Origin of the sequence: Mycolicibacterium llatzerense, from assembly GCF_025331195.1 — a bacterium.
Taxonomy (GTDB): domain Bacteria; phylum Actinomycetota; class Actinomycetes; order Mycobacteriales; family Mycobacteriaceae; genus Mycobacterium; species Mycobacterium llatzerense.
In genome coordinates this window covers 344,214-400,431 of sequence record NZ_LXOV01000012.1, presented here as the reverse complement: position 1 = coordinate 400,431, position 56,218 = coordinate 344,214, and the positions used below count along the sequence as shown (strand labels likewise).

The following is a 56,218-nucleotide window of genomic DNA, read 5'->3' as shown; positions in this document are numbered from 1 at the left end:
GATGACCCACCCCTACGCCTCGGTCTACGGCGCCTACGACGAAGACATGGAGACCTGGCTCGGCCCCGCCGGCCAGGCGCTGCAGTCACTGCAGTTCTACGAGACCGACACCAGCCGCGGATTCGTGCGCGGCGCCAAGTGGAACCTCATGCCCACCGGCGGCCCACTGGCCCAGACCCTGTGGGAGCCGGGCGACAACTGGCGGGACGGCTTCGGCGCCAATTTCCATCCGCGACTGAAGCGCACATTCGGCCGTTACACCGAGTGGGGGATCACCACCGAAGATCTGCCCGACGAATCCAACACTGTGACACTGGATCCCAACGTCACCGACTCCGACGGGATCCCCGCGGCCAAGATTCACTACGAGATCGGCGAGAACTGCCGGCGGATGCTCGACTTCAACGTCGCCCGCGCCATGGAGGCCCACGAAGCTGCGGGAGCCGTTGAGGTACACCCGGTTCCGGTCGTCCGGCACAGCGCCTGGCATCTGCTCGGCACCACCAAGATGGGTACCGACCCGGCCACCTCCGTCGTCGACGAGTGGTGCCGCACCCACGACATCCCGAACCTGTTCATCATCGATGGCAGCACCATGGTCACCTCGACCGGGATGAATCCCACCGCCACGATCATGGCCGTCGCGCTGCGCTCCATGCGGCATCTGGCCGAAACCCGCTCCAGTATCCCGACGGCATTCTGAGGAAGACCCATGCTCACTTCCGAACAGCGCCAGGTGTTCGCCACCTTGGCCGAAGCTCTCATCCCGGCAAGCGACACCATGCCGTCGGCCACCACCGCCGAAGTCTCCGGGGTCCTGCTCGATCAGGTCCTGCGCTACCGGCATGACCTCGTCGACGACCTGACTGCGGCGCTGGATGCCAGTGCCGGGAAAGACGCCGAAGTCGCTCTCGACGATCTCGCGGTCGGACAGCCCGAGCAGTTCGAGGCACTCACGGTCCTGGCAGCCGGGGCCTATTTCCTCAGTCCCGCAGTCAAATCCGCCATGCCCTACGACGCAGCGCCGCGTGCGGCTCGCGACGACATGGACACCTACATCGACATGCTCGAGCACGTCGTCGACCGCGGCTTCGTCATCCGTTGACCCCGCCGTTCTGCACAACCCAGCCCGAAATCAACACCACACCAACGTGTAAGGACGTGTCCCATGCCGCATGACAGTGGCTCGAGGGTCGAAACTCTGACGATTCAGCCGGTGCCGGAATCGCAGCGCACCGGAAAGGTGCGACACCTCTTCTCCTTCTGGTTTACCGTCCAGATCATCCCGCTCGCGGTGGTGACCGGTCTGCTCGGGCCGACGATCTACAAGCTGGATGTCGCATCCACCGTCATCGCCATCATTCTCGGCAGCCTCGTGGGCGCCGTGTTCATGGCGCTGCACTCGGTGCAGGGTTCGGGTCTCGGTGTGCCGCAGATGATCCAGGCGCGCGCACAGTTCGGTATGTACGGCTCACTGCTGGTGATCGTCGTCGTCATCCTGGCGTACGTCGGCTGGATCGTCTCCCTGATGGTGTTGGCACAGCAGACGCTGGTCGCGGTCTTCCCGTCGCTGAATACGACTGTGGCGCTGGCCTTCAGCACTTTCGCCACCTTGGTCACCGTGGTCGTGGGCTACCAGCTCATCCTCCGCATGAACCGGGTGATGGTCTGGCTGTCCGGCCTCGCCCTGGTGCTCACCCTCGGCTATACCGCAGTCGCTGCCGCGCATGGCGGCACCGGTGGCGGCGGCAGTGGCTCGTTCAACTGGATCGGCTTCCTTGGTATGGCATCGGTCGCCGGCATCTGGCAGCTGTCGTATGCGCCGTATGTCTCGGATTACTCGCGCTACCTGCCGAGCTCCACCACCCCGCGATCCGCCTTCTGGTACACGTACTTCGGCACGCTCCTCGGCGCCGTCGGCGCGATGATCGTCGGTGCGCTCCTGGTCGCCGGGCTGGGCTCGGACGCCTCACTGGCCAGTCTGTCGCGCATCATGCCCGCGCCACTGTTCGTCTTCGTGATGCTCGTGTTCTTCTTCGGGGCGATCGACGCCGGCGTCATCAACATGTACGGATCGTCGCTGTGCACGCTGACCTGCATCCAGGCCTTCAAGCTGAAGTGGTCGCCGAAGTCCTCGGCCCGGAACATCGTGGCGACCGTGATCGCTGCGGTGGTGTTCGTCGCCGCGATCGGCTTCTCCGACGACTTCCTCGTGCAGTACTCCAACTTCATCAGCATCCTGATCTACCTGCTGATCCCGTGGAGCATCGTCAACCTGATCGACTACTACGTCATCAAGAAGGGGCATTACGACGCCGCCTCGTTCAGCGACCCCAAGAGTGGCTACGGCGCCTTCAATGTTCCGGCCGTGCTCAGCTACTTCCTCGGCTTCGTCATCCAAATCCCTTTCATGTCAACGGCTTTCTACACCGGCGCCGTGGCGAACGAGATCGGCGGCATCGACACGGCGTGGATCGTCGGCACCATCGGCACGTTCTTCATCTACTTCGGCCTGATCAAGCTGTGGCAGGTCCGGTCGGCCGGTCAGGTGCAGACTGCAGTCGCTGCCGAGGTCGCGCCATAACCCAGTTGTCCGCAATCGCGTTCGGTGATCGTGTCGCAAGATACGGTTGATCGGTGAGCATCACCGTTCGCGAATTGCTGGACATGCCGCACCTGCAGTTGCGACTGCACTCGGGCAAGGCTGGTTTGGACCGCCAGGTGACCTGGACGCACACGTCGGACCTGCCCGAGCCCTGGCAATGGGTCAGCGGCGGTGAGCTGTTGATGACCAACGGGATGTCGTTTCCCGCCGATGCCGACGGCCAGGAACATCTGCTCGACGAGCTCCATCGGATCGGCGCCAGCGGGTTGGCCATCGGCGAACAGATGTACTGCCCGAAGCTCACCCAACGATTCACCCAGGCGAGTGAACGCCTCGGACTGCCGGTGCTCTGGATCCGCTATCCCATGCCGTTCGTGGCGATCTCACGCGCCATCGCTGAGGCCACGCTGCTCGAACAATCCCAGCGCCTCATGCGCACGGCGCGAATCTACGACGCGCTCCGTCGCACCACCGGTGGCGATGTGGCCCGGTCCCGTACCGCCGATGCCCTCACCAAGGAGCTGCGGTGCCCGGTCTTCGTCTGCGACCGCGTGACTGCCGAGGCGTATCACCCCGACGGACCGCACCCACCCGAGGACGTGAAAGCCACTGTCCGAACGGCGTCGCAGGGCACGTTGGTCGCCGGTGCCCGGTCGGTACTGACGCCGGGCGGCGTGGAGGTCCTGGTCGGTGAGGTGCCCACGCATGACAACGCGGTCCTGGCCGTCATCCGCGAGGGCGGGGTGGCCCTCGACGGCGTGCTCATCCAGCACGCGGCGACGGTCGTGGCCCTCGAGTTGTCCCAGACACACCTGGCTCTCGAACACACCCGTCGTTCCGGTGCCGAGCTGACGGCTCAGCTGATGGACGGCAGCGTCGACCGCCGGGGTGGACGACGCCAATTGGTTTCCTTGGGACTCGATCCGGCTCACTCGGTGTTCGTTTCGGCAACCTGCGCCGATGAACGGCGGCTGCGAGACCTCCATGTTGCGTTGTGGCGCCGTCGAATTCCGCATGTGACGGCATTCCGCTCGGGCGTCGCCCACGCGGTCGTTCCGGGTGCCGATGATGCCGTCGAGGCGATCGTCGGATCGCTCGGGCCGAGTGCCAGGGTCGGCGCCAGCCGGGCGCTGCAGTCGGTGTCCCGCTCGGGGGAATCGGCACGGGAAGCGACGTGGGCGCTGGGCACCGCGCAACGGACGGACGAGCAACTGGTTCGGTACGGCAGTGCCACATCGTGGCTGGGCGTCGGTGGTGTCGACGATGCCCAGGCCATGGTGGAGCGGTGGTTGGGGCCGCTCATCGAACACGATGCCCAGCACCGGACGGGCCTCGTCGAAACCTTGGAAGCGTTTCTGGCCAATCAACGGTCGTGGCAGCGCACGGCTGAAGCCATGAACGTGCACCGGCAGACGGTGCTCTACCGCATTCACAAGGTGGAAGAACTGACCGGAGCCAAGCTGACCGATACCGCTGACATCGCGCAGCTGTGGCTGGCGCTGCAGTCACGAGATCTCTTGGGCGGCAGCTGATGACCGCGACGACCCCGCCCGTGCGGATCGGCATTGTCGGTGCGGCCCGTATCGCACCGATGGCGCTCATCAAACCGGCCAGGGCCTGCGATGACGTTTCGGTGGCTGCCGTTGCGGCCCGCGATGTGGCGAGAGCGCGCGATTTCGCCAAGAAGCACGGCATCGACACGGCATATGGCAGCTACGACGAACTGATCGCCGACCCCGACCTGGACGCGGTGTACATCCCGCTGCCGAATGGATTGCACGGCAGGTGGATTCGGGCTGCCATCGACGCCGGTAAACATGTGCTCTGCGAAAAGCCCTTCACTGCCAACGAAGCCGAGGCCGTCGACATCGCCGAACGGGCGGCCACCTCCGACCGCGTGGTGATGGAGGCGTTCCACTATCGCTATCACCCGCTGGCGCTGCGCGTAGAGGAAATCGTGGCCTCGGGCGAGCTCGGCAAGCTGCAGCACGTCGAGACGGCGATGTGCTTCCCGCTGCCCAAGTTCTCCGACATCCGGTACAACTACGCGCTCGCGGGTGGCGCGACGATGGACGCTGGCTGCTACGCCATCCATATGGCGCGCATCTTCGGCGGCGGCACTCCCGAGGTCGTATCGGCGCAGGCGAAACTCCGCGATGGTCAGGTCGATCGGGCGATGACCGCCGAATTGCGCTACCCCGCAGGCCATACCGGCCGGGTGCGCTGCAGCATGTGGTCGACGAGTCTGGTCGAGATGAGCGCGCGGGTCATCGGGGAGGACGGCGAGTTGCGGGTCTTCAACCCGGTGCTACCCCAGTTGTACCACCGGCTCACGGTCCGCTCCGCGAACGGCAAACGGGTGGAACGGTTTCCACGGCGCGCGTCGTACAGCTATCAACTGGACGCGTTCGCCGGTGCGGTGTTGCGTGGTGAACCCGTCAAGACCACGCCGCAGGACGCGGTCGAGAACATGAGAGTCATCGACGCCGTCTACCGGGCCGCCGGCCTGCCGCTGCGGGAGCCCGCGTGACACCATCCATCGATCTGCTCGGCATCGAGGCGCTCAGTGTGTTCGGTTTGCCCCCGGTCGAATTCGTCGATGTCGCCGCGGATCTCGGGTGCCGGTTCATCACGGTCTTCGTGCAGAATTTCGCCGCGCTGCCGCTGGGCTACCCGCCGTTCTCGCTGAAGGACGACAGCCGCCTCAGAGCAGACCTCCTCGCGGCCATGGACCACCGCGGCGTCGGCATCTCGCTGGGTGACGGATTCCTCGTGCTGCCTGGCGCCGATATGCGGTCGTTCGGCCGGGATCTCGACCTGATGGCCGAACTGAGGGTGCCTCGGATCAACGTGGTCAGCCTCGACCCGGACCTTGATCGCACCGTCGACCAGATCGGCGCGCTGGCGGAACTCGCCGCACAACGGCAGATCGAGACGGTCATCGAACCGGTGCCGGGCCTGACCATCGGCGACCTGCCGACGGCGTTGACTGTGCTCCAACATATTTCGCGACCCGATGTCCGGCTGCTGATCGACACCATGCACCTGGTGCGGTCCGGTTCCGGCGCCGCAGACCTCTGCACCGTTGCTGCCGAGCAGATCGGTTACGCCCAGCTCTGCGATACGACTCTGGCGCCGCAGGCCGGCAACTACGCCGAGGAAGCCATGTTCGAACGGATGGCTCCGGGGGAGGGCGAACTTCCGCTGTCTGAGATCCTCGCGGCGCTGCCCGGCGACATCGTCATCGGATTGGAAGTACCCCAACGATCGCTGGCGCTGTCCGGCGTCGGCCCAGCAGCGCGGCTCAGACCCTGCGTCGAAGCGGCGCAGGGTCTGTTGCGGCGGTAGCTCAGGCGTTCAGCGTCTGCTTGAAGCGGCGGACCGTGAGTGCCACCACCGCACCGATCGCCAGGACGACGACGGACCCGACGACGTTGACCAAACCGTTCGCGACGTCGAAGGGAAACGTGAAGATGATGCCGAGCAGGATGGCCACCTGAATCACCAGACCGACGCCGACCACTGCACTGAGCCGGATGTGCAACGCGTGTAGCGCGGCGGTCGGGGTGTGCTCAGTGGCCGCGGGCATGAATCGGGCGGCGACGAACTGTGTCATGGGCTTGCCGACCAGGCAGCTCGCCAGGAACACCGCGGCCGCCGCGCCGCCGACGAGCGTCTGTCCGGCCAGCACCAGCCGGGGGTCGGTGGTCACCAGCGCGACCGCCAGGGTCAGGCCGAACATCAACATGAGGTACCCGGAGTACGGGTCGAGTTGACGCGCCTTCACGAGCCCGTACACCACCGGGATGCCGGCGACGATCGTGGCGGCCAAGAGTGCGAAGTACTCCGACTGCCCGGTGGCGCGCAGCCCATAGAACGCGACCAACGGCGTGCCCACCTCGAGGACCGTCCGGATGATCGCGCGCCGTTTGGCAGCGGACCTTTCGGCGTCCGGGCGGTCGACCGGCTCCGGTTCGATGGTGTCGAGGGCCATGGCGGTCATGGTGGTGTCCTTCCGGGACGAGTCGGGTGGCGTCGCGGTTCCGCGATATCTCCAGCGTCTCGTTCGTCGGGCCGCGAGTCTGTCCGGCGACCGGCTGATACGGGGGAGGAGATCGATGTCCACCAATTGGGGGATCCGATGGGGGAGCACACCCGCAATGCAGGCCAAACGCCCACGTCAACTGATCCGTCGGCGCTAAGGTCGTCACGACGTCACCCCCGTAAGGAGACAGCGATGGGTAGCTACCGGACAGTCCTGGTTGGAACTGACGGCTCAGACTCGTCGATGAAAGCGGTCGAGCATGCCGCCAAGTTCGCGGCGCAGCAGGGCGCGAAGCTGGTCATCGCGACGGCTCATTTCCACGAAGTCGAAAAGGGCAGTTGGGCACGGCCGGCCGCACCGGAGAAAGCAAGTGATCGTCGGGCAGAGGACGCGCTGGGACGTGATGGCGGCTACCGGGTGCACGGCGACGCGCACGTTTACGAGATCCTCCACGAAGCCGGCGAACTCGCGCGCGGTGCGGGCGCCCAGGACATCGAGGAGCGGTCTGTGATCGGTGCGCCCGTCGAGGCGCTCACCACGTTGGCGCAAGACGTCGCCGCTGACCTGATCGTCGTCGGCGATGTCGGACTGAACTCGACGGCAGGACGACTGTTGGGTTCGGTGCCTGCCGACGTTGCACGCAAAGCAAAGATCGACATCTTGATCGTGCACACCGTCGACTAACTCCGCAGGGTCGGGACTATCGGCCGGCTTTCGCAGCGCCTCGCGAAACCCCTGCATGTTGCGGACCTTCGACGATGGCCCGCAATGCCGCAACGTGGCCGTCAAACGCGACGCGGCCGGCCTCGGTCAAGCTTGCGTGCACCTTGTGGCGGCTGCCGTCCAGACGGCGTTCGGTGGTGACGTAACCGGCGTGCTCAAGGACCGACAGCTGCTTCGACAAGGCCGAATCCGAGAGCGACAGAGCGTCTTTGAGATACGCGAAGTCGACCCAATCCGCGGCGGCCAACGTGGCCGCCAAGGACAGGCGGGTGCTCGGGTGAATCAGCTCATCGAATCGCGGTGCCGTCATGCGTGGACCCAGCGGCGGAGAACCCGCAAGATCTCAGGTCCGCCCAGGCCGACGATGACAGCGACAAACACTGCAGCTGCGATGCCGGGATGGCGGGCGCCGTCAGCATCCAGTGCGAATCCCGTGGCGATCGTGATGGCAACCAGAGCGAACAGCATGCCGATCACCACCATCGGGATCCGGGGGCTGACGGTATCGGCGCTGACCTGCAGCCGTTCGGTGCGCCGGCGACCGCTGAGGCGGCGGGACGCAATCGTGGAATGAATGACGCCGAACCCCACTGTCGCGCCGACGGCGAGCCACTGCGGGCCGAGGTCGCCGAGGATCCCGAGAACAACCCATGCCACAGCCAGGAGCCACCAGTACCACCGGGGGAGACCGACTTCGTCTACGACTTTCGCCCTGGCGTGATCCACTGCGTCGAGCGCGGCGCGCGCGTCCGCCGGCGTGATGTGCTCCATGGCTTCGTCCTCACTTTCCCGCTTGGAAAGTCGATCCTCCAGTTTCCAAGTAGGAAAGTCAAGGGCCGGCTGTGAGGTGCGGGAGTTACCTCCCGTCAGGCAGCTTTGGCAAACCACGAGAAACACACCGCCCGGACGTGCGAGTCTGATGCGTATGTCCACGCACGACTTTGCGACCTATGAGGAATTCGGCCGCAAATTCTTCGAGGTCGCCGTGACCGCCGACCGGGTTGCCGACGGTTTCGGCACGATGGCCGGCGATACCTTCGAATTGGGCCCGTTTCCGGCCGGGCCGGCGGGCATCGCTCGGGTTACTGCGCGCGTCAGCATCGAACAGCCCCAGGTGACTCGCAGGGACGGCGACATGATTGCGTTCGACGTTCGCATCCCGCTCGATATCGACCTCCTGATCGACCTGCGCGTCGATCGCTCCCGATTCATGGTGACCGGCGAGATCGCGTTGATTGCCACCGCCCGCGCTGCCGAGCCACTGCTGCTGATCATCGATATTCCGAAGCCGGAGCGGAAGGACATCACGGTCAACGTCACGTCCCAGACGCTGCGGGGCGAACTCCTGCGGATCGTGGCCGACGTCGACTCGGAGATCAAACGCGTCATCGCCAAGCAGGTTGGCCGCCGGATCGAAGCACCCGAAGCGCAGCAGGCGAAGGTCGTCGACATCGGCAAGCGGATCGCCAGCGCCTGGACGGGAATCTGACGGTGCAGTATCGCGATCCCGGGCCGGTCGCCTTCGAGGCTGACATCGAACGCCCGGATGGCCCGGGTGCCTATATTACGTTCCCCTTCAACACGATTGACCTCTTCGGTGTCCGGGCTCGGGTGCCGGTGAAGGCCCGGTTCGATGACAGCGTGGACTACACCGGCTCATTGGCTCCGTACGGTGGGAAGCATCGGCTCGGTGTGCGCAAGGACATTCAGCGGGCGCTGGGCAAGACCCACGGTGACCGAGTCAGTGTCGTGGTGGTGCTCGATACCACGCGCGCCGACGTCGGGTAGCCGGCCGCGCTGCACCCTGCACGCCGGGACGTGCTGGCGGAACCCACCATGAAAGTCGTTATTGCGCGGACTAATTCGTAGTGGTCAGACCGGCGCGATGTAGTTGCTGCTGAAGAACTCCTGGGGGATCTGCGAATGCGGGGACGGTAGATCCACTGCCAGCCACATGCCGGTGGTACCGGTCGGGATGGGCGCTTGCAGCGTGATGCTGCCGCTGCCGAAGGCATCGGCGGCGAGCGTACCCGTGGTGATGCCGCGGTCGCCCGGCATACAGCCCAGCACGGCGTGTGGTGCCGGGATGACCCGCACCACGTACTGCCCGTTGTCGGCACCGTTGGTCATATCGATATGGGCGACCGCGGTGTATCCGTCAGAGGTGATCTCCGCGAAGAGCTTGGCTCCCGGACGGCCCAATTGCGTTGTCACAAGCTGAAAATCGCACGTGTGCATGTTGGCGAGCAGGAACATTCGATGGGCCGGCGAAGCGGACGCCGAAGCCGCAGTGCTGGTCAGGGCTGCGCTCATTGCTGCGGCGACCGCCGCTGCTCGCAGGGTATGGGCGCGGATCGATGCCGGACTGTTCACCATGGACCTTCTCGCTCGCGTGCGCGAAACAGGTTGTCGCACTACGTGTTCAACAGCCTATGAACGAGAAGGGCCCGCTGGGATCGTGCTGTGGTCGGAGATCACCAGGGGGCTTCCTACGCCCGGGGTAGGTACCGAGCGCCGCCCACGGCACGATGTCCGCGGCGTACTGCGGCCGCCGATCGGGGCAGCTAGCCCGCGGGCGCGACGCCGTTCAAGACGAAGTCGATGACTTCGCCGGTAACGTCGTGTTTGCTCTTTCCTGAGCTGACGACGTTGTGCAACAGCGCGGTCATCATGACCCCGCCGAAGATGCTGATCGCGTCGGTGCTCGGATCTGCGACCCGCTTCAGGGTGCCGTCCGCGGCGCCGGCCTCGAGCACTCGTGCGATGGGTTCGTAGAACGCCTGTTGGACGGCCGAGGCGAGCTCGGGAAGTCTGATCGCGCGGCCGAGGTCGCCTACCAGCGCGGTGCTCGTCCCCGGCCGGTTCATTGTGTGCGCGACCTGCGCGGTGATGACGGCGACGAGTCTCTCCTTGCCGCTGCCGGCGGAATCGGCAGCAGCGGCAACATCGCGGGCCAGGTCGCCGAGCGAATCCCGCAGCAGAAATCCGAGGATGTCGTCCTTGCCGGTGAAGTAGTAGTACAGCGTGGCTTTCGGGACACCGGATGCGGCCGCGATCTCTTCGATCTTCGTGTTTTCCAGGCCCTTGGTGGCGATCAGGTCGGCTGCGGCATAGAGCTTGCTCGCTACCGCCGCGGGGACTGCCCGTCCCGATTGTTCAACCACGAATCGAAGTGTACGAGCAGCAGGCCCACTGAATCCCGAGGCCATGGAATCCACATCCAAACTGATATGTTGTACTCCGAGTCTAAACTGCGAGTACTAGAATTTGTCGGAAAGGATCACCATGAGCGGCGTCACGGCGGACGTGGTTGTGGTCGGCTACGGAGCTGCCGGTGTGTGCGCCGCGCTGGAAGCGCGAGCTCAGGGGGCAGATGTCCTCGCCATCGACCGATTCAACGGGGGCGGCGCCACGCAGGTGTCGGGCGGGATCATCTACGCCGGCGGGGGAACGTGGGTGCAGCGCGAAGCGGGTATCGACGACAGCGCTGATGCGATGTACACGTATCTGCGCGCCGAGGTCGGCGACTCAGTACGGCCGGAAACACTGCGGCGGTTCGTCGACGGCAGTCCCGCGATGATCGACTGGCTCACCGAACACGGCGTGCCGTTCGAGGCATCGGTGTGTCCCTACAAGACGTCGTACCCCAACAACAAGTACTACCTGTACTACTCGGGCAGCGAGAACTCGGGGCACTTCCGTGCGCTCACTCCGCCGGTGCAACGCGGTCACCGGGCCAAAGGGCCTGGTGCGTCAGGCAAGAAGATCTACCAGCCGCTGGCTGAGTCGGCGAGCCGTGCCGGGGTGCGCACGATGTTCCATACCCGCGCCGAGTCGCTTCTGACGGATTCCACCGGTCGAGTCGTGGGTGTGCGGACCAGCACCCTCGCGCACGCACCGGCGTGGGTGAAGCGACGCTATGCGGCATACGCGGCGCTGGCAGTGAAACCGGGCATCTACTATCCGCCGCTGCGCGCGACGCTGGAGCGGCGTTTGTCGGCCCTGGAGCGCCGATACGCCCAGACGATCGACGTCCATGCCCGGAAGGGCGTAATCCTTTGTGCGGGCGGCTATATCGCCAATAGAGAATTGATCGAGCAACATGCTCCGGCGTATCGCGACGGCCTTCAGCTCGGAACCAGTGCCGATGACGGCAGCGGCATGCAGTTGGCCATCGACGTCGGCGCGGCAGTTGATCGATTGGACAACGTGTCCGCGTGGCGATTCATCACTCCGCCAAGCGCGATGCTCGGCGGGCTCGTCGTCGACGAGCGAGGGCAGCGGTTCATCGACGAAACCCGTTACGGCGCAGCCATCGGCAATGCGATGGTGCAACACCACAACGGACGAGGATGGGTCCTCACTGACCGGGCATTGCTCGAGCAGGCACGCAAACAGCTGCCACAGCAAGCGATTTGGTTTCAGCGGCTCCAGATGGAGGCGATGCTACGGACCGATCGCGTGGAGGCCGACACCCTCGAAGCCGTCGCGACCAAGGCGGGTGTCGACCCGGCGGGACTGCTTCAAACAGTCACTGAGCACAACGAGGCCGCGGCGTCGGGTGACCCTGACCCGATGGGCAAGCCGGCCGATTTCGTCCATCCCATCGAGCAAGGGCCGTACTCACTCATCGCGATCTCGATCAAACGCAGCTTGATCAATCCATGCCCCATGTTCACCCTCGGTGGCCTCATCGTCGATGAAGAGACCGGCGCCGTGAAAACTCCACAGGGACAGCCGATTTACGGCCTGTTCGCGGCGGGACGCACCGCCGTCGGAATCTGTGCCAACTCCTACGTGAGTGGATTGTCGCTGGCCGACTGCGTGTACTCCGGACGGCGGGCCGGCGCCCATGCGGTACATGCCGCTGCCAGCGCCTGAGCGTGGGGAGCCAGGAATGACACCAACGTGTCCGAGTCCGCCACTCTGTGGATGGGTGCGGAGGCGGCCAGCACGGCAATGAGACTGCAGTCCTGACCACGGATTGGGACGGCCAGGCAACCGTGGCCCGGCACCATCAGTCCGGCCTGCGAGGCGAACACTGGGCGCTCGCCGCGCGCGTCTGCGGAGATGATGCGGCCGATGGCCGAGCAATCCGGCTCGGCGACAATCCGCTCAGGATCAGACAGCGGGAAATCTGGATCGATGTCGAACAACTCCAGTGCCGGTTGCGGAGCAGGAGCCAGGGGTCGGTGCAGCACCAGGTGTATCCCAAACCTGGCTTCGGCGCGCACGGCGTCCACCGCTTCGCGGACCCGGTCCGCGGGTGTCGACGGGATGCCGACCAATCGATCGATCCGGCGTCCCAGCGCGAATCCGCCCAAATCGGGTGTGCGGACGAGGTACTCGGTCTCTACCAATACTCCGAGCAGGCGGTACGCGGCCGACCGCGACATCCGCAGCCGATGAGTGATTTCCAGCGCCGTGATGCCCGGTCCCGCGGCCGCTACCTCTTCGATGATGGCCAGGGCAGCGAGCGCGGAGCGGGACCCGGCATCCGGACGTAACGCGCGTGTCATGGCGAGCGCCGCAAGTATCCGCGCCAGACCGAGGACCTCACGGTTCCCGAGTGCGCGCCAATCGATGCGAAGGCATCCGGCCGGCGGCCGCGTAGCCAGCATCCGAGCGCTGCCCACAGCAGCATCCAGGCCGCCGACACCGCCGATCCAGACCACGAAGGCCCCGCGACGGTCAGTCCCCAGAATCCGGCCGCCACGGCGGTGAGTACCAATGCGCAGGCAGGACCGAGAACCCAGACCGCGCGACTGGGCTCGCCCAGGCGGCGCAGCATCAGCGGCATCGCGCCCGCCAGCGCGGCATATGCCAGCAGGTAGCCACAGACCGCGCCGGCCACCAATGATCCACACACCGCTGTCGGGTCGGCCCCGACGGCGCTGACCGCGAACGGCACCCCGAAGACGGCTGCCGTGCACACCGCGATCCCAACCGTGGGCGCCTTGCTCCGCAGATCGGTGTGGCCGAGGGCTGCTGGGAGCACGCCTTCGCGGGCCAGTGACAACAAGACGCGCGCCGCCGCAGTTGTCGACGCCAGCGCGCAGGCAAAGAACGACAGAGTGGCCGCGAGATACACCGCCGGTACCAGCATCTGGCCACCGGGATTGGCCGCCAGTGCCGCGAACCACGAACTCGTCGTCGCGCCGCTGAGCGATTCGGCCTGCGCCAGGGTCGCAAGCAACACAACGAATCCGCCCACCAACAGCGAGCCGCGGACGGCCGCCGGCACCGTGCGAAGCGGAGCGCGCGTCTCGACCGACAGCACTGTCGCGCTCTCGAAGCCGACGAACGCCGTCATCGCCACAGCGATACCACCGGCCAGGCGGCCGACATCGGGGACCGGAGCCAGCACGGAATCTTGCAATAGGCGTCCGTCACCGTGACAGAGCAGCCACACCGACACCGCCACCACGAGCAGTACGGCCACAGCTTCGGTCACCAGCGAGACCCGCGCCGACAACCGGATTCCGCGAACCAGTACCAGCCCACTGGCCACCGCAAATCCGAGCGCGCCGACCGCGACGAACCAGCCGTGTGCCGCCATCCCGGCGGCGGCCGCCAAGCGTAAGGCGAACGACGCGGATTCGGTGACGGCGAACATCCCGATGCCCAGGTAGCCGAGCAACAGTGCGCCGGCGGTGATGAATCCGGACATCGGCCCGACACCAATGGCAGCACAGGTATAGAGGGAACCCGCAGCGGGCACGCGCCGGGCGAATCCCCGTACGAGCCATGACACAACCAGGGTGATTCCGAATGCGATAGCCATGCTCGCGACGACCGGACCGCCCTGTGCGGCAACCAGTACCGGAATCGCGGTCGCGGCGCCGCACGGCGCCATCGCCGAAACGGACTGTGCCGCAACATCGGCGGGACCCAACGCGCCGCTGTCCAACCCGCCGAGGCGTGTCCGAGGGCCCAAGCCCCGCAGCGGCAACGGTTCGTTGGAGACGAGCATCGCCGAGTATAGGAACTGTCCTGTTTCTGCGGCGTTGCACACCAGTGTCGGTGACATATCCCGCACTGGGACAACGCTTCCCAGGCGAATCGCCACCGCCGCAACGCTGCCGACACCGTCGCGCAAACGCCTGGCCGCAGGCTCGGCGGCACCCAGTTCCCTTCGATACCAACGGAGGTCACCTCATGGCCGTGGAATTCACCTCAGTCACCCCCGCAGAGTGGCGCAGGCCACATGCGACCGCGGACAGTCTGGTCGAGCTGAACGCCGACATCGCGACGGCACTCGCCGGCGCCAGCACGCGCCGGCGTTTCGATCCCTTCGTCGACATCGACTGGGATGCACCGGAAAACGCCGTGGAGGACGACGATCGGCGGTGGCAGCTCGATCCCGACATCGCCCCGCTCGCCGCGACCGAATGGTATGCGCAGCAGCCCCTCGAGCAGCGCATCGCGATGGGTCGCTGGCTGACCGCGAACATCCTGAAGGTGACGCTGCAGTTCGAAATGATGCTGATTCGTGGGGTGATTCACCACGCCGGCACCTTGCCGAACGGTTCGGCGGTGTTCCGCTATCTACTGCACGAACTGACCGAAGAATGCCACCACATCCAGATGTTCCAGGAGTTCGTCAACCGCACCGGTGCCGACGTTCCTGGAATGCGGCGAGGCTCGCGGTTCTTCGGGCCGATCCTGGGCTTCATCGGTGGCTACGCCGACATCTTCTTGTTCATCGGAGTGCTCTGCGGGGAGCAGCCTCTGCATTTCCAGCAGACGCTGCAGCATCGTGGCGCCACAGCGGTGCCCGCGCTGCTGAACAGGGTTACTGCCATTCACCTCGCGGAAGAAGCTCGTCATATCGCGTTCGCCAGCCAATATCTGGCGCAACGAATCGCGGCCGTCGGATCGTTCCGTCGTGGGTTGTACGCCTTGGCGTTTCCGATCTATCTGCGATGGCTGATCGGCGAGATGATCACTCCGCCGCGTACGTTCGCCCGGCAGTTCCGGATTCCTCGGCAAGTCTTCAAAGCCGCTTACTGGCGCAGTGATCACTCGCGGCGATTGATGGCCGAATCGGCCGCGGACGTCCGACGTGTTGCCGAAGACCTCGGCCTGCGGACGGTGTGGGCGCGATGGATCTGGCGCCTGTTGGGTATCGACGGGCGGCTGCCGCGGTACCGCGGTGAGCCCGATCGCAGTCAACCACTCACGCGGACGGCTCAGTTTCGAACGGTGACGTGGGCGCGGGTGGCGGCCACGGCGATCATGGGAGGTATCGCCCTGGCCGCCACACCGGTCGGCATGCGGATCATCGCGGTGGCCACGGCCGGGGCGGTCGTCTGGGCGGCCTACCACCTGCTGCGGGCCCGCCTCGGTGATGTGGTGGGCAACCAGCCTTTTGAATGGCCCAGACTTGCCGTCTGGATCATGGTGTGCGGGGCCATGATTCCCGCGGGCGGGTTGATCGGACTCGCGCTGGTGGTGTCGATGATCCTTGCGCTCGCAGAATTCATCCCTGCGTTATGAGCACCGTCTCAGCGCTCGTTCGATTCCACCAGATCATCGTCGGTATGGTCCTGAGCCGGAGTCGGCCATGGTGCGGGCACTGGACGCTGGCGCACGATTTGCGGCCACCAGAACCACTTGCCGAGCAGCGCGGCGATCGACGGCGTCATGAACGACCGCACCACCAACGTGTCGAACAGCAGGCCAAGGCCGATGGTCGTACCGATCTGCCCGAGGATCACCAGTGGGCTGAAGATGAACGCCGCCATGGTGGCCGAGAACACCAGACCGGCTGCCGTGACGACGCTGCCGGTGCCGCCCATCGACCGGATGATGCCGGTGTTCAGACCCGCGTGCATCTCCTCCTTGAACCGGGACACCAGCAGAAGGTTGTAGTCCGCGCCGACGGCCAGCAGCAGGATGATGGCCAGCGGCACCACGACCCAGTACAGATGGATGCCGAAGATGTACTGCCACACCAGAACCGACAGACCGATTGAAGCGCCCAACGACAGCACCACGGTGCCGACAATGACGGCCGCGGCGACGATGCTGCGGGTCACGATCACCATGATCAGCAGGATGAGTGCGACGGCGGCGAGCGCGGAGATCAACAGGTCGTACTTGGTGCCCTCTTGAATGTCCTTGTTGGTGGCGCCGATACCGGCGACGTAGATCTTGGCGTCCGACATGGGCGTCGTCTTGAGCGCATCGAACACCGCTTCCTTGATGGCGTTGATGTGCGGGATGGCCTCGGGGTTGGCGGGGTTGCCCTGGTGTGTGACGATCATTCGGGCCGCTTTACCGTCGGGGGACAGGAACAGCTTGAGCCCGCGCTTGAAATCAGCGTTGTCGAAGGCTTCCGGCGGCAGGTAGAACGTGTCGTCGTTCTTGGCGTCGTCGAACGCCTTACCCATCGCGGTGGCGTTCTTCAGCGCCTCGTCGCTCTGCTTGTTGGTACCACCGGTGGTCGCGTAATTCGACAGCGTCAGTTCGCGATTGCGTTCCTGGATGGCGATCTGCGGCGGGATCAGCCCCACCAATTGCGGTTGCAGGGCATCCAACTTGTCGAGGCTGGCGGTGATGTTGCCGAACTTGTCGGACAGGTCTGCGATCCCGTCCAAGGAGTCGAACACCGACCGCAGCGCCGAGCACATAGGGATGTCGAAGCAGTGGGGTTCCCAGTAGAAGTAGTTGCGCATCGGGCGGAACTGGTCGTCGAAATCGGCGAGTTTGTTGCGCAGATCGTTGACGGTCACAACGGTGTCGTGGAACGCCTCGACCTGTTCATGGGTCGCCGCTGCGCTCTGCTTCTGCAGCGACAGCTGCTGCTTGAGCACACCGATCGTATTGTCGATCTCGTTGGCCTGCTTGAGCAGATCGTTGGCTCGGTCCTGCTGGTAGCCCAGGTTCATGATCTGGCTCGCGCTGGAAGCGCTGATCTGGAACGGGATGGAGCTGTGGGTGATCGGCGTACCCAGCGGGCGCGTAATCGACTGCACCAGAGCGATTCCCGGGGTGTGCAGCACGGCCTTGGCCGCGCGCTCGAGGATCAGCATGTCCGCGGGGTTGCGCATGTCGTGATCGGTTTCGATCATCAGCAGTTCGGGATTGATCCGTGCCTCGGTGAAGTGCCGTTCGGCGGCTTCCATTCCGATGACGCCGGGTGCACTGGCGGGGATGTACGGGCGGTTGTCGTAGCTGACTTCGAAGCCCGGCAGCGCGAACACACCAATGAGCGCGATCGCGCCGGTCACGACCAGGATTGGTCCCGGCCAGCGCACGATGGCGGTGCCGATCTTGCGCCAGCCCCGTGCCCGCTGGGCGACCTTGGGCTCCATGAGTCCGAACTTGGTGGCGATCAACAACACCGCGGGTCCCAGCGTCAGCGCGGCCGCCAACGTCACGAGAACACCGATGGCAGCGGGTATTCCGAGCGTCTGGAAGTAGGGGAGGCGGGCGAAGCTCATGCACGCGACGGCGCCGGCGATGGTCAACCCGGAGCCGACCATGACGTGGACAGTGCCGTGCCACATGTCGTGGTAGGCCGAGATGCGGTCCATCCCCTTGCCGCGCGCCTCCTGGTAGCGGCCGACGACGAAGATGGCGTAGTCGGTGCCTGCCGCGATGGCGAGGAGCGTCAAGAGGTTCGTCGCGTAGGTGGACAGTCCGATGAGGTCGGCGTGCGCGAGGAGCGCCACCACGCCACGGGCCGCCGAGAGTTCGACGGCGACGGTCAGCAAGACGATGAGCATCGTCACGAATGAGCGGTAGACGAACAGCAGCATGATGCCGATGACCAGGAAGGTGATGCCGGTGACTTCGTTGGTGCCCGCGCTGCCGACTTCGAAGTTGTCGGTCACCAGCGGCGAAGCGCCGGTGATGTATGCCCTGATACCCGGCGGAGGCGGATCGGCAGCGACGATCTTGCGCACGGCGTCGACCGAGATGTTCGACATTGCCTCGCCCTGATTGCCCCGCAGATACAGCTGCGTCAGGGCCGCTTTGCCGTCCTTGCTCTGGGAGCCGCCGGCGGTGAGCGGGTCACCCCAGAAGTCCTGCACGTGCTCGACGTGCTCTTTGTCGGCCTGCAGCCGCTTCACCAAGCCGTCGTAGTAATTGTGTGCTTCCGGACCGAGTGGCTGATCGCCCTCGATCACGAGCATTGCCGCACTGTCGGAATCGAATTCGTGGAAGACCTCACCGATGTGCCGCATCGCGAGAATGCCCGGTGCGTCGGCCGCGTTCTGCCCGACGGAGCGTTCCCACCCGACGATTTCGAGCTGGGGTGAAATGGTGTTGGTGACGGCGGCGATCCCGATCCAGATCAACAGGATCGGGAGTGCGAGCTTCTGGATGAGCCGTGCGGGCCGGGCGCCCTTCACTGCGATATCGGTGCCGGCCTCGACACGCGATCCGCCTTCGGCTCCTCGCTGATGCTCGCTCATGCGGTCTTGTCCAGGCACGAGATGTATCCGTTCACGTGGGTCGTGGACCTTTCGTCCTTGACGATGCCGTTGACGGTGATGCGGCAGCCGATGGTGCTGCCATCGCCCTGCGCTCGGAGGTCGGCGTACATCGTCGGGTCGTCGGTGGTGAGGGCCTGCGACCAGGGCAGGGTGACGTTCTCGACGCGCTGAGGCTGGGCGTTGATATCCAGATAGTTGATGGTGGCCGTGGAGCCGGGCGAACCGAACACCTCGAACAGCACACGTTTCGGGTTGTAGCCGGTGTTCTCAAGGGCCTCTGAACCGGGCCGCGAAATCTCGTTGTCGGAGCCGAAGATGCCGCGCAATCGGTCGACACTGAATCCGACCAGAGCGACCACCACGATCGCCACGATGGCGATCCATTGCCGGCGTGCCAACCTGCTCACCGAAAACTTGCTCAAGCCACAGCCTTTCGACGCCCCCGTTGACGAACCGCCGTAGCAATCTCGTCAAATCGTCCCGTAACGGAGAACGGTACGGTACCGTACGCGCGATCGCAACCGGGTTGACATATGGGCAAAACCCTGCGCTCAATTGCTGCAACGAAGTGCAACGCTGTGGTGTAACTCTGATATTCCATCCGTGCGAGGCCGGGAAGGGGTGTGGCGATGTCGGACGACATGTGCGACACCGTCGACTGCCCATGGAGTGAGCGGGAAGCTGAACTTCTGGCGATCACCCTGGAGCTGTTGCAGGAGCACGGCTACGACCGGCTGAGCGTGGAGGCGGTGGCGACCAGGGCCAAGGCCAGCAAGGCGACGATGTACCGGCGCTGGCCGTCGAAGGCGGACCTGGTGCTGGCCGCTTTCATCGAGGGCACGCGCAGTTCCGCCGTGCCACCCCATACGGGCTCGCTCCGTGGAGACCTCCTGGAGATCGGCCGGTCCGTCTGTGTACAGGCCCATGAACACACCAGGACCATGCGGGCTGTGCTGAACGAGATGTCACACAGCCCCGGCCTGCAGGCGGTGATGCAGGAGAAATTCATTTTTCACCGCAAGTTGGTCATCGACGGCGTCCTCGCCGCGGCCGTCGAACGCGGCGAAATCGACTCCGCGGCTATCGATGAGGAGATCTTCGACCTGCTGCCGGGGTACCTGGTGTTCCGGGCGCTGGTCTCCGATCGGCCGCCGACCGAGGACACGGTGCGGACCTTGGTCGACGACGTGTTGCTGCCCAGCCTCACACGTCACCGCGAACGTTAGGCCGGCGCAAGAGCCTGCCGCACGGGGCTCGGCGGCAGCTCGGCCATCTGTTCGGCAATGGTTGGCATGCAATCGAATTGGCAGCTGTCGACCTGCCCGAGGAGTTCTTCACGAAGGGTGGGGCTCAGCGTCATGAGTGCGGTGGTGAGGTCACGCACGCTCTCGTCATGGCCGAGTTCGAGCCAGTCCAGCTCGACGTCGAGCGCACGCGCATAACTGGTATTGGTGTCGAAGTACTCGACTTTGACACCGAAAAACTCGGCCAGCATCTCCGCGGTGCGCGGGGACGGGCATGTGCGGGTACCGGAGCGGAGTTGCGAAAGGTATGGGGCCGATAGCCGGTACCCGCGATGCTCGAGGGCTTCGGTTACCTCGAAGCTGCGGTACGGCCCGCGTCCGGGCGGCCGGATGGCGGCGAACAGTCGGTTGAGTCGTTCTGCGAAGGAAGCTTCGTCCACTGAATACTGGCGACGTTTCTTGCTGGCCATGCGATTCCCCCTTTGAATCATATTGCGGTGCAGTTACTTGCGGTGAGCCAGTTGGTGCCGGTGCGTGTGTGGCGCCGAAGTGACCTGGTGATGACCGCCCGGGGGTGCGGCACCTGGGCAAGCTGCCGCAGGATGGTGTGCGGGCACGCGCCCGTCGCACGAACGTTAGCTGAAATTTCTGTGAATGCAATGACAGCAAATGTTCGTGAAGAGTTGACGCGCCGGTAAGTTCATGGAATTCTCGTGGTATCAGCTGAGTGCCAGTAAAGCCGGGGGGCTTAGGGCCGGTCTTCTCAAGGGGGATGCAGTGTTTCGTGTTCTGCCGCGGGTATCGCGGTGTCTCGTGTCGGCTTTCCCGTTGCTCACATTGCCGTAACGGCGATTGTGCGCGTGCCACGTCTGGTGGCCGCCGGCTTGCCATCTCCGCGGGTTTGACCGCGTGCGCTGTGGGCACCCTGCTGCTTCACGGCGTCACGGAAACGCCGCTGCACGATATGGAGACTTGAATGAATTCCGTTGGACGGCAGGACTGTTCCCAGCACAACCGCGGAGAGTGGGACGACGCCACGGACACGGAGACGCTGTTACGCGGCTCGCAGCTGCTGAAGCACTCGCGCTCAGCGGCACGCAACTCCGCGTACATCCCAGGCATGATCTGTCAGCCGCCGCGTCCGGTCCGGGTGGCGTACTGGTGGGCCAACGCACTCCAAGCGCAAGGCTGGCGATTGCGTGCGCTGGGGGAGCAGCTCGCCGGCGGTGGGTTCATCGCGGAGATCGGGGTAGTGGGCGATGAATCGGTGTGGGTGGTCTTTCCGCGCGGCATGCCCGACGACGGCACCGAGGCGTCGGCGCTGGCCAATTGCTTTCAGCGCCTCACCTTCGACCAACGGAACTACCTCCGTCGGCTCCTCGCCAATTGATCATTTCGTCAAGACCGCAGGCTTGCGGTTCCAGCGCCCAATCTTCAACCGGTCGTGCATGTTTCAGCTGGCGCCGGCCTGCCTGGCGCATCCGCAGCGCGGTCGACCCGCGATGTGTCCTGGATCACTCAATTGGGACGTTCGGTTCGAGTCCTGAATCACGACTACCCATATATCGAAAGGGGAGTGGTGACAACCAGCGCACAGGCTCATGCGGAGTCGTCGGGCAAAGAAGTCAGCCCGTACAGGGATCGCAGTTGGTGAGCTCACCGCGTCGGCTACGACCGCAGCTCGTCGCCATCAGCAAACTTTGACAACGTCAGAATAATTTTGCCAACGGAAGCTACCGCCGTCGCGGCGGACGTATAGAGGGCCGTGCGCAGGGAAGTGGGCCGTCACGAGGCCGAGTCCTTGACTGGCGCTGCGTTCGAGAATGGCGCGACGGGTGTTGATGGCCTGCTGGGGATCTCGATCGGCAAAGAACGCCAGGTCGGGGTACAGCGCCTGAACAGGATGGTGCAAGGCGTCGCCGACGATGAGCAGACCCCCACCAGGACTGTTGATCTCGACGGCGAGATGCCCGGGCGTGTGTCCGGCCGCGTCGACCGCCGAGATCCGCGTGTTCCCGCTCGTGTGTAGGACGTCGCCGGCGCCGACGCCGCGGTATGCACCGCTGTCCAGAATGGGCAACACGCTGTCTTGGTAAACCCACCCGGCGTCGTTTCGCCACTGCCCGACCGGGTCTGACTCCCATTGTGCGTGAAGGTATTCGAGCTCGACGTCGTGAAACAGATAGCTCGCATTGGGGAAAGTCGGCGCCCAAGCGCCATCGACCAGCTGGGTGTTCCACCCGCAATGGTCCAGATGCAAATGGGTATTGATGACGATGTCGACGTCGGCCGGGTCGAATCCCGCCCGCGAAAGTCGGTTCAGGTAGTCGGTGTCGAGCATGTGCAGATCCGCGAAGTGCGGACGGTTCTTGTGATTCCCCGAGCAGGTGTCGACGACGATGACCGTGCCGTCGATCTCGATGACGTAGTTGTGAATCGCGAACAGCATCGTGCCGGCGTCATCGGTGATGGCCGACGGTGCGAACAGCTGCTGCGCGGCATCCAACTGGGACTCGCTGATCGTGGGATACCAGAGCCGAGGCGCGATAGGCCAGACATCCAGCTCGGTGAGCTGCGTGACCGTCGCGTTGCCAACAGAAAACGTGTGCACGGGGATACCCAACGCAGTTGAATCCGCATCTGTTCCGGCTCCTCAAACCTGGGATGTCAACCGGATGGCGACGTTTCGAAGAACCCACGGCAGGGAATAGCTGCAGCAGCTGATGCACTCGACGCGTCACTCAGTGTGAGGATTTGAGATGGTTCATGAACTGGTCATCGCCCTACAGAGTCAGCCCGAGGCAGCCGGCTTCATTCTGCGGGGCATCAAAGGAATCTTCGTCGCGATCGGTAGCGTCATCGCCGCGATCATCTGTGCGGTGATCGCCGGTACGAAGGGCAGAAACCCTTTGGGCTGGGGACTTCTGGGGCTGTTCTTCTCGATCCTGACGCTGATCGTGGTGATCGTGATCCCGTCGAAGAAATCTTGACGCCGCAGCGTCAGCGGGACGACGCATTGACCTGCTCCGACGGCTCCGACGCCCTACCATCTGCCCATGGGGGACAGGCGCGCTCCACTCAACAAGAACAGAACGCCGCCCTACAAGACCGCCGGCGTGATCTTGGCCTTCACCGTAGCCGCGGCGTTGACGTTGATCTGGTGCCAATTCCGTGGCTTTTTCAGCACTTCGACGGAGCTGTATGTCCTGACGAGTCGCGCTGGACTCTCGCTGGACCCGGGTTCGAAAGTCACCTACAACGGCGTGCCGATCGGCCGATTGCGGGCAGTCGACGCGGTGACCGGCAGTGGCAAAAGCCCGCAAGCCCGGCTGGAGCTCGACATCGACCCGCAGTACTCGAACACGTTGCCGCGCAATGTCGAAGTGCGACTGCAGGCCACCACGGCGTTCGGCAACAAGTACGTCGCCTTTGCGTCGCCTGGCGATCCGTCTCCGCAGCGGCTGCGGCCCGGTGATGAGATCAACGCAGTCGGCATCACCGCAGAATTCAACACGTTGTTCGAGACCATCACCGCGATCTCCGGGCAGATCGACCCGGTCAAGGTCAACGCGACGCTGACCGCCGCAGCGCAGGCGCTCGACGGCATTGGTGACAGATTCGGACAGTCCCTGGTCGAGGGCAACGACATCCTGGCTGACTTCGTCGAGCGGATGCCCGATTTCCGCCATGACACCAGGGCGATCGCCGACCTCGCAGATGCCTACGCGAATGCCTCCGCGGATTTGTGGGATGGCCTGGCGAGCGCAGTTCAGGCGGTGCGCACCATCAACGGCCAGCGAATCAACTTGGATCGCGCGCTGATGGCCGCAGTCGGGTACGGCGATACCGCTGCGGACAGCTTCGAGCGCGGCGGCCCGTACCTCGTCCGCGGCGCGCAGGATCTGCAGTCGACAGCTCAGCTGTTGAACGCCTACAGCCCCGAATTCGATTGCACGTTAAGGGGCGTCGTACGGGCAGCACCGGCTCTGGCCAAGGCGATCGGTGGCAATGGATATTCGCTGTCAGGGCCCGGCACGTTGGTCGGCGCCGCGAATCCCTATGTGTATCCGGACAATCTGCCGCGAGTCAACGCCTCGGGCGGTCCGATGGGCCGTCCGGGATGCTGGCAGGTGACCAAGGACATCCTTCCGATGCCGTACTTGGTCTTGGATACCGGCGCCTCTATCGCGCCGTACAACCACATCGGACTCAACTCACCGCTCGTCGCCGACTACGTGTGGGGTCGTCAGCTCGGAGAGCAGACCATCAACCCGTGAGGGCTGGAGTGCTTGCGATGACCCGCCGTGGTACGGACGGGTCATCGCGCGCGATCAGCGGCGCCGCCCCGGCATCCCGAGCCAGGGCATCATGGGCTGGTTGGCCGGCGGGGCGACCGTACCCGGACGGGCCTTGATCGACGTACTGCCGTTCGTCGAACAGATGGTTTTGGCGAAGGTGTCCTGGCACGTCGGCCGCGCGTTGGCGACGGGCGCTGAAATACCTGCCGCCGCAGCCAAACTCACCATCAGCAGTGCCGCCTTGCGTCGACCTGGCATGTGTCCATTCCCCTCGGTCGCGTTACCAACATGGATGTGCGCGGTACGCGCTGGCATGCGCTCGCTCATCAGGGGCAGGCCGATACAACAACGCTGGTGGGGTCGTCGCCGAACGGCGTGCCGGCCGCCGCTGCGCGGTTGTACGCGTCGTCCCGGGCTGCCTCGATGGTGACGCCGGCACCGCCACTGACGACATGGCTGACGCCGTCGCCCACCGACACGATGCACAGGCGGTCGTTGGTCACCTCGTCGCTGGTGCACTCAACTCCACCAGCGGCAGTGCATGCCGCGATGACTGCGGCTGAGGCTTCCTCGTTGGTGTCACCGGTTGCGGTGAAACCCACCAGGGCACCTTGGAATTCACCCGTGCCGACTGCCACCGAAACGTCGTCTGCGTCTTGCACGAAACCGGGCGGACCCCCTGCCCAAGCTGTAGCCGCCGCGCCGCCCGCCAAGACAACGCCTGCAGCCACGATCGCCGAAACCAAACGGCTGTTCGCCATACCGATCCTCCCAGTCGTGTAATTCAGCGGCAGTCTATCTAGTGTTTCCCCAAAATTAACGGAAACTTGAATATTTGTCCGGGGTCGACGGCGTCGAGTGTCGTCGGGTCTAGGTGCGGCTGGACGCTCAGAGTGTGATCGAAACAGGTTGCTCGACAACAGCATTCATCCGCAACACACTGCGTGTGGGTTGTATGCGTGACGCGTGACTACTTGCTCACCGTCGTGAAAGCTGCCCTACGGGGGCGACGGACCGACCGACTGTCTATGAATTCACTTAACGTTCCGTTCAACTGTCGTACATCGTGCATACACTCACAATTAACGACAGGGTAAATCAACGGCCGCGCAGGGGAGCCCGACCGTCAGAGGGGGAGTGAGATGCGGACTTCATCGCGACATACGAGGCCCATCGGTTTGACCACACTGTTGGCGGCCATGGCAATCGGGGAATCGCCGTTGGCCGCGGCGGATCCGACGCCGGGCAGTCAACCCGCCGATCAGATCATCCACGAATTGAGTACCGACGGATACACCGTGTCGATCAATTGGATCAGCGGCCGTAGCTCGTTGCCGCTGAACCGATGTCAGGTGAATGCGATCCACAACCCGAACCGCGGGGTACCGCCCCTGCCGAAGACATCGGTGACGGTCTATGTGGACGTGGCCTGTCCGGACGACGGCTCGAATTCCTGATCCTTCGCTCGCTGGTTGGGCATGATGTACGCCATGGCGGATCAGCGGGTTTCGGCTGGCTGGAGAATGGGTATCCGCTTCCACGACACTGCCGGACGAAAGTGATTGCACCATGCCTACCAACCCGATTCCGCAATTCCCAGGTCGGCTGACCGCATGCGTCGGCGCAGTGGTGTTGGCCGTGTCCAGCCTCGCCGCGTGTGGCGACAAGGCCTCGAACGACAAGCCGACGACGACATCAGTCACCACGACGACGTCGACCACCGAAACATCCACGACCACAGCCATTCCGACATCGGGCGCGCCGACGGTGGACACGTCAGCGCCGGTCACCGAATCGCCTGCGCCGCAGACGCCCGCGCCGGAGACGGGCGGACCAATGGCCCCGGCGCCACCGGCGATTCCCGCGCCGCCTGCCATCCCGGCGCCGCCTGCCATTCCGTCGCCACCAGCGATTCCGGCGATTCCGGCAATTCCGTCGCCGCCGCCGATCCCCATGCCGTGACATCGGATCCGCATGCGGGACTTCGCATTCAGCGGCTCTGAGTCAGGGAATTCGGACGATCTCGAGCGGGACCGAACGCGTCAGCTTGAATCCCATGTCCGTGTACAGCTTTTGAGCTGGGTTGTCGTCGGACGTATGCAGGAACGGAGTTTCGCCGCGATCCCGGATGCCTTGCGCGACCGCGCGGATCAGGCGGGATGCCAAGCCCTGTCCGCGGGCTTCGGGAGCGGTGCATACGGCGCTGATCTCGGTGTATCCGGTCGGCCGCATCCGCTCGCCGGCCATCGCAACGAGTGAGCCGTTGCCATCACGGATACCGAGGTAGGTGCCGAGTTCGATTGTCCGGGGGAGGAATGGTCCCGGTTTGGTCCGCTCGACGAGAGCGGACATCTCGGGTACGTCGGCAGCAGTGAGCGATATTGCTGCCGGTTCGGGCGCGGTTTCGACAGCGCTGCCCTCATATTGGACCAAGCCAAATGTCTGGACGACGGACCACGCCGCGGGCAGTGGGGTGGCGCGGTCGCGAAGCACGGCGATCCGACTGGGACCGGCGAGGTGCGCGACGTGACCGTAGTCGTCGTCTGTCAGTTCGCGCGGGTGGCCATAGAAGACCGAGACGTCCGGGTGATACCGCCGGATTCGTCCGCTGACCTCGCGGAACCGGACGTGCGGACCGTCGAGTGCGGCGTTGACGGGGTTGGCGAGGACATCGGTCACGCCTTGATCATCCCAGACCACGAGAAGACGAAAGATTGCCGCTGGCACGCTCGCCGAGATTGCGTCGCATTCATGAACATTGAAACCAGTTCCACTCCATCGTTATTCGTCACAGTGACAGATAATCATGGGGCGTGAAGGCGGGGTGAGCAGATCGATGATGTTTCGGCGGACGTCCGCCACGTGCTCGGGCGCCGCCTTCTCGATGGCGGCGCGGCCAGTCGGGAGCAGGCAGACCAGGGCGCTGCGGGCGTCGGCAGGGTTGGGGTTAACTAGCTGAGCGGGCTTGGCGACGAAGGTGCCGGCGCACGACCGTTCGCACGACGCGCCGTCGCGTACGGGCCAGCGGGCCGGTCGCGCGGATCTTGTGGGCGAAGCGTTCTCCCGACTGCTGTAGCCGGTCTTTGACATCGTCGACGTCCGTATCGACCAGGGTGTGGTGGCGCTTGCGCCAGTGTCCGGCGATCATGACCGCTTCAATGTTGGCGATGCTGGCCTGCAGCGCCGCGGTGACCGGGTCGTGGGCTGGCCAAAGGTTCAGTGCTCGGGCGTCGATGACGACGATATCGGCTTGCATCCCGGGGGAGAGGTGGCCCACCTTGTCGGCCAGACCGAGGGCGCGCGCGCCATGGACAGTTGCCCACGACAGCGCCTGCTTACTGGTGAGCCCTGCGGTGGGCGCACCCATGCCTGTGCGGTGGAACTCCTGCTCATGGGCCAGGCCTCGTTGGCGGGCCAGGGTGATGCGGGCGGCCGTGAGAACTTCACCGGATACGGCCGTTTCCGTGTCGGTGCCGAGTGACGGCGCCCCGCCGGCACGCACCAGTTGTTCGGTGATTGCCGTGCAATGTCCTTGACCCAGTTCGTTTTCCGGTGTGGTCGTGAAGGTGACTCCGGCGTCGGCGAGTTTCTTGACCAATTCGTCGGTCAGCCCGGTGCCGTGCACGATGTTGGCGTGGGGACCCCACAGGCCAGCAGCGCCGACGGCATTCCAGCCATGTCCGGGCGTTCCGGCGCTCTGGTGCATCGATGCGATCACGCCGCGTTCGAGGGCGGCCCGGAGGTCGGCGATCGCCGCGTCGGAAGCTGACAGTTGCGGGCCCTTGATCGCCATTCCCGCGGTAAGCAGCGCGCTATTGGCGATGGGACCGCCAAGGAGTCGGTCGACCTCGGACATGTCATGGGGTTTGGTGGGGCCGCCATGGGGTGTGCCGTGAAAAAAGACTGCGCGGATGCCGGCGACGTTCAGTGCGTCGATGGCGGCGTCGGCATGCGCTGGCGTCAGGCAGTTGTGACACCAGTCGGCAATAGTGGTTGTGCCGCAATTGATTTGGTTCAGCGCACCGGCCAGTGTCCCGATGTGCATATCCTCGGGGCCGTATCTGCGCGCGACGTGACCGTGCGTGTGCGCCAGGTACTCCAGCAGCGACCAATCTCCGCCGGCGAACCGTAGCGCAGTCTGCCACGTGTGCAGGTGGGCGTTGACGAGTCCGGGTATGACGATGCGGTTCTTGAGGTCGACAACATCGGCGCCGGCCGGATCGAGGTGGTCGCCCATCGCCGCGATGCGATCGTCCTCGACGAGGATGTCGATGCGTTCAGTGTCGGGGCGATCTGGCGCCATGGTGATCACCTGCGCACCGCGTAGCAATATTCGGCTCACCATTGTCTCCGATTCTCAATTGGGAGGCTCGCCGTGGGCTGCGCCCTCACGGAGTAGGCGACTGTGGGCAGCTCGACGCAACTATTTATGGCTACATCGTATCCATTAATGCGGCCGGGTGTCAATCACCACTTCGGTTGACGGCAACGCGGCGTCGGAGTCGGGACGGCTATCGGTGGATCAGCCGTCGGCGAGCAGCTGTGTCAGGCCGTTGAGGATTAATTCCAGCCCGAGGCTGAACTCGCGGTCCAGTCCGACTGGCAGATGGGCGGCCACCGCCACGGTGGCGGGGTAGGACTGTGGATCCTGGGCGCGCCAGGTTTCGGGGAGCTCGGCGTCGTCATCGGTCGGGTGCTCGCCGAGTTGGATGGCGAATCCGAGGACGAAACGCGCCACTGTGGCATATGCCTGTGCGGCCAGCTCGGGATCGAAACCTGCATCCAGAAATACGGCGATCATCACTTCGCGCTGCCGCATTGCGTTGGGTCCCATCGGGATTCGCTCGGCTAGCAACGGCGCCACGTGTGGGTGCGTGCGGAAGACTTCGAACAGCGTGCGTGCGCCCGATTCCACGGCCTGCCGCCACGGCATCTCGCGTGCCGCGGCCGCATCGATATCGGCCTCGCCGAGTACGGCGTCGATGACATGGGCGATCAGTTGCGTGCGTGATCTGAAATGCCGGTACAGGGTGGCAGTGCCCGAATCCAACCGCTGGGCCAGTGTCCGCATGGACAGTGCCTCGGCCCCATCCTCGTCGAGGATCGCGGTGGCCGCGTCGATGATGCGTTCCACTGGCACGGCGGGGCGCCCTCGCGACCGTTGGGTCGATCGCTGCGCGGGTTTCGAAGTCGAGGTCACTGTCTCAGTATCACTGACTCTTGACACACGGCATAATTATGGCAACACTGTATCCATTATGAATGTTCGCGATATCGATGTTCACTCGGACTCGCAGTTCGCCACAGTCGATGGCATGCGGATCCATTACCGACGGTCGGGCAAGGGCCCGACGGTGGTGCTACTGCACGGCAGCGCGTCGTCGCTGTACGGGGTGGAGGCCGTCGCTCAACGGCTCTCGCCGTCCTTCGACGTGATCCGCCCGGATCTGCCTGGTTTCGGCGTAACGGGGCCACGGCCCGACCGCGACTACCGCGTCACCACCTACGCCGGGACACTTGCACGCTTCTTGGACGCCATCGGCGTCGGGCGATGCGCCGTCGTGGGTAATTCGTTGGGCGGCAACATCGCCTGGAACCTCGCGCTCGATCACCCCGAGCACCTTCAGCTGACCGGTTTGGTGTTGATCAATGCCACCGGGTACCCCGACAAAGAACTGCCGGCCGGGATGCGGCTTGCGCGCAACCCCGTCATCGGCCAGGTGCTGCGGCGATTCATGCCGCGGCGCGCTGTCGAACGCAGCCTGCGCCAGGCCGTCGGGCCGAACTCCGACATTGTCGATGCCGCGATGGTGGATCGTGCGCACCGGTTGTGGAACCGGCCCGGTAACCGGTCGGCGTTCGTGGATTTCCTCACCACCGACCAGCCGGATCGCAGCGGCGAGATTCCGCATATCAGCCTGCCGACCCTGGTGCTGCGCAGCGCGGATATGGATGGCCAACACTTCACCCGCGACATCGCCGGCAGTGTCGAAAAAGTTCATCCTGACGGGGGACACCTGCTCCCCGAAGAGGACGCTGCTTGGGTAGCGGACGCGGTCACCGAGTTTCTGCACTCCCGTGCAGTGAGGAACGCCCGATGAAGTACTTCGTCGCACGTGGAGAAGACCGCCGACTGGACGCCGCCACGCGGTGTCGTCTTCGCGGTAGTTACATTCAATTGAGCGATGGTGTAACGCATTACGAGCTGGCTGGGCCTGTCGGCGGCGATGTCGTCGTGCTGACCGGCGGGCTGACCATTCCGTTGTTCTACTGGGACGAATTGGCTGCCGAGCTCCATGCCCGCGGACTGCGCACTCTGGCCTACAGCGGTTACGGCCGCGGCTACTCCGACCGCGTCGTCGCGCGCTACGACGAGGCCCTGTTCGTCCGCCAACTTCGCGAGCTCATCGAGCACCTCGACCTACCCGTCTCCTGCCACGTGGTGGGCACGTCGATGGGTGCACTGGTCGCCATGGCGTACATGGGCCAGCACGTCGACAGCGCCGCCACTCTGACGCTGGTGGGCCCTGCCGGGCTGAGCCGTCGACCCGTCGCGCAGAAACTGTTGCTGGGCAACGGCATCGCGGCCGGCGTCGTCGCCAAGCGGTTCGGGCGACGCTTCCTCGAACAGCATCTGGGACACAATGTGGCAGACGCCAACCACGCCGCCGCACTGGCGGCGATGATCGGCGACGCCTCACGATACGAAGGTTCGATCTACGCTTTTTTCGAGACGCTGCAACACTTCCCGTTGTTCGACCGCGCCGAGCTCTACCGGCGCACCGGCACACTTGGCCTGCCCACGCAACTGATCTGGGGCCGTGAGGACCACGTCACCCCGATCAGCAGCCTGGACCAGGTGCGCGAACTGCTCGAGCCCAGCCAATGCCACGTCATCGATGACTGCGGCCACATGGCTCCGTTCGAACGTCCCCTCGTCGTCGCCGACCAATTGGCGACCTTCTACAGATCGGCTTGACCCATGACCGCAACGAGCACCACAGACGTCTTGATCATCGGCGCGGGACCCGCAGGCACCGCGCTGGCGATCGACCTCACGCGCCGCGGCGTGGCAGTACGCCTCATCGACAAGGCGTCACATGCCTTCGATGGTTCGCGCGCCAAGGGCATCCAGCCCCGCACCCTCGAGGTTCTCGATGATCTGGGCGCGTTGCCCGACATCCTCGACCAGGGTGCCCTCTACCCACCGATGGGAATCCATCTCGGCCCGATCACCATCCCTTTCACGATGATGGCCAAGGGGAAGCGTGGCCCCGATATCCCATACCCCGATACCTGGCTCATCCCGCAGCACCGCACCGACCGCGCGTTGCATGCTCGGTTCGAATCCCTCGGCAGACGAGTCGATTTCAGCACGGAGCTGGTCGACTTTACCGACCACGGCACCCATGTCACCGCACGCGTCACGACCGCTGATGGTGGCGAGGACATCACCGCGCAATACCTTGTCGGCGCCGACGGCGGTGCCAGCCGGGTCCGCAAGGTCCTCGGCGTCGAGTTCAGCGGCTCCACCGACGAGGCCGACCGCATCCTCATCGTCGACGCCGCTGTCTCGGGTGGATTGTCGCGCAAGTATTGGCACGTCTGGCCCGGTATCAAGGGCCGCTTTGTGGGCGCCTGCCCGTTGCCGCACAGCGACACATTCCAGTGGATGATCCGACTTTCGCCCGACGAACAACCGCCGCAAGACCTGGCTCAGATCAACGCGCGTATCCAAGCCCACACCCACAACAAGCGCCTCGTGCTGCGAGACATCCAGTGGCAGTCGGTTTTTCGACCCAACATCAGGCTGGCTCAGAACTACCGCCGCGGCCGCGTGTTGCTCGCCGGTGACGCCGCCCATGTTCACACCCCCGCCGGCGCCCAGGGCCTCAACACCGGGATCGGCGACGCCTACAACCTGGGCTGGAAGCTCGGACAAGTCCTGGCAGGAGCAGACGATCGACTCCTCGACACCTATGAAGAGGAACGCCAACCGATCGCTGCCGGTGTGCTCGGGCTATCCACCAAGAAATACGAAGGTATCGGCAAGTTCGACCCCTCGAGCATCCGGCGCGGCAAGGACGAAAAACAACTCGCCCTGACCTACCACGGCGGGCCACTGGCGCCGCTGGCCGCCGACCGCACCGCGGCTCTGCGCGTCGGTGACCGCGCGCCGGACGCCGACCTCGTCACCGCGGACGGCCGCCGCGCGCGGCTCTTTGACGCTTACCGCGGACCGCATTTCACTGCGCTGGCCTACGGTCGACACGCCGCCGACGCGTTGACGGCACTCGACTGGCCCGCCGAAGGTGCGCGACTCAACCGCATCGTCATCGACACCGAAGGACGCGGCGGCCCTGACGGCGCATTCACTGACCCGACCGGAGAATTCGCCAGGATCTACGGCTTGACCCGAGACGCGCTGGTGCTCATTCGGCCCGACGGCTACATCGGCCACATCGCCATCCACAACATCGCCGAAACAACCAGCGCCGCTGCGCGATCCATGGCGCCCTACATCGTGCCATCAGCACCATCGAAGCGGTCATGATCGTCAGCGCCGAGGCACTTACGTCGGGCAGTCAAAGGCCAAGGCCCAGTGGCGGTGTGGCCACCGCGCTGCTGGCATACGCGTTCGCAGTCATCATGGCCGGCACCACATTGCCCACGCCGATGTATGCCCTGTACGCCACCACCTTCGGTCTCACCGTGCTCACCACCACGCTGATCTATGCGGTCTATGCCAGTGGGGTACTGGCGGCGCTGGTGTTCTTCGGGCGCTGGTCCGACGCGATCGGTCGACGCCCAGTTCTGCTGGGCGGCGTCGCCGCCGCGGTCGCCAGTGGCGCGACGTTCCTGCTGGCCGACACAGTTCCCGCTCTGGTGGCTGCACGCATGCTGTCCGGGCTGTCGGCAGGTGTCTTCACCGGCACTGCCACCGTAGCGATCATCGAAGCCGCACCGCCGAAATGGCGCACCAGGGCCGCCGCGACCGCGACCATCGCCAACATAGGTGGCCTGGGTGCCGGGTCGCTGCTGGCCGGTGTTCTCGTCCAGTACTGCCCAGCACCGCTGCAGCTGGCCTTCGTGATGCACGTCGTGTTGGCGGTGGCGGCGGGGCTTGCCGTCGTCCGCGTGCCAGAAACATCGGCCAAGACCGGACAGCTCGGCATGCAGCGGCTGCGACTTCCTGTCCAAGTGCGTGCCACGTTCGCCCTGGCGGCGATCGGGACGTTCGCGGGATTTGCGTGCATGGGGCTGTTCGCCGCGCTGGCACCGTCATTCCTTTCCACCATGATCGGCATCGACAACCACGCCGCAGCCGGTGCGATTGCCAGCTGCGCCTTCCTCGCCTCAGCAGTGGCCCAGGTAGCGGCTAACCGGATACAGCCCCGACGCGCGATGGCATTGGGCTGCGCAACGCTGGTGATCGGGATGATCGCCTTGACGGCGGCACTGGTCACCACCTCACTCGCCGGTCTCGTCGTGGCCGCCATCATTTCCGGTGCGGGACAAGGCATCAGCTTCAGCCGCGGTCTGGCTGCCGTCACCGAGGCCGCGCCAGCCGATCGGCGGGCCGAAGTCAGCTCAGCACTGTTCGTGGTGGCTTACATCGCCATCTCAGTACCCGTCATCGGCGACGGTCTGATCGCCGACCACTGGGGGCTACGCAGCGCCGGCATCGGTTTCGCTGTCGCCATCGGTGTCCTCGCCGCCGGCTGCCTCATCGCGCTACTAACCCGGCAGCCCGACCGAGCACGAAGTTCGTGTTAACGACGCGACCTTGCTCGAAGGCGGCGGAAGTCGCAGTGGATTCCCGATGTTCAGGCCCTGCTGGGGGAGTGTCGGCGGCGGCGGTCAACGCGTCGGTGGCGACCTCCACCTCACCATCAATTCGAACGAGTTGGAGGTCGCTCGCTGATCCGCTATTCGTCACTGTGACGAATAGCGGAATGGAGCCGGCTCGGAATGGCGGGGAAGTGGCTTCCCGGCAGTCTGCGGCATGTCCGACTCCCGGTCGAGGAGTTCTCGTCCATGATTGAGCCACGATTTGCATTGGTACCGACCAGATCGCCGAAAAGCCTTCGTGGGCAGCCATATTCACGCATCCGGTAAGCCGCTGGTAAAACGTCACTGTGACGTATTGCTGCTGTCGTGCCCTCAAGTTCGAACGACATCGTCGAGGCAGAGTGGACGGTGCGAGCGCCTCCGTCGCTTAGCCGAGGTGTCGCCGCGTGGCGATCGAATCCTTGGTGGACCGGCCCGCGCCGCGACGCTCGTGTCGCTCACGGAAGGGTGCTGTCACGCCAGGAATGGAACGGGCGATGGTTGGACGGCGATGCTCAAGCGGGAGTCCGCCCATGTCGGCGATGAGGTGGACCTGCGCCGGAACTTACTGCACGCACCAGGCTAAACCTAAACGCCGATAAGGTACATTATGTCAGTTAGTGTAGCGATGAGCTGCGCGGTCCTAACCCCCTGGAACGCTTCGGGTTTCGGCATCGACGTCAGTTTAGGTTGGTTCGGGTCGTCCGGATGTCGATGCTGGCATGTGCTTCCTGGAAGCTCTGATCGGAGACCAAGGTCAGCCGCGCACTGTCGTGGAATTGTCGAAGATTGGTTGCGCCGCAGGACATCATGGTGGCTTTGATCTTGGCGATGGTCAGCGCGAGGCCGTCGTTGAGGTCGCCGGCGTAGGGTACGTAGCCGTCTACGCCTTCTTCGAAGGTCAGCCCGGTGCCTGGTTGTTCGTAGCGCTGCCAGTTGCGGGCACGGTAGGAACCCTCCCCCCAATATTCTTTGACGTAGCCGTTGGCAGTAGGCACTTTCGCGCCGGGTGCCTGATCGAATCGGGCGAAGTAGCGGCCCATCATGACAAAGTCCGCGCCCATGGCCAAGGCGAGTGCCACGTGATAGTCCAGCTGCAGGCCACCGTCGGAGCACACAGGCACGTACTGGCCGGTGCGCTCGGCATAGGAATCCCGGGCGGCCGAGACGTCGAGTACTGCGCTGGCTTGACCGCGGCCGATACCTTTCTGGTCGCGAGTGATGCAGATCGACCCGCCCCCGACACCGATTTTGACGAAGTCGGCCCCGGCATCGGCCAGATACTCAAATGCTTGCCCGTCAACGACATTGCCCGCTCCGATCACCACATCGGGATAGTGCGTTTTCGCCCAGTCCAGCGCACGGGACTGCCACTCGCTGTAGCCGTCCGAGGAGTCCAGACACAGTGCGTCGGCGCCGGCGTCCAGTAGAACGGGAATCCTCTCGCGGTAGTCATGAGTGTTCACCCCTGCGCCGACCCGTAGACGCTTCTCGGCGTCAACCAACTGATGTGGGTCAGTGACCGCCTTGAAGGCCTTTACTGCCTGAATGTCGGCGACCTGCTCGGCAATTGGACGATTGTGATGCAGAAAGCTCAACCCGCCGTGGCGGGCCAGTCCGATCGCCAACTCCGGCGAACTGACGGCCTGCATGATCGCCGAGGTGAACGGTACCTGCAGTTGAAGCCGCGGCAGCTCTCCGACGGCGTGCCGCGCCATCGGCGCCACGAGTTGCACTCCAACGGCTTGGTATTCGGCTGAAGTCTTGTTGGGCAGGAGCAAGAACTCATTGAATGTGCGGGAGATGCCGTCGACGATCTGTGCCATAGACCAGCTTGGCCGATGCGGTATGTGAGATCAAATCCGCCACGCCATTTACACCGCGAGTGATCGGTTCTCCCCACGGCACGGGCATCGGCGCCGGGCACGTCAGAACACTGTGCCGTCGAGGGCGTCGCGTACAACGCACTCAACGCGGCCCGACTGTTCGGGAGGCACCGCCTGGGTGGACACTATGACGTGGCCCTTTCTGCAACAGTATTCAAAGTCGAACTTGGCGTCTCCGATGTCGATCACGGTTACTACGCCGATCACGCGCTGACCGTGGCCCGTCATCCCAGTGAGACCGATGAGCGGATGGTGGTGCGGTTGTTGGCTTTTGGGCTGCGCGCACACCGGCTCAGCGACGTCGACGGTGAGTTGACGTTCGGGCCAGGCCTGTCCTCCCCTGGCGTACCGGACTTGCGGCTCGCCGACTACACCGGCCGGATCCTGGAGTGGATCAACGTCGGCCAGCCCGACGAACGCGCCTTGGGCAAGGCGGCCAGCCAGGCCGACCAGGTGCTGCTCTTCCCGTTCGCCGCCGGCGTGGCCACCTGGTGGCGCACCGTCGGCCCCAAAGTGGCGGGACTGCCGAACCTGTCGGTGGTGCAGATACCGCATGCACCGGTGCAGCAACTGGCCCAGACTGTCGATCGACGGGTCTCGGCGCAGGTGATGGTGATCGAAGGTCAGGTGACGATGACCGTGGGCGGAGTCGACGTCACCTTCACGCCCGAGCCATTGGAGTGAACGTCTGAGCCCGAGGTACTAGTCGATGGCGTTGCCAGTCCCCCCATCGTTTTCGGTTGCCGTGTAGCGCTTTCCGTCCACCACCACCGACGGTCGTTGTCACATAGCGGTGTGGCAGCGAGGCGAGTCGTCATACGCGATGTCCGCGGCCGGTGCCAGGATCGAAACATGAAGAAGAACTCGGCGCGGCTGATCCCCAGGGGTACCGACGAATCGCGCCATGCGGTGGAACGGGTGCAGATTGTCATGGACCTGACGTCGCAGCTGAACGTCCTACGGCACTCGGATGTCGATGGTCGCAACTCGCTGCTGAAAGAAATCCTGGGGCAGCCGCTGCCTGAGACCTGCACAATCTACCCGCCATTTTATTGCGACTACGGCTTAAACCTGCGTCTGGGCGATCGCGTTTTCGTCAACCAGAATTGCTCATTTTATGACCTTGGGGGCATCTCAATCGGAGACCGCACAATGATCGGTCCAGGCGTCACGCTCTGTACTGCCGGCCATCCGGTCGACCCGGCGGAGCGGTTCGATGGCATCACTGTCTCCCCGATCAATATTGGGACGAATGTGTGGATCGGGGCCAACGCAACTATCGCTCCTGGCGTCACAATCGGTTCAGGATCGGTCGTTGCCGCGGGCGCGGTCGTGGCAACGGATGTTCCGCCCGACTCACTCGTTAGCAGCGCTGGTCACATACGTCGACGCGATCTTGGCGATGGCACCCGTTACGTGTGAGGGCTGGAACCCTGAACCGATCGCGTCAACCGTGCGGCTGAGCATCAACATGATTTCACAGGCAGGCTTGCCTGTTTGTTGATTCGGGTCTACCGTCCCCCGTATGACCGCGAGAACGCGACGGCGGCACTCCAGCGAGCGGGTTCGAATCCCTCGTGCGGAGCGGGTGGAGACGATGCGGTTGCGACTACTCGAGGCCACGCTGTGGTGCATCGTCGACAAGGGCTACGCGGCCACCTCCACCAATGACGTCGTGCGGCGAGCTGGGGTGTCTCGGGGCGCTCTCGCTCATCACTTCCCCACAAAGGCTGCGCTGGTCACTGCGGCTGCCAGCCACCTGGTGGCCAAGCGCACGGTCGAATTCGAGTCGCGGATGGCCGGCCTCGACCCGCAGCAGCGCACGCCGGCCGCCGCGCTCGACATCCTGTGGTCGTTCTACGAACAGCCCGAATGTCGCGCCTTGATGGAACTTTCGATCGCGGCCCGGCACGACGCCGAATTGCGTGCCTTGATGGCGAGGTGGGACGACAAGTACATCGAGATTCTGCACGCGTCGGCCACCGAATTCTTCGGCGAAGCAACTGCGGAGCCGTCCTTTGGGGTGCTGCTACGCACCATCACCGCGCTCTTCGACGGTCTCGGTCTCTACGACATGACCCAGAGCGACCAGCGCCAGAAGGTCGACGAAGTGCGTGCCTTCTTCACTGGAATGTTGACTCAATTGGCACCAACCATGGGGGAAACACATGTCTGACACCGCAACACGGCCCGTCCGCGCCCGGCGCATCCACTTCAACTACCCCGAGGGTGGCCTCGAAAGACACTACGTCCAAGGCGATCTCGTCATGAGCCACGTCCTGGCGTATCTGTCCTCGACGTTCCCCGAGGGCGAGGATTTCTTCGTCCGGTCCGTGCGCCACTATGCCGATCAGGTCACCGACCCGGTTCTCAAAGATCAGGTCAAGGGCTTCATCGGCCAGGAAGTGACGCACAGCCGAGAGCACGTCGCGCTCAACGAGCGGCTCGAGCAGATGGGCTATCCGACCCGGTACAACGACCGGTTCACCGCAAGGTCACTGCGTTGGGATGAGCGCCGATTCTCCCCGCTGACCTGTCTGGCGATGACGGCCGCATTGGAGCACTTCACCGCTGTCTTCGCCGAGTCGTTGCTCGGCGACGAGGACGCCCAAGCCCTGCTCGGGTCCACCGAGGTGCGAAAGATGTTGCTATGGCACGCTTATGAGGAATCCGAACATCGTGCGGTCGCATTCGACGTATACCGGACGGTGGGCGGCAGCGAGCGACGCAGGATCTGGACCATGCGCATGGTGACGCTCACCTTCTTCGGCAGCATCGTGGCGTTCACCACGCTGTCCATGCTCAGGGACCGGGCGACCTACAATCCCGTGCGCCTGTTCGGCAGCCTGTGGCGTCTGCGCCGCTCCCCTTTCCTGAAACGATCTGTGCTCCAACGGTTTCGGAAGTACAACACGGTGGGATTCCATCCCAACGATGTCGACAACACTGCGCTACTGGAACGTTGGCAACCGGAGCTTTTCGGCGAGACCGGCCAACTGGCCCACAACATGGCCGACGGCCCGGTGTCTGCGTACCGCGGCGAAGGAGGTCGCGACCGATGACGGCGTCATCTTCTATCTACACGGCTCTCCATGAAGCCGCGCAGCAGAACAATCCGCGTCCCGCTACCAGGGACGCATAGGAATCGGGTGGTCACTTCGTCGTAGCGCCGCCCGGGTTCCGGTGCTCATGCAGTCCAGCGCGCGAGTAGCGATTCCGCCGACTCGTCTTTGGCGTTGAGTGGTAGGGGCGTCGCGGCCGGGGTGCGGCTGAACCGCGGTGCTGGTGCCGGCTGCCGGAGACCGCCGACCTCGATGAACGCGTCCCGTGCGACGTTGTGGGCGTGCTCGTGCGCCTCCCACGGGGAGAGCACTGGACTCACGCATGCGTCGATATCAGCGAATACCTCCGCCCATTCATCACGAGTGCGCTCCCTGAACTTTGCTGTCAGCACTGATCGCCACTTTGGCCATGTGCGAGGATCGATCTGCAAATCGAGTCCGCTGTCGTCGATGTCGAGGACCGCCACGAGTTGCGAAAAGAACTCGGGCTCCACCGCACCGACCGCGACGAACTTGCCGTCCGCAGTCTCGTAGGTGTCGTAGTAGGCGGCGCCGCCGTCTGTCATGTTCGTGCCGCGTTTGTCGTTCCACATTCCTGTTGCGTGCAGACCATGGAAGAAGGTCATCAGCAGGTTCGACCCGTCGACCATCGCAGCGTCGATCACCTGACCTAGTCCTGATCGGTCACGCTCATACAGGGCTCCCATGACGCCCATCGCGAGAAGCATTCCGCCGCCAGCGAAGTCGCCGAGGATGTTCGCGGCCGGGACGGGACGTTCACCTTCGCGTCCGACGAACTCCAGCGCGCCCGTCAGCGCGATGTAGTTGATGTCGTGGCCGACTCGCGCCGCCAGCGGACCATGCTGACCCCACCCGGTGAGCCGCCCGTAGATCAGCCTCGGATTCAGCCCTGACAATTCGTCTGGACCGATACCGAGTCGCTCCGCGACACCCGGCCGGAAGCCCTCGATGAACACATCTGCGTTCGACGCAAGTTCGCGGACAAGCGAAACACCCTCTGGGTCTTTGAGATTCACACCGATGCTGTTCTTGCCGCGATCCAGCGGGCCCGGCGGCGCCACATACCCTCCGCCGGTGCGGTCGATGCGGACGACGTCCGCGCCGAGATCGGCGAAGACCATCCCCGCGAACGGAACCGGCGCCAGACCCGCCATCTCGATGACGCGAACTCCGTCGAGCGGTCCCATGTCAGCCCCGCTCTTCGGAGCTACCGAGCAGACCATTCGCAACATGGGTCACCTGGACCTCGTTGCTGCCTGCATAGATCATCAGCGACTCGGCGTCACGCGCGAGCTGATCGGCGCGGTACTCACCGCAGCCACCGAGCGGGTGCCGACCCTCACGGCGCATCGGCGATCTCTTCACCGGCTGTGTTTCACGGTGCGAAATCGACATGCAACTCACTCGCTCTGGCTTCATGTGTCTAATCCTGTTGCGCATGGTTCAGGATTCGATCCCGCGGGCGCGGTCTTCGTAGGCCTTGCGTGCTGCGCTGTCGATGTCGTCAAGGAACACGTGTTCCATGCCGAGCTTGCGGGTAATGAATTCGCCCGCCGATTTCGGCATGAATTTCATTGATGCGACGAGAATGCCCGCGGCTCTGGTCACCGCCACCCGCCGTGCGGGCTTCGCGATGAGCCCGACGATCGCGTTGGCGATGTCCTCGGGCTCGGCGTTTTTGAGAATCTTCGCCCCCGATGTGCCGGCGATGAGTTCAGTGTTGGTGAAGGTGGGGAGCACTGACGAGAAGTGGACGCCGGTATCGCGGTATTCGATGCGCGCCGAGTCGGTGAATCCGAGCACGGCATACTTGCTGGCGCAGTACGTTGCCAGTCCAGGTGTCGGGGTCTCGCCGGCCAGAGATGCGATGTTGATGATGTGGCCGCGACCGCGGGGAGCCATTCGCTGCGCGGCGAGCTTACTTCCCAGGACCACGCCATAGACGTTGATGTCGAGGATGCGACGGGTCACCGCGTCCGGCTCGTCAATCACCTTGCCGGCCGGCATGATTCCCGCGTTGTTGATCAGCACGTCGAGGGGGCCGAGCTGACGTTCGACGTCATCGAGGAAGCTTGAGAACGACTCGGGGTCGGTGACGTCGAGCTTGCTGTAGACGTCCAAACCCAACGCGGTGCCGGCCTCCTTGACTTTCGCTTCGTCGACGTCGCCGATCGCGACCTTGGCGCCGAGGTTGTGCAGCGCAGTCGCGGTGGCGAAACCGATTCCTCGTGCGCCGCCGGTGATCACGATGACCTTGTTGCGGATGGATGTTTGTTCTGTCATCTTCTTCCTCCGTTGAGTAATCCAAGACGATGTTTGCCGCGCGCTGCCGCTGATCGGATGACGGCGAGCCTGCATCGGCCCGGCGACCATGTCATTCCTCTCCGCTGGAGACGTGCCTGGTGGTGGCGTGTTCTGCGCGCAGGTCAGGACACTTGACTTGTCGAGTCACCCCAATATTGTTTGCGGAGTTCGCGTTTGAGGATCTTGCCGGCACCTGACATGGGCAAGGTGTCGACGAAGTGCACACTGCGTGGGCTCTTATAGCCGGCAATCAGCGCCTTGCAATGCGTACGCAGCTGTTCCTCGGTCGCCTGCTGTCCGGGGAGCAGCACCACCACGGCGTGCACCCGCTCGCCCCATTCGTGGTCTGGCACACCGATTACCGCCGCCGCCGCCACCGACGGATGACTCTCGAGCGCATTCTCCACCTCGGCGGAGTACACGTTCTCACCGCCGGTGATGATCATGTCCTTGATCCTGTCGACGATGAATATGTAGCCGTTCTCGTCCATTCGGCCGCCGTCGCCCGTGTGCATCCACCCGTCACGCATCGCTGCGGCCGTGTCGTCTGGCCGGTTCCAGTAGCCGAGCATCATGTTGTCGCCGCATGCGACGATCTCGCCGACCTCGCCGCGCGGTACCTCGTTGCCCGCGGGATCAACGATGCGGACCTCGACATGGGGCGCCGCACGACCTGCCGCTCGGCACAGCGCCGGGTCGTTATGGTCCTCCGCTGTCAGGATCGCCACAACCGGCGCCATTTCGGTCATCCCGTAACCCTGCGTGAAGCCGGTTGTTGGGAACACTTTGCGCGCCCGCTCGAGTAGTGCCTCCGAGATCGGCGATGCGCCGTAGGTCAAGTGCACCAGGCTGGACATGTCGCTGGTTGCGGCGGTCGGATCATCGACGAGCATCTGGATCATGGTCGGCACCAGCAGTGCGTCGGTGACCGCGTGCTCCGTAATTGCCCTCGCCACATCGGCTGGCGTGAACATCGGCACGATCACATGGGTCGAGCCGACGAGACTTCCACAGGTCCATGCCCCGATGGCCGCGAGGTGAAACATCGGCGCCGCGTGCAGGAGGTTCCCGCCGGGCGACACCATTTGGCCTGAGGCGAGGCCGCCGAGGGCTGAGGTGAGCACATTGTTGTGCGACAGCATCACACCTTTGGGATGACCCGTGGTACCGCCGGTGTAGAACACGCCGAGCAGCTCGTCGCCGCCGGTGCGGGTGTCTTCGACCGGCGCATGCTCTGCGATCAACGCCTCATAGCTCACCGCGCCCGCGGGAAGTTCGCCATCGCCGCAATGGATTACCGTCTCCAGCTCCGAAAACTGTTCGCGCAGTGCTGGAATCACCGCCGCGAAAGCGTCGTCGACGAACAACACCCGCGTGTCCGAATCAACCAACGAGTAAGCGATCTCAACGGGGCTCCACCGAATGTTCACCGGATTGACTGCGGCGCCAATCCAGGGCACCGCGTAGAGGTACTCCACGTAGCGGTCGGAGTTCAGCGCGAGGATGCCGACCCGATCGCCGTGTTGCACACCCAGCGCGGCCAGCGCACCGGCCAGGCGGGAGATGCGATCGACTGACTCGGCCACCCTACGGATCCGATCCCGGTAGATCGTCGCGGGCCGGTTCGAATTCTGCTGCAAGTTTCGGTGCAGTGATTGGGTTATATACATATCGACTCCTTGCAGCGGCGCTACAGCGAGCGCGCGATCAGTTCCTTCATGACCTCGTTCGCGCCGGCGTAGATTTTCTGCGCCCGCGAGTCGACGAACATCCGCGCGATCGGATATTCCAGCACGTAGCCGTAGCCGTAGCCGCCGACGAGTTGCACACAATGGTCGATTACAGCCACCCCGTCGAACAGTTGTCGTTGACGTTGACGTTGAGGATCGGAATACCGGTCTGCCCCAACCCGTACAGCGCTGCCTGACCCGAGGTCGAATCGCCATAGACGTATCCCGCGCAACCCTGCTGCACCTGCGAGTACTCGATACCTGCGTCGTCGAGAGCTTTGCGCGCGGCCGCTTCGGCCATCACGCCATACGACTCGGTATTCGTCGGTGTGGTGAAGGGAATCATCCCGACCCCGGCCACCCCGACAGATGTACTCATCTTGACTCCGATCAAAACTAGGCGATATTCACTTAGTCAACCACGGCGATCGAGATCACACAAGGACCATGGGACACGACCAGCTAGATTGCTCCCACGCGACTGATCACCCATTTGGTCATGCCGCAGGAGCGAGACGTCATGGAACTATCCACTGCACACATAACTCTTGAGCGCAGACAGACTCCGGCGGTAGTGTCCGGTCCGCGGCGCGTCGTGAACGCTGCTACCCAACAGAAGGGGTCGACGATGACCTTGCCTCCAGATGCTGTATCGATCAGACGACCGAGCCGCACGGCCAGGGTGATCCATGCCGTCGCAGGCGCACTGACCCAGCCAGCGGTGCGGTTTGTTACCTCGACCCGTGGTCGGCCCGTGGGCGAGCGACTCGCCGCCGCTGGCCGGACAGTGCGCAAACTCTCACGCCTACAACGAGTTCGCCCCATCGGTGGCATACAGTTCGCTCGCTACAGCCATGACGACGTCCCCATCGAGATGATCCGGACAGCGCAGTCCCGTGCATCGCTCAGCGACGGAGTCATCTTCTATCTACACGGGGGTGGATTCTTCTGCGGCAATCTTGACTCCCACCTGCACGTAGTTGTGGCGCTCGCCCGGCGCACTCAGGTGCCCGTTGTGCACGTGGACTACCGCCAACACCCCGACACCCGGATCGATGGATCTATCCAGGACTGCCTGAGCGCCTACCGCTGGCTCCTCGAGCAAGGCGCAGACCCAGAAAAAGTGGTGTTTGCCGGTGACTCGGCTGGTGGATTTCTCGCCTTTGCGACAGTGCTTGCCGCCCAACAAGATGGATTACCCACGCCCGCTGGCGTCGTCGGGATTTCTCCGCTCCTAGAACTGGACAACACAGCCAGGAACACCCACGAGAACGTCACCCGCGACCCCCTGCGGGCCGGACCGGCACTAACCGTGGTGCTGGAATGTACGCGCCCCGACTCAACGATGTTCGATCCCTCACCAGTTAGCGGCTCTCTCGAGGCATTTCCGCCGGCTTTGATCATCGTTGCCGAGTCCGAAATACTCCGGTGCGACGCCGAGCGCATGTACGAAACCCTCACCCGGGCCGGACGATCCTGCACAGTGAGGGCATGGACACACCAACTCCACGCCTTCCCGGCACTACTGCCATTCCTGCCTGAAAGCAAAGAAGCGTTCGATTGCATCGTGCAGTTCATTCGCACCCGCCTTTCCGCATCTACGAGCGCAGACAGATCGCGTCAAGACGCCCCTGGCTGTAGAACTACCGCACACTCCTGCGTATCTCATTCTATGGAATAGATATCTGATCCGAGCCGCAGCAGCTGCATCCGACCAGGCACCGCTCATATGAGGATGATTTACGCTGCGAGCGGCCGCGACCTGTTCAGTAGGGTACAAGTGCCCGCATCAAATAAGCATGACATGGAATGGATATCTCGCGTACAGTGACGGTGTGGCGGATGACGGGCCGGCGGAGGTGTTCGATCGACTGGTGCGGGTGCAGATCTTGCTCTGGAACGGGGTCGATGACCGGCTGCGCGAAGAGCACGACCTGCCGCTGACGTGGTTCGAGTTGATGCGCGTCGTCGCTCGCCTCGACCAGGCCCGCGTTCGCGACATCGCCGAGGCGTTGATCATCACCGAGGGCGGTGCAAGCAAGCTGGTCGACCGCATCCAAGCCGCCGGTTACATACGCCGGCAACAACATCCGGCGGACGGCCGTTCCTCACAGGTCGTGCTGACGCCCGCGGGGCGAGAAATCCTGCGGGCGGCCGCAGCGACCCTCGACGACGAACTCAGCGACCGCATCGGAGCGGTCCTCACGAGCGACGTCCTGGCGCGATTCAACGCCACCCTCGAACTGCTCCGCGTATCTAACCTGAGTAGCGACAAAACCGGGAATGAGTATCAATGACCGACCTACCTGACACGATGCGCGCGGTCGTCCTGGATGCCCCAGGGCCACCCGAGACACTGCATCTGCGCGAGCTGCCGATCCCGACACCCGAACCCGGCCAGGTCCTGATCCGAGTAAAAGCCTTCGGGCTCAACCGATCCGAACTCCACACCCGACTCGGCCTGGCCGACGGCGTCACCTTTCCCCGTGTGCTGGGCATCGAGGCCGTCGGGGTGGTCGCCGCCTGTCCTGGCCGCGAGGTGGCTGTCGGTCAGCAGGTCGCCGCCATGATGGGCGGAATGGGCCGTACCTATGACGGTGGCTACGCCGAATACACCTGTGTGCCCGTGTCGCAGGTCATCCCGTTCACCAGCACTCTGGACTGGGCGACGCTCGGCGCCATCCCGGAGATGCTGCAGACCTCGAACGGCTCGCTCACTGTTGGCCTCGACGCTCAACCGGGGCAATCGATTCTGATACGCGGCGGCACTTCCTCGGTCGGCATGACCACCGCCATCCTCGCCAAAGGCCGCGGCATGACGGTGCTGGCCACCACCCGAAACCCTGACAAGACCGGGGCGTTGGAACAGATCGGCGTCGACCACATCCTCATCGACACCGGCGAGATCGCAACACAGGTGCGCGAGATCATCGACGGCGGCGTCGATACTGCTCTCGAACTCGTCGGCACCCCGACGCTGCCGGACACGCTGCGCGCCACCCGAATCCACGGCGTTGTCTGCTTCACGGGCATGCTGTCCAACCAGTGGATAGTCGACCAGTTCTACCCCATCGACTACCTGCCGCGCGGCGTCCGGCTGACTGCCTACGGCGGTGACGCCAACGACCTGTCCCCCAGAGTTCTGCAAGATTTCCTGGACGCCGTCGCCGCCGGTAAGGCGATCGTCCCCGTCCACCGCATCTTCGGCCTCGACCAGATCGCCGAAGCTCACGCATACATGGAGTCCGGCAAGGCAACCGGCAAGCTCGTCGTTACGACCTGACACCGGACCGAACAAGGAATAACCCCGCCCGCGATGGACTTGCCTGACCGATCCGAACTGACTGACGGAGTGATGCTTCCGTTCGCGCCGTAGGCTCACGGCGTGCACAACGTGACCTTGGCCAACGCCGCGTCGACGGCCACGCTGACGGTGGGGCTGGCGGTTTATGCAGCATTGATTTTGGCCGGCATTGCCGTGGCGATCTACGACGCTCGTCGGCACCGGCGGCGCCGGGCGATCGCCGCCGCGGTGATGGTCGGGGTGCTGACCCTGGGCGGGCTGGTTATCGCGATCGCCAGCAGTGTCGCGTGAACCGTCGTAATGCGGCGAGGGTGACCACGGACGGTTGGCGTCGTCGAACGCGCCGGATTCACCAACGTCACTGAGTTCTTCTCGGCGTTCACTTTCCGCGGCTGGGTCGGCTACGCCTGACCGGACGTGATCGTGCGGTTCGGGTCCACGGGTTACGCCGCGCAGTGGTGGGAGTGCCTGGCCCGCGGCGTGGTCACACCCATTCGATACGGTCACGACGTGACAGACATCCAGACCGTTCGAGGAGCTATTGCACCATCAACGCTGGGGCGGGTGCTCTTCCATGAGCACCTACTCATGGTTCTCACCGGCCCATGGCACAGCGGTGGTTTGGTCGAACGCGCTGAATTCGAACGCCAGCAAGTCCAGGCGGCTGTCTCCGCACTGAGTGGCCTGCGCGAGTTGGGATTTCGCACTGTGGTTGACCTGAGCCCCTATGGAGACGCCGGCCGCGATGCCCACGGCCACAACGTGCGCCTGCTCAAAGACATCGCAGAGCAATCAGGGATCAACGTCGTCACCGGAACGGCGACTTATCGACAAGAATTCAGCCCCCAATGGGTGCTTGATGCGAATATCGACGAGCTGACCGACCGCTTCATCACCGATGTAGACACGGGTATCGCCGACACCGGTATCCGTGCTGGCATCATCGGCGAACAACCCACCAGTGAGAACCTGGTGACAGATCACGACGACAAGGGGCTACGAGCAGCTGCACGAGCCGCAGCATTCACCGGACTCGCGTTGGCTACCCATACCACCCATGGAACCATGGCCCTCGAACAGATCGACATCATCACCAGCGAAGGTGTCGAACCGTCGCGCGTCGTCATCGGACACATGGACAACCACACCGAGCTCGACTATCTGCGCCGCGTTCTTGACACAGGGGTGTCGATCGGTTTCGACTCCATTGGAAAGCAGTTCTGGGATGCGCGCACGCCCTACCGCATTCCCGCGACCAACGGAGAAACCCTCAAGCGCAGTCTCTTTCGTTCAGATGAAACTCGCGCAGACTGGCTGGCCACCCTCGTCCGTGAGGGATACCGCGATCAAGTCGTGCTATCCCACGACCTCGTCGCAGCCCAAGTCGCCCTCAACCCCGAAACCCACGGACGACACGGCTACACCTACATCGGGGCTGTGTTCACCGAACTTCTGCAACGGCGCGACGTGACGCCGGACGACCTCGACGTGTTGCTGCACGCCAACCCCGCTCGGCTACTGCAACCCACAGGCCGGCCCTGGCACGCCCGCACAGGGGCGCACGGAGTGACCGAAGCCTGGTAGCGCTCATCCACACCGCGACACGGGTTCACACATCAGTAAACGGCATCGCGTTGCGGCCCAGCTGATTTCGGACACCCTCTCGGAGACTGGCGTGCTCCTGTGATGTATCAAGTGCGATTCGCAAAGCCGACATGGCCAGCCTGGACATCCCCTATCGGGGTTCAGCGGTCTGGGATTGACCCGCTCTGTCTCTCCATGCCGGTGGGGTTAGATGGTGACGACAGGGGGCTGTGTACACACCCTGCGATATTGGCTTTGTTGTGTGCCGTTATACGTGGAGGACTGGAAGATGGCGGAATTCGGCCGGGCTCGATCGATGTCGATTGCAGCGCTGGCAGCTGCGGCACTCTTGATGGGACCGATTGCGGCGCCGACCATCGGCACTCGGGGCGCGGTAGCGTTGGCAGAACCGGTGGACGGGTTTTCGACCACTTCGGATACCCCGCGGTTGGCAAGTGTCGACAACTTCCGGGACCTCGCCGGTCCGGGTGACGGGTACCCGCTCGCATCAGGCGGGCACCTGCGCAAGGGCGTGCTCTACCGTTCCAGCGTGGTGCGGCCGGACGCTGCCGACATGGCCACGTTGGCCACCCTCAATCTGACCCACGATTACGACCTGCGCACCAGCGCCGAAATCGCCGAGGGTCCGGATATCGTGCCGCCCGGCACTACCTACGTGCACATCAACATCATCGGCGACCAGGACCCGATCCCGACAATGGCCGACCTGTCCGCGCCCCGTGCCCGCCAGTTGCTGATCCACCAGAACAAGGTCTTCGTTGATGATGCCGGCGAGCGTGAGCGATTCGGTGAGTTGTTCCGTTCCATCGCAACCAATCCCGGCCCGCAGGTGTACCACTGCACATCCGGCAAGGACCGCACCGGCTGGGCCAGTGCCGTCCTGCAGACTCTGGTAGGCGTGTCGCCTGCCGACGTGATGAGCGACTACCTGCTCACCAATGAGTACTCAAAGAAGTCCATCGATGCCGGAGCAGCTGCCGCCACTGAGGCGTACGGACCAGAAGCCGGAGCCGGAACTCGGGTGATACTCGGTGTGTTCCCCGAGGCGTTGCAGTCCGGTCTGGACGAGGTGCGCACACGGTACGGCTCGATGGAGCGTTACCTGACCGACGGCGTGGGGCTGAGCCCCGCCACGATCGCAGCGCTGAAGACGACGCTGACCGCCTGACCCGCGCGGGGTGTCCCGCCACGGCGATCGGTGGCGGCGCACAACCGGTTTGGACCGCTCGAGCTCAAACGGGTGTGCGGGATCTGCACTCGACCGATACTAGAACGTGTTCTAATTCGGTGCATGTCCGGTTCAGTGGCGGGGCACACTGACCCCGCGTTTACGGAAGTGAAAGCCGTCTTTGAAGCAGGGTTGGCCAACGGCGATGACCTCGGTGCTGCGGTGGCGGTATTCGTCGACGGTCGTGCGGTGGTGGATCTGTGGGGAGGCATCGCCGACAGGCGGACCGGACGTCCATGGACGCGCGATACCGCTTGTCCGACGTTTTCCTGTACCAAGGGGGTCACGGCGACTGCGGCCCTCATGGTGGCACAGCAATGCGGCCACGGCGCTGACGAACCGGTGGGCGCTTGGTGGCCGGAATTCGCACAACACGACAAGCACGAGACCACACTGAGCGACTTGATGTCCCACCGGGCCGGATTGCCCGTGTTGGAGCGCCCGGTTTCGGCGGCCCAAACGACGGATCCCGCTGCGATGGCCGACCTGTTGGCGCGCCAATCCCCTCTCTGGCGGCCGGGAACCGAACATGGTTATCACGCTTTGACTTTCGGGTGGCTGGTCGGTGAATTCGTGCGCCGCCACACCGGTATGACCGTCGGCGAGTTCACCCGGCGACACCTCGGTGACCGGCTACTCATCGGCGCTTCCGGTGCGGCGGCACGCGAGGCCGCACGGATCAGTTCGCCACCGCCCGACCAGCGTGTCTGGAAGGCCGAGAACGCGCCGCCGATACCGGACGACGCAGTCGCCGAGATGACGGCCGCGTTCGCCGATCCAGAATCGCTGTTCATCCGGGCATCGTCGAATCCTGTTGCGTCCTATAACGATCCAGAAGTTTTGGCGGCCGGTTGGCCTGCCGCTGGCCTGGTCACCACCGCTCGCGATCTGGCCAAATTCTATGGCGATCTGATCAGCGGAACCCTGATCGCCCCGGGTCCTCTGCGGGAAGCGATCATCGAACGCGTACGCGGCCGCGACCGGGTGCTGCGCTTGGAAAGTGCATTCGGGCTCGGCTACATGCTGCCGTCGCAGAACTTCGTGGTGCCCGAACCTGCGCAATGCACTGCATTCGGTCACCCGGGGGCCGGTGGCTCGGTGGGACTGGCAGACCTCGACCACAAGGTCGCTTTCGCCTTCGTGCCCAATCTGCGCCGCGACTGGCTGGCCGGTGATCGCCGTGCCTATCGGCTCATCGCCGCGGTCTACGACGCGCTGTGACACCGCGATGCAAACTGATACGCGCGGCCGCCACGCTGCTGCGGCTCATGCACCGCTACCCATGGGTGACAAGGAATGGCTACTCCGGCGGGCCACCTACGGTCGTCATCAGAGCGGGCCGTCGCCAACTCCCGTTGAACAACCGGCCATCGACTGACAGTAGCGACCGCCCGGCTCAAGAGTCTCGTTGGTCGTCTTCGTCGTTGCGACGGCGCGCGGCCTCGATCACCTCGGGTGGGGCCGGCTTCTGCAACCAGGCTCGGATCCGCAACAACCCGCTGGCGATAGTCCCGACGGCCAGCACCGTAGCGACGATCCAGAACACGGTGGACATGGAGCAATTATCCGCCTACGGCCAGCTGTTTGGACCGGTTACCAATTGCGACGTGCTCGGGGAATCACGGCCGTTCATCGGTTTGACGAGGGCTCGACCGACGCCGACGTGCCGATCCGGAATAAACCCCCGCCCGGTGAACTTGCCTCAAGAGTCATCCTTTCCCTGACTCAGGAGCATCCATGACTCGTCCCGTCCGCGTCGCTGTGCAGATCCAGCCCGGCGGCGCGCCTGACTACGCCACGTGGCGCGACGCCGTCGTGGCCGCCGATGACCTCGGCGTCGACGTGATCTTCGGCTACGACCACTTCCACCGCCCGGCGATGCAGGCCATCGTCGACGGCAAGCCCGTCCTCGAAGAGGAGCAGCCCGACGTCGCCAACTTCGAAGGTTGGACCGCACTCGCGTCATGGGGTGAGATCACCTCACACGCCGAGATCGGCCTCCTCGTCACCGGCGTCGGCTACCGCAACGCGGACCTGCTCGCCGACATGGCACGTACCGTCGACCACATCAGCGGCGGCCGGCTCATCCTCGGCCTCGGTGCCGGGTGGTACGAAAAGGACTACACCACTTACGGTTACGACTTCGGCACCTTCGGCTCCCGCTTCGATCTGTTCGATGAGAGCCTGATCCGTATCGAGAATCGGCTTGCCGCATTGATTCCGCCGCCCATCCGGAAGATACCGATCCTCATCGGCGGCACGGGGCCCAAGCGCTCGCTGCCTGCCGTTGCCAAGCATGCCGACATCTGGCACGCATTCCAGGACCTCGATGCGTTCCGCAGGTCCAGCGACCGGGTCGACGAATTGGCGGCGACGTTCGGCCGCAACGGCGCCGACATCGAACGCTCGACGCTCTGGGCGAATGCCGAAACCGCTGACACTTTCCGCGAGGTAGGCGTCACGCTGTTCCAGACCGAACTCACCTCCGACAACGGCTACGACCTGGCGTCTCTCAAGGAGGTTGTCGCCTGGCGGGACAACGGGTGACGACGATCCTCCGCCTGGCTTCAGGCCTCGGTTGAGAGCACCTCATCGACGAATCCGTGGACCTTGCGCCGCAGCTCGCCAACCCGCTGTTCGCGAAGGCCGGAGAGATCGGTCCCCCGGTGATATGCGGGCGGCAGCTGCCGGACGTTTCGGGAGCATTCGAAGTTCTCGCAGATCAGGGCTCCGATGGTGTCCCCCTTACGGCCTGCGGCACCGCCCCGGCGGACGGTGTACAGAACGGCCTCATCGGTGAGGTTTACATCGTTGCACCACGCGCACATGGCCCGGGCGCGTGGTTTCACCGCGGCCCGGCTCAGAAGTAGCGCGACTGGCCCCCCGGGTCGGTCGATGAGCACGTAGGCACGGCGCGGGATTTTCGGATCGGTCCAGCCGTAGAAGTCGAGCTTGTTGAAGTCGACGGCGTCGAAGTTCGCGGCGAAGGTGACCTTCTTGACCTCGCTGCGGGTGGCACCTCGAAAGGCGCCGAGGATCTGGTCGCGGGTGTAGGGGTCCATCGGTGAATCCATCCTGAGAAACGGTGCGCACGACGTGCGCACCGGCGAGTGAGGGCATGACTGTGCAGCCGACCTGAATGGGTCGGCGGCGGGGCGCGGTCATCTGATGTCGGCGCGAGCGCCGACGACCTCCTCGACTCGGATGTTCACACCGGTGACGATAGCGGCACGACACCGAAGCGCGCGACTGCATTTCGGCATACCCCGGGTAAGTATCACCGAAACCCGCTCTGCGACAACATCTCTCGCATATTCCACTGCGATAGGACCCGGACTACGTCACCGGGATTTGGCTCGTCATCGCAGGCCCACGCCACCACACCGTCGGGCCTGACGAGGACGGCCCCCAATCCGAGCCGGTCCTTGGCGTCCGCTCCCAGGTACCGCACCCGTTCTCGACATCGATCGCAGATCGACCGGAGGCCGGCATTGCTCTGGAAGTCGACGAGGACGCCTACCCCGTCCCGCAGCAGCGCACCGAGCCGGGTGCCGTCAGCAAGTTCGAAATCCGGTGCACTGCAACCGATCAACGGGTGCCCGTCGCCGAGGTCATGGCGGATGGACATCCCCGACGCATGCTCGGCGAAGTAGGTCGCGCCGTCGCGAGTTGCCATCAGGTCACGGACGACGGCCCGCATCGCACCCGCGTTGGGGTTCGGCTCCAGCAGCGCGACCTGTGCCCGCGACCACTCCAGGACCGCGGCGCCGACGGGATGGCGCTCCCGGTGATACCCGTCGAGCAACTCATGTGGCGCCGTGCCTTTCACGACGGCACCCAGCCGCCAGCCGAGGTTCATCGCGTCGCCGATCCCGAGGTTCAGACCCTGTCCGCCCAGCGGCGAATGAACATGGGCGGCATCGCCGGCCAGCAGCACCCGGCCCTGCCGGTAGGCCGTCGCCTGGCGGGCGCGGTCGGTCCACGTTGTCGCGGTGTGCAGCGCCGTCACGGTGATGTCGATGCCGGTAACGCGCCGTAGCACCGATTGCAATGCCTCGACGGTGATGGGTTCCGTGCGATGTGCGGCACCGCCGTCGAAATCCGCCACGGCGACGGTGCCGGGCTCGGAATGCACGTACATTCCACCTGCTGTGTAGTGCCGGCCCAGCGGCAATGATTGACCATCGGCCAGGTCGACCTGCACCGAGTACCCGGTGAATCGCGGCTTGGTGCCGTCAAACTCGAAACCGGCCGACTTGCGGACCGCACTGCGACCGCCGTCGCATCCGACGAGCCAACGTGAATGAAATGACTGCGGCTCGGCATCGACGCACACCTGGTCGTCCGCTTGCCGGACGGCGACAACCGTTGTCCCGCGCCGGATTTCAACACCCAGGAGGAGCGCACGCTCAGTGAGCACGGTCTCGAGATGCGCCATCGTGGTCGCGAGGGGCGCGTCGGCGGGACTGGCCAGCCGATACGGCCAGGCTGCCGCGTCGACCAGATCGGCCTGCCAGGTAATCCCCGCGAAGTGTCCGGCGCGCGGACCCGGCCGGCTTCCGGCTTGGACGTCGGCCAGCAGCCCGCGGCGGTACAGCGCTTCGGCTGTCGCCACCGACAGCCCGCGCAAGCCGAACGGCTCGCGCTTCAGGGGTGAGCCCGGATCGCCCGCGCTTTCTAGGACGAGCACGGACGCGCCGGTCAGTCGCAATTCGCAGGCGAGAAACAATCCCACTGGTCCTGCGCCCACGACGACAACGTCGTACATCATGACGGCAACGTATCGCTCACCCATCGATCGATCCAATGGTATGTATGCATCATGTCGATGCACGAGATCGATCTAACTCGGCTGGACCTCAACTTGCTCGTGGTCTTCGACGCGCTGATGCAGGAGCGGCACGTCGGGCGAGCCGCAGTGCGGCTGTCCTTGTCGCAGTCGGCGACCAGTCACGCACTGGGTCGCCTCCGTGCCATGTTCGACGATCCCCTGTTCGTACGCCACCCCCGCGGGATCGAACCGACAGTACGTGGTCGTGCTCTGGCACAACCTATTTCGGATGCCCTGACGCAGCTTCGTCAGATCGTCAGCCCGCAGCCGCCCTTCGATCCGGCGACGCTTCGCCGCACCTTCACCGTGGCCGCACACGACTATGCCTTGGCCGTGCTGGCGCCGGCACTCGTGGCCGACGTCCGCGCACAGGCTCCCAGGGTCGATCTGCGTTTCATCAGCGTCGCGCCGCCGGCGATCGTCGACGGCCTGGACCGCGGCGAGATCGACTTCGCACTGGGCGGTTTCATCGATGTCACGGCCGAACGAGTAGCCCGGACGCTGTTGTTCACGGATCGGTTCGTGGGTGTCGCCCGCCGCGACCACCCCTGCGTATCCGCACGACGAATGTCGCTCGATGACTTCACCGCGCTGCCGCATGTGATGATGTCGGTCGATCGCCAGCTCCGCAGCGACGTGGACCGTGAGCTGGGTGCACTGGGCCTTACTCGTCGTATTGCGGTGACGGTGCCCAACTTTCATGCACTCCCCTACGCGGTGGAGGACTCCGACGTCATCGGCGTGCTCCCCGAACGGCTGGCCCTGCGCATCACCGAGCATCGCGCGGTCGACCTGTTCGAGCTGCCGATTGACGTCGACGCCGTCACGTGCAGCATGCTGGCGCTCAAGCCACTGATCGAACAACCCGAAATCACCTGGCTCACAGCCCTGCTGACGCGGGTAGCCGCAACCTAGGCGCCACCCAGTGCCTGCGCGGCTTGACAGTTGCGACCCGTGACAGGATCGCACCATGGGCGAGTTTCTGATGGGTGATGCGGCAGACGATCGAAAGCACAGGCGTCGACGATCCGTTCGGCTCACCGCGGTGTGTTTGGGAGCTGCCCTGGCCGCCGCGGCGCTGGTGGGCTGTGGCACAAGTCCGTCGGGTCATGATGGCAGTGCGACGACGGGCACCGCAGCGACCGGCCATCCGAACGACCCATCTGCCGGCGGAAACGCCGATGCCCAGGCTGAAGAACACTGGGCGTATTCGGTGGGCATCCAGAATTATGTGTTCGGGCTGCCCTTGTCGATCTTCGAGCGGGAGCGCAGTCTGCGCCTCGAGCCACCGGCCGGCGACAAGGCCAAGCGATTTGCCCCGCTCAATCAGATCACCCACATGAAGAATCTGGCCACCGCCGATGACGTCATGCCGTACACGCCCAACAATGACACTGTCTACAGCGGCATCTTTCTTGAACTCAAAGACGAGCCGATGATCTTGACTGCCCCCGATATTCCCGACCGGTATTGGTCGGTGGAAGTCGCCGACGCCTACACCAACAACCTCTTCTACATCGGCAGCCGTGCCACAGCGGGCAAGGGTGGCAATCATGTCCTTGTCGGACCGAATTGGCAGGGCTCGCTGCCGCCGGGTGTGATCGAGCATCGTGTTCCCACCAACAGCGTCATGATCGCCATCCGGATCGCGGTGATCCCGGGCGATGCTGCAGATCTGGCGAAAGTCAATGCGCTGCAAGATAAATTCAGTGTCACGTCACTGGGCAACTGGGCCGATCCCGCCCGTCACGGTCAAAGCACGGTGCCGAGCCTGAGTCCGCGCCCGCACTATGAAGGTGATCTGGCGTTCTTCCAGACGCTGGCAGACTTGCTCACCGAGAATCCCCACCCCCGGGCAACGAGGCGGCTATCGAGCTACTTCGCCGAGGCGGGATCACAGTGGGCAAACCGATGGATGTCAACGCACTCAGTGAACCGCAGCGGCGCGGTTTGGCGCGCGCCGCCGTTGATGGACCAAAGATCATGGACTGGAAAGTGAAGTACCGCGGGACGTCGTATCCGACGCACTGGAACAACTTGGTCCCCGGGACCTA

At 64.3% G+C, this 56,218-nt stretch carries 59 protein-coding genes and 3 pseudogenes (2 of these 62 only partly in view); 36 read left to right on the top strand and 26 right to left on the bottom strand.

What is annotated here, in order from left to right; genetic code table 11:
* The 6 genes from A7G45_RS16890 to A7G45_RS16865 form a co-directional block, all read left to right on the top strand.
* On the top strand, window positions 1–703 hold the 3' portion of the coding sequence (locus tag A7G45_RS16890; RefSeq protein ID WP_260938707.1) for a GMC family oxidoreductase. 923 nt of this gene lie to the left of the window's left edge; 703 of the gene's 1,626 nt are visible here — the last part of the coding sequence; its start codon lies beyond the left edge, outside the window; it ends in the stop codon at window positions 701–703.
* A gap of 9 nt (window positions 704–712) precedes the next feature.
* A complete protein-coding gene (locus A7G45_RS16885) occupies window positions 713–1,105 on the top strand; it encodes a hypothetical protein (protein WP_260938705.1) in 393 nt (130 codons plus the stop codon).
* 111 nt (window positions 1,106–1,216) lie between these two features.
* Window positions 1,217–2,584 carry a purine-cytosine permease family protein gene (locus A7G45_RS16880; protein WP_260938703.1) on the top strand — a complete coding sequence of 456 codons (1,368 nt, stop codon included), beginning with the start codon at window positions 1,217–1,219 and terminating at the stop codon, window positions 2,582–2,584.
* 53 nt (window positions 2,585–2,637) lie between these two features.
* Window positions 2,638–4,137: a PucR family transcriptional regulator gene (locus A7G45_RS16875; RefSeq protein ID WP_260938701.1), complete on the top strand. Its 1,500-nt coding sequence runs from the start codon at window positions 2,638–2,640 to the stop codon at window positions 4,135–4,137.
* Window positions 4,137–5,135 (top strand): Gfo/Idh/MocA family protein, encoded by a 999-nt coding sequence (locus A7G45_RS16870; protein ID WP_260938699.1) that lies wholly within the window; start codon window positions 4,137–4,139, stop codon window positions 5,133–5,135. The genes A7G45_RS16875 and A7G45_RS16870 overlap by 1 nt, the downstream gene beginning before the upstream one ends.
* Window positions 5,132–5,953 (top strand): sugar phosphate isomerase/epimerase family protein, encoded by an 822-nt coding sequence (locus tag A7G45_RS16865; RefSeq protein ID WP_260938697.1) that lies wholly within the window; start codon window positions 5,132–5,134, stop codon window positions 5,951–5,953. The genes A7G45_RS16870 and A7G45_RS16865 overlap by 4 nt, the downstream gene beginning before the upstream one ends.
* A 1-nt stretch (window position 5,954) precedes the next feature.
* Here the strand turns inward: A7G45_RS16865 and A7G45_RS16860 are convergent, their stop codons facing one another.
* Window positions 5,955–6,608, bottom strand: coding sequence for a VC0807 family protein (locus A7G45_RS16860; RefSeq protein WP_260938695.1), 654 nt, complete (start codon window positions 6,606–6,608; stop codon window positions 5,955–5,957).
* Between the two features lie 234 nt (window positions 6,609–6,842).
* On the opposite strand from A7G45_RS16860, the gene A7G45_RS16855 reads away from it, so the two are divergent.
* Window positions 6,843–7,334, top strand: coding sequence for a universal stress protein (locus A7G45_RS16855; RefSeq protein ID WP_260938694.1), 492 nt, complete (start codon window positions 6,843–6,845; stop codon window positions 7,332–7,334).
* 16 nt (window positions 7,335–7,350) lie between these two features.
* On the opposite strand, the gene A7G45_RS16850 is transcribed toward A7G45_RS16855, so the two are convergent.
* Window positions 7,351–7,683, bottom strand: coding sequence for a transcriptional regulator (locus A7G45_RS16850; protein WP_260938692.1), 333 nt, complete (start codon window positions 7,681–7,683; stop codon window positions 7,351–7,353).
* Window positions 7,680–8,144 (bottom strand): hypothetical protein, encoded by a 465-nt coding sequence (locus A7G45_RS16845; RefSeq protein WP_260938690.1) that lies wholly within the window; start codon window positions 8,142–8,144, stop codon window positions 7,680–7,682. The genes A7G45_RS16850 and A7G45_RS16845 overlap by 4 nt, the downstream gene beginning before the upstream one ends.
* Window positions 8,145–8,298: 154 nt before the next feature.
* Between A7G45_RS16845 and A7G45_RS16840 the strand changes: the two genes are divergently transcribed.
* Window positions 8,299–8,862 (top strand): hypothetical protein, encoded by a 564-nt coding sequence (locus A7G45_RS16840; protein ID WP_043396235.1) that lies wholly within the window; start codon window positions 8,299–8,301, stop codon window positions 8,860–8,862.
* A 2-nt stretch (window positions 8,863–8,864) separates the two neighbouring features.
* Entirely contained in the window at window positions 8,865–9,161 is a 297-nt protein-coding gene (locus A7G45_RS16835; RefSeq protein WP_260938686.1) for a DUF1905 domain-containing protein, read from the top strand.
* Window positions 9,162–9,245: 84 nt separating this feature from the next.
* Here the strand turns inward: A7G45_RS16835 and A7G45_RS16830 are convergent, their stop codons facing one another.
* A complete protein-coding gene (locus A7G45_RS16830) occupies window positions 9,246–9,749 on the bottom strand; it encodes a hypothetical protein (RefSeq protein WP_260938684.1) in 504 nt (167 codons plus the stop codon).
* Between the two features lie 188 nt (window positions 9,750–9,937).
* Complete coding sequence (locus tag A7G45_RS16825; RefSeq protein WP_260938681.1) at window positions 9,938–10,537, bottom strand: TetR/AcrR family transcriptional regulator; 600 nt, start codon at window positions 10,535–10,537, stop codon at window positions 9,938–9,940.
* 121 nt (window positions 10,538–10,658) lie between these two features.
* Here A7G45_RS16825 and A7G45_RS16820 point away from each other — a divergent pair, with 121 nt between their 5' ends.
* Window positions 10,659–12,254 (top strand): FAD-binding protein, encoded by a 1,596-nt coding sequence (locus A7G45_RS16820; RefSeq protein WP_260938680.1) that lies wholly within the window; start codon window positions 10,659–10,661, stop codon window positions 12,252–12,254.
* Here A7G45_RS16820 and A7G45_RS16815 read toward each other — a convergent pair.
* Window positions 12,167–12,892, bottom strand: coding sequence for a helix-turn-helix domain-containing protein (locus tag A7G45_RS16815; RefSeq protein ID WP_260938678.1), 726 nt, complete (start codon window positions 12,890–12,892; stop codon window positions 12,167–12,169). The genes A7G45_RS16820 and A7G45_RS16815 overlap by 88 nt on opposite strands.
* The gene (locus tag A7G45_RS16810; protein WP_260938676.1) at window positions 12,889–14,403 is read right to left on the bottom strand and encodes an APC family permease; all 1,515 of its coding nucleotides are present in this window, start codon (window positions 14,401–14,403) and stop codon (window positions 12,889–12,891) included. Before A7G45_RS16810 ends, A7G45_RS16815 begins: the two co-directional genes overlap by 4 nt.
* Window positions 14,404–14,531: 128 nt before the next feature.
* Here A7G45_RS16810 and A7G45_RS16805 point away from each other — a divergent pair, with 128 nt between their 5' ends.
* A complete protein-coding gene (locus A7G45_RS16805) occupies window positions 14,532–15,872 on the top strand; it encodes an AurF N-oxygenase family protein (protein ID WP_260938674.1) in 1,341 nt (446 codons plus the stop codon).
* A gap of 8 nt (window positions 15,873–15,880) precedes the next feature.
* On the opposite strand, the gene A7G45_RS16800 is transcribed toward A7G45_RS16805, so the two are convergent.
* Both A7G45_RS16800 and A7G45_RS16795 read right to left on the bottom strand, forming a co-directional pair.
* Window positions 15,881–18,799 carry an MMPL/RND family transporter gene (locus tag A7G45_RS16800; RefSeq protein ID WP_260938672.1) on the bottom strand — a complete coding sequence of 973 codons (2,919 nt, stop codon included), beginning with the start codon at window positions 18,797–18,799 and terminating at the stop codon, window positions 15,881–15,883.
* Window positions 18,796–19,242 (bottom strand): MmpS family transport accessory protein, encoded by a 447-nt coding sequence (locus A7G45_RS16795; protein ID WP_043396213.1) that lies wholly within the window; start codon window positions 19,240–19,242, stop codon window positions 18,796–18,798. The genes A7G45_RS16800 and A7G45_RS16795 overlap by 4 nt, the downstream gene beginning before the upstream one ends.
* A gap of 207 nt (window positions 19,243–19,449) precedes the next feature.
* Between A7G45_RS16795 and A7G45_RS16790 the strand changes: the two genes are divergently transcribed.
* Window positions 19,450–20,046, top strand: coding sequence for a TetR/AcrR family transcriptional regulator (locus A7G45_RS16790; protein ID WP_260938671.1), 597 nt, complete (start codon window positions 19,450–19,452; stop codon window positions 20,044–20,046).
* Here the strand turns inward: A7G45_RS16790 and A7G45_RS16785 are convergent.
* The gene (locus tag A7G45_RS16785; protein WP_260938670.1) at window positions 20,043–20,534 is read right to left on the bottom strand and encodes an XRE family transcriptional regulator; all 492 of its coding nucleotides are present in this window, start codon (window positions 20,532–20,534) and stop codon (window positions 20,043–20,045) included. The genes A7G45_RS16790 and A7G45_RS16785 overlap by 4 nt on opposite strands.
* 506 nt (window positions 20,535–21,040) lie before the next feature.
* Here A7G45_RS16785 and A7G45_RS16780 point away from each other — a divergent pair.
* Window positions 21,041–21,454, top strand: a complete 414-nt coding sequence (locus tag A7G45_RS16780) for a hypothetical protein (RefSeq protein WP_260938669.1) — start codon at window positions 21,041–21,043, stop codon at window positions 21,452–21,454.
* Between the two features lie 300 nt (window positions 21,455–21,754).
* On the opposite strand, the gene A7G45_RS16775 is transcribed toward A7G45_RS16780, so the two are convergent.
* Window positions 21,755–22,675, bottom strand: coding sequence for an MBL fold metallo-hydrolase (locus A7G45_RS16775; protein ID WP_260938668.1), 921 nt, complete (start codon window positions 22,673–22,675; stop codon window positions 21,755–21,757).
* A gap of 148 nt (window positions 22,676–22,823) precedes the next feature.
* On the opposite strand from A7G45_RS16775, the gene A7G45_RS16770 reads away from it, so the two are divergent.
* A complete protein-coding gene (locus A7G45_RS16770; protein ID WP_043396208.1) occupies window positions 22,824–23,054 on the top strand; it encodes a hypothetical protein in 231 nt (76 codons plus the stop codon).
* A 66-nt stretch (window positions 23,055–23,120) separates the two neighbouring features.
* The gene (locus tag A7G45_RS16765; RefSeq protein ID WP_260938667.1) at window positions 23,121–24,341 is read left to right on the top strand and encodes an MCE family protein; all 1,221 of its coding nucleotides are present in this window, start codon (window positions 23,121–23,123) and stop codon (window positions 24,339–24,341) included.
* Between the two features lie 54 nt (window positions 24,342–24,395).
* On the opposite strand, the gene A7G45_RS16760 is transcribed toward A7G45_RS16765, so the two are convergent.
* Window positions 24,396–24,620 carry a hypothetical protein gene (locus tag A7G45_RS16760; protein ID WP_073912674.1) on the bottom strand — a complete coding sequence of 75 codons (225 nt, stop codon included), beginning with the start codon at window positions 24,618–24,620 and terminating at the stop codon, window positions 24,396–24,398.
* A gap of 68 nt (window positions 24,621–24,688) precedes the next feature.
* The gene (locus A7G45_RS16755; RefSeq protein ID WP_260938666.1) at window positions 24,689–24,964 is read right to left on the bottom strand and encodes a hypothetical protein; all 276 of its coding nucleotides are present in this window, start codon (window positions 24,962–24,964) and stop codon (window positions 24,689–24,691) included.
* 597 nt (window positions 24,965–25,561) lie between these two features.
* Here A7G45_RS16755 and A7G45_RS16750 point away from each other — a divergent pair.
* Entirely contained in the window at window positions 25,562–25,819 is a 258-nt protein-coding gene (locus A7G45_RS16750) for a hypothetical protein (RefSeq protein ID WP_260938664.1), read from the top strand.
* Window positions 25,820–26,017: 198 nt separating this feature from the next.
* Entirely contained in the window at window positions 26,018–26,365 is a 348-nt protein-coding gene (locus A7G45_RS16745) for a hypothetical protein (protein ID WP_260938663.1), read from the top strand.
* A gap of 1 nt (window position 26,366) precedes the next feature.
* Here A7G45_RS16745 and A7G45_RS16740 read toward each other — a convergent pair whose 3' ends face one another.
* The 3 genes from A7G45_RS16740 to A7G45_RS16730 form a co-directional block, all read right to left on the bottom strand.
* Entirely contained in the window at window positions 26,367–27,041 is a 675-nt protein-coding gene (locus A7G45_RS16740) for a GNAT family N-acetyltransferase (protein ID WP_260938662.1), read from the bottom strand.
* Window positions 27,042–27,309: 268 nt separating this feature from the next.
* Window positions 27,310–28,704: an amidohydrolase family protein gene (locus A7G45_RS16735; protein ID WP_260938661.1), complete on the bottom strand. Its 1,395-nt coding sequence runs from the start codon at window positions 28,702–28,704 to the stop codon at window positions 27,310–27,312.
* A 180-nt stretch (window positions 28,705–28,884) separates the two neighbouring features.
* On the bottom strand, window positions 28,885–29,496 hold the full coding sequence (locus A7G45_RS16730) for a TetR/AcrR family transcriptional regulator (RefSeq protein ID WP_260939746.1): 612 nt from the start codon (window positions 29,494–29,496) through the stop codon (window positions 28,885–28,887).
* A 181-nt stretch (window positions 29,497–29,677) separates the two neighbouring features.
* Between A7G45_RS16730 and A7G45_RS16725 the strand changes: the two genes are divergently transcribed.
* The 4 genes from A7G45_RS16725 to A7G45_RS16710 all read left to right on the top strand — a co-directional run bounded on the left by A7G45_RS16725 (window position 29,678) and on the right by A7G45_RS16710 (window position 34,139).
* Entirely contained in the window at window positions 29,678–30,463 is a 786-nt protein-coding gene (locus A7G45_RS16725; protein WP_260938660.1) for an alpha/beta fold hydrolase, read from the top strand.
* 77 nt (window positions 30,464–30,540) lie between these two features.
* Complete coding sequence (locus A7G45_RS16720; RefSeq protein WP_260938659.1) at window positions 30,541–31,341, top strand: alpha/beta fold hydrolase; 801 nt, start codon at window positions 30,541–30,543, stop codon at window positions 31,339–31,341.
* Window positions 31,342–31,344: 3 nt separating this feature from the next.
* Entirely contained in the window at window positions 31,345–32,916 is a 1,572-nt protein-coding gene (locus A7G45_RS16715; protein WP_260938658.1) for an FAD-dependent monooxygenase, read from the top strand.
* Entirely contained in the window at window positions 32,913–34,139 is a 1,227-nt protein-coding gene (locus A7G45_RS16710; protein ID WP_260938657.1) for an MFS transporter, read from the top strand. Before A7G45_RS16715 ends, A7G45_RS16710 begins: the two co-directional genes overlap by 4 nt.
* Window positions 34,140–34,873: 734 nt before the next feature.
* Here the strand turns inward: A7G45_RS16710 and A7G45_RS16705 are convergent.
* Complete coding sequence (locus A7G45_RS16705) at window positions 34,874–36,019, bottom strand: IMP dehydrogenase (RefSeq protein ID WP_260938656.1); 1,146 nt, start codon at window positions 36,017–36,019, stop codon at window positions 34,874–34,876.
* Between the two features lie 192 nt (window positions 36,020–36,211).
* Here A7G45_RS16705 and A7G45_RS16700 point away from each other — a divergent pair, with 192 nt between their 5' ends.
* The 4 genes from A7G45_RS16700 to A7G45_RS16685 all read left to right on the top strand — a co-directional run bounded on the left by A7G45_RS16700 (window position 36,212) and on the right by A7G45_RS16685 (window position 39,141).
* The gene (locus A7G45_RS16700; RefSeq protein WP_260938655.1) at window positions 36,212–36,763 is read left to right on the top strand and encodes a YaeQ family protein; all 552 of its coding nucleotides are present in this window, start codon (window positions 36,212–36,214) and stop codon (window positions 36,761–36,763) included.
* Between the two features lie 168 nt (window positions 36,764–36,931).
* Complete coding sequence (locus tag A7G45_RS32310) at window positions 36,932–37,501, top strand: DapH/DapD/GlmU-related protein (protein WP_276555246.1); 570 nt, start codon at window positions 36,932–36,934, stop codon at window positions 37,499–37,501.
* Window positions 37,502–37,604: 103 nt separating this feature from the next.
* Window positions 37,605–38,255 carry a TetR/AcrR family transcriptional regulator gene (locus A7G45_RS16690; RefSeq protein WP_260938653.1) on the top strand — a complete coding sequence of 217 codons (651 nt, stop codon included), beginning with the start codon at window positions 37,605–37,607 and terminating at the stop codon, window positions 38,253–38,255.
* A complete protein-coding gene (locus tag A7G45_RS16685; RefSeq protein ID WP_260938652.1) occupies window positions 38,248–39,141 on the top strand; it encodes a metal-dependent hydrolase in 894 nt (297 codons plus the stop codon). The genes A7G45_RS16690 and A7G45_RS16685 overlap by 8 nt, the downstream gene beginning before the upstream one ends.
* Window positions 39,142–39,266: 125 nt before the next feature.
* Here A7G45_RS16685 and A7G45_RS16680 read toward each other — a convergent pair whose 3' ends face one another.
* The 6 genes and pseudogenes from A7G45_RS16680 to A7G45_RS16655 form a co-directional block, all read right to left on the bottom strand.
* Entirely contained in the window at window positions 39,267–40,349 is a 1,083-nt protein-coding gene (locus tag A7G45_RS16680) for a CaiB/BaiF CoA transferase family protein (protein WP_260938651.1), read from the bottom strand.
* Between the two features lies 1 nt (window position 40,350).
* Window positions 40,351–40,485: pseudogene (locus A7G45_RS16675) on the bottom strand (acyl-CoA dehydrogenase family protein); the annotation flags it as partial.
* 120 nt (window positions 40,486–40,605) lie between these two features.
* Window positions 40,606–41,445, bottom strand: coding sequence for an SDR family oxidoreductase (locus A7G45_RS16670; protein ID WP_260938650.1), 840 nt, complete (start codon window positions 41,443–41,445; stop codon window positions 40,606–40,608).
* A gap of 143 nt (window positions 41,446–41,588) precedes the next feature.
* Window positions 41,589–43,136 carry a long-chain-fatty-acid--CoA ligase gene (locus tag A7G45_RS16665; protein WP_260938649.1) on the bottom strand — a complete coding sequence of 516 codons (1,548 nt, stop codon included), beginning with the start codon at window positions 43,134–43,136 and terminating at the stop codon, window positions 41,589–41,591.
* Between the two features lie 20 nt (window positions 43,137–43,156).
* A pseudogene (locus A7G45_RS16660) lies at window positions 43,157–43,312 on the bottom strand (acyl-CoA dehydrogenase family protein); the annotation flags it as partial.
* A 2-nt stretch (window positions 43,313–43,314) separates the two neighbouring features.
* Window positions 43,315–43,575: pseudogene (locus A7G45_RS16655) on the bottom strand (lipid-transfer protein); the annotation flags it as partial.
* Between the two features lie 249 nt (window positions 43,576–43,824).
* Between A7G45_RS16655 and A7G45_RS16650 the strand changes: the two are divergent.
* From A7G45_RS16650 to A7G45_RS16620, 7 genes are all read left to right on the top strand, one after another.
* Window positions 43,825–44,877 carry an alpha/beta hydrolase gene (locus A7G45_RS16650; RefSeq protein ID WP_260938648.1) on the top strand — a complete coding sequence of 351 codons (1,053 nt, stop codon included), beginning with the start codon at window positions 43,825–43,827 and terminating at the stop codon, window positions 44,875–44,877.
* A 154-nt stretch (window positions 44,878–45,031) separates the two neighbouring features.
* On the top strand, window positions 45,032–45,493 hold the full coding sequence (locus A7G45_RS16645) for a MarR family winged helix-turn-helix transcriptional regulator (protein ID WP_260938647.1): 462 nt from the start codon (window positions 45,032–45,034) through the stop codon (window positions 45,491–45,493).
* Window positions 45,490–46,479, top strand: a complete 990-nt coding sequence (locus A7G45_RS16640) for a zinc-binding alcohol dehydrogenase family protein (protein WP_260938646.1) — start codon at window positions 45,490–45,492, stop codon at window positions 46,477–46,479. The genes A7G45_RS16645 and A7G45_RS16640 overlap by 4 nt, the downstream gene beginning before the upstream one ends.
* A 102-nt stretch (window positions 46,480–46,581) precedes the next feature.
* Window positions 46,582–46,791 carry a hypothetical protein gene (locus tag A7G45_RS16635; protein ID WP_043397938.1) on the top strand — a complete coding sequence of 70 codons (210 nt, stop codon included), beginning with the start codon at window positions 46,582–46,584 and terminating at the stop codon, window positions 46,789–46,791.
* 219 nt (window positions 46,792–47,010) lie between these two features.
* Window positions 47,011–48,084, top strand: coding sequence for a phosphotriesterase family protein (locus A7G45_RS16630; protein ID WP_260938645.1), 1,074 nt, complete (start codon window positions 47,011–47,013; stop codon window positions 48,082–48,084).
* A gap of 262 nt (window positions 48,085–48,346) precedes the next feature.
* A complete protein-coding gene (locus A7G45_RS16625) occupies window positions 48,347–49,273 on the top strand; it encodes a tyrosine-protein phosphatase (RefSeq protein WP_260938644.1) in 927 nt (308 codons plus the stop codon).
* 123 nt (window positions 49,274–49,396) lie between these two features.
* Entirely contained in the window at window positions 49,397–50,554 is a 1,158-nt protein-coding gene (locus A7G45_RS16620; RefSeq protein ID WP_260938642.1) for a serine hydrolase domain-containing protein, read from the top strand.
* Between the two features lie 175 nt (window positions 50,555–50,729).
* Here the strand turns inward: A7G45_RS16620 and A7G45_RS16615 are convergent, their stop codons facing one another.
* Window positions 50,730–50,888, bottom strand: coding sequence for a hypothetical protein (locus A7G45_RS16615; protein WP_260938640.1), 159 nt, complete (start codon window positions 50,886–50,888; stop codon window positions 50,730–50,732).
* Window positions 50,889–51,070: 182 nt separating this feature from the next.
* On the opposite strand from A7G45_RS16615, the gene A7G45_RS16610 reads away from it, so the two are divergent.
* Complete coding sequence (locus A7G45_RS16610; RefSeq protein ID WP_260938639.1) at window positions 51,071–51,880, top strand: LLM class F420-dependent oxidoreductase; 810 nt, start codon at window positions 51,071–51,073, stop codon at window positions 51,878–51,880.
* Between the two features lie 20 nt (window positions 51,881–51,900).
* Here the strand turns inward: A7G45_RS16610 and A7G45_RS16605 are convergent, their stop codons facing one another.
* Window positions 51,901–52,407: an FBP domain-containing protein gene (locus A7G45_RS16605; protein ID WP_308204117.1), complete on the bottom strand. Its 507-nt coding sequence runs from the start codon at window positions 52,405–52,407 to the stop codon at window positions 51,901–51,903.
* Between the two features lie 203 nt (window positions 52,408–52,610).
* Window positions 52,611–54,128 carry an FAD-dependent monooxygenase gene (locus A7G45_RS16600; protein WP_260938637.1) on the bottom strand — a complete coding sequence of 506 codons (1,518 nt, stop codon included), beginning with the start codon at window positions 54,126–54,128 and terminating at the stop codon, window positions 52,611–52,613.
* 27 nt (window positions 54,129–54,155) lie between these two features.
* On the opposite strand from A7G45_RS16600, the gene A7G45_RS16595 reads away from it, so the two are divergent.
* The 3 genes in view from A7G45_RS16595 to A7G45_RS16585 are tightly spaced (at most 55 nt apart) and all read left to right on the top strand, a layout consistent with a single transcriptional unit that may run on beyond the window.
* The gene (locus tag A7G45_RS16595) at window positions 54,156–55,079 is read left to right on the top strand and encodes a LysR family transcriptional regulator (protein ID WP_260938636.1); all 924 of its coding nucleotides are present in this window, start codon (window positions 54,156–54,158) and stop codon (window positions 55,077–55,079) included.
* Window positions 55,080–55,134: 55 nt separating this feature from the next.
* Window positions 55,135–56,163, top strand: coding sequence for a DUF1254 domain-containing protein (locus A7G45_RS16590; protein ID WP_260938635.1), 1,029 nt, complete (start codon window positions 55,135–55,137; stop codon window positions 56,161–56,163).
* On the top strand, window positions 56,148–56,218 hold the beginning of the coding sequence (locus tag A7G45_RS16585; RefSeq protein WP_260938634.1) for a DUF1214 domain-containing protein. The gene runs 457 nt beyond the window's last position; only the first 71 of its 528 coding nucleotides appear in the window; its start codon is at window positions 56,148–56,150; its stop codon lies beyond the right edge, outside the window. The genes A7G45_RS16590 and A7G45_RS16585 overlap by 16 nt, the downstream gene beginning before the upstream one ends.

What these genes read in the sequence shown, in the direction of transcription:
- A7G45_RS16610 (WP_260938639.1), top strand. Translation starts at nt 51,071, where the DNA reads ATGACTCGTCCCGTCCGCGTCGCTGTGCAGATCCAGCCCGGCGGCGCG.
- A7G45_RS16590 (WP_260938635.1), top strand. Translation starts at nt 55,135, where the DNA reads ATGGGCGAGTTTCTGATGGGTGATGCGGCAGACGATCGAAAGCACAGG.
- A7G45_RS16765 (WP_260938667.1), top strand. Translation starts at nt 23,121, where the DNA reads ATGGGGGACAGGCGCGCTCCACTCAACAAGAACAGAACGCCGCCCTAC.
- A7G45_RS16885 (WP_260938705.1), top strand. Translation starts at nt 713, where the DNA reads ATGCTCACTTCCGAACAGCGCCAGGTGTTCGCCACCTTGGCCGAAGCT.
- A7G45_RS16850 (WP_260938692.1), bottom strand. Translation starts at nt 7,683, where the DNA reads ATGACGGCACCGCGATTCGATGAGCTGATTCACCCGAGCACCCGCCTG.
- A7G45_RS16845 (WP_260938690.1), bottom strand. Translation starts at nt 8,144, where the DNA reads ATGGAGCACATCACGCCGGCGGACGCGCGCGCCGCGCTCGACGCAGTG.
- A7G45_RS16600 (WP_260938637.1), bottom strand. Translation starts at nt 54,128, where the DNA reads ATGGGTGAGCGATACGTTGCCGTCATGATGTACGACGTTGTCGTCGTG.
- A7G45_RS16715 (WP_260938658.1), top strand. Translation starts at nt 31,345, where the DNA reads ATGACCGCAACGAGCACCACAGACGTCTTGATCATCGGCGCGGGACCC.
- A7G45_RS16595 (WP_260938636.1), top strand. Translation starts at nt 54,156, where the DNA reads ATGTCGATGCACGAGATCGATCTAACTCGGCTGGACCTCAACTTGCTC.
- A7G45_RS16680 (WP_260938651.1), bottom strand. Translation starts at nt 40,349, where the DNA reads ATGGGACCGCTCGACGGAGTTCGCGTCATCGAGATGGCGGGTCTGGCG.
- A7G45_RS16840 (WP_043396235.1), top strand. Translation starts at nt 8,299, where the DNA reads ATGTCCACGCACGACTTTGCGACCTATGAGGAATTCGGCCGCAAATTC.
- A7G45_RS16760 (WP_073912674.1), bottom strand. Translation starts at nt 24,620, where the DNA reads ATGCCAGGTCGACGCAAGGCGGCACTGCTGATGGTGAGTTTGGCTGCG.
- A7G45_RS16820 (WP_260938680.1), top strand. Translation starts at nt 10,659, where the DNA reads ATGAGCGGCGTCACGGCGGACGTGGTTGTGGTCGGCTACGGAGCTGCC.
- A7G45_RS16855 (WP_260938694.1), top strand. Translation starts at nt 6,843, where the DNA reads ATGGGTAGCTACCGGACAGTCCTGGTTGGAACTGACGGCTCAGACTCG.
- A7G45_RS16620 (WP_260938642.1), top strand. Translation starts at nt 49,397, where the DNA reads ATGTCCGGTTCAGTGGCGGGGCACACTGACCCCGCGTTTACGGAAGTG.
- A7G45_RS16780 (WP_260938669.1), top strand. Translation starts at nt 21,041, where the DNA reads ATGAATTCCGTTGGACGGCAGGACTGTTCCCAGCACAACCGCGGAGAG.
- A7G45_RS16690 (WP_260938653.1), top strand. Translation starts at nt 37,605, where the DNA reads ATGACCGCGAGAACGCGACGGCGGCACTCCAGCGAGCGGGTTCGAATC.
- A7G45_RS16750 (WP_260938664.1), top strand. Translation starts at nt 25,562, where the DNA reads ATGGCAATCGGGGAATCGCCGTTGGCCGCGGCGGATCCGACGCCGGGC.
- A7G45_RS16790 (WP_260938671.1), top strand. Translation starts at nt 19,450, where the DNA reads ATGTCGGACGACATGTGCGACACCGTCGACTGCCCATGGAGTGAGCGG.
- A7G45_RS16650 (WP_260938648.1), top strand. Translation starts at nt 43,825, where the DNA reads ATGACCTTGCCTCCAGATGCTGTATCGATCAGACGACCGAGCCGCACG.
- A7G45_RS16640 (WP_260938646.1), top strand. Translation starts at nt 45,490, where the DNA reads ATGACCGACCTACCTGACACGATGCGCGCGGTCGTCCTGGATGCCCCA.
- A7G45_RS16830 (WP_260938684.1), bottom strand. Translation starts at nt 9,749, where the DNA reads ATGGTGAACAGTCCGGCATCGATCCGCGCCCATACCCTGCGAGCAGCG.
- A7G45_RS16710 (WP_260938657.1), top strand. Translation starts at nt 32,913, where the DNA reads ATGATCGTCAGCGCCGAGGCACTTACGTCGGGCAGTCAAAGGCCAAGG.
- A7G45_RS16665 (WP_260938649.1), bottom strand. Translation starts at nt 43,136, where the DNA reads ATGTATATAACCCAATCACTGCACCGAAACTTGCAGCAGAATTCGAAC.
- A7G45_RS16870 (WP_260938699.1), top strand. Translation starts at nt 4,137, where the DNA reads ATGACCGCGACGACCCCGCCCGTGCGGATCGGCATTGTCGGTGCGGCC.
- A7G45_RS16860 (WP_260938695.1), bottom strand. Translation starts at nt 6,608, where the DNA reads ATGACCGCCATGGCCCTCGACACCATCGAACCGGAGCCGGTCGACCGC.
- A7G45_RS32310 (WP_276555246.1), top strand. Translation starts at nt 36,932, where the DNA reads ATGAAGAAGAACTCGGCGCGGCTGATCCCCAGGGGTACCGACGAATCG.
- A7G45_RS16615 (WP_260938640.1), bottom strand. Translation starts at nt 50,888, where the DNA reads ATGTCCACCGTGTTCTGGATCGTCGCTACGGTGCTGGCCGTCGGGACT.
- A7G45_RS16685 (WP_260938652.1), top strand. Translation starts at nt 38,248, where the DNA reads ATGTCTGACACCGCAACACGGCCCGTCCGCGCCCGGCGCATCCACTTC.
- A7G45_RS16805 (WP_260938674.1), top strand. Translation starts at nt 14,532, where the DNA reads ATGGCCGTGGAATTCACCTCAGTCACCCCCGCAGAGTGGCGCAGGCCA.
- A7G45_RS16785 (WP_260938670.1), bottom strand. Translation starts at nt 20,534, where the DNA reads ATGGCCAGCAAGAAACGTCGCCAGTATTCAGTGGACGAAGCTTCCTTC.
- A7G45_RS16770 (WP_043396208.1), top strand. Translation starts at nt 22,824, where the DNA reads ATGGTTCATGAACTGGTCATCGCCCTACAGAGTCAGCCCGAGGCAGCC.
- A7G45_RS16810 (WP_260938676.1), bottom strand. Translation starts at nt 14,403, where the DNA reads ATGTCACCGACACTGGTGTGCAACGCCGCAGAAACAGGACAGTTCCTA.
- A7G45_RS16705 (WP_260938656.1), bottom strand. Translation starts at nt 36,019, where the DNA reads ATGGCACAGATCGTCGACGGCATCTCCCGCACATTCAATGAGTTCTTG.
- A7G45_RS16800 (WP_260938672.1), bottom strand. Translation starts at nt 18,799, where the DNA reads ATGAGCGAGCATCAGCGAGGAGCCGAAGGCGGATCGCGTGTCGAGGCC.
- A7G45_RS16605 (WP_308204117.1), bottom strand. Translation starts at nt 52,407, where the DNA reads ATGGATTCACCGATGGACCCCTACACCCGCGACCAGATCCTCGGCGCC.
- A7G45_RS16670 (WP_260938650.1), bottom strand. Translation starts at nt 41,445, where the DNA reads ATGACAGAACAAACATCCATCCGCAACAAGGTCATCGTGATCACCGGC.
- A7G45_RS16725 (WP_260938660.1), top strand. Translation starts at nt 29,678, where the DNA reads ATGCGGATCCATTACCGACGGTCGGGCAAGGGCCCGACGGTGGTGCTA.
- A7G45_RS16815 (WP_260938678.1), bottom strand. Translation starts at nt 12,892, where the DNA reads ATGACACGCGCGTTACGTCCGGATGCCGGGTCCCGCTCCGCGCTCGCT.